The 57,671-nt window shown below is 40.5% G+C and carries 49 protein-coding genes (1 of these 49 running past the window's edge); 35 read left to right on the top strand and 14 right to left on the bottom strand.

The window, feature by feature from the left end; translation table 11 throughout:
* Window positions 1–875, top strand: the 3' portion of a protein-coding gene (locus J1G40_RS05940) for an ROK family protein (RefSeq protein ID WP_265241692.1). 97 nt of this gene lie to the left of the window's left edge; the window shows 875 of its 972 coding nt (coding positions 98–972); its start codon lies off the left edge, out of view; it ends in the stop codon at window positions 873–875.
* On the opposite strand, the gene J1G40_RS05935 is transcribed toward J1G40_RS05940, so the two are convergent.
* Window positions 876–1,328, bottom strand: coding sequence for a hypothetical protein (locus tag J1G40_RS05935; protein WP_265241691.1), 453 nt, complete (start codon window positions 1,326–1,328; stop codon window positions 876–878).
* A gap of 119 nt (window positions 1,329–1,447) precedes the next feature.
* A complete protein-coding gene (gene trxA, locus J1G40_RS05930; protein WP_265241690.1) occupies window positions 1,448–1,747 on the bottom strand; it encodes a thioredoxin in 300 nt (99 codons plus the stop codon).
* A 120-nt stretch (window positions 1,748–1,867) separates the two neighbouring features.
* Between trxA and J1G40_RS05925 the strand changes: the two genes are divergently transcribed.
* From J1G40_RS05925 to J1G40_RS05880, 10 genes are all read left to right on the top strand, one after another.
* Window positions 1,868–2,710: a universal stress protein gene (locus J1G40_RS05925; protein ID WP_265241689.1), complete on the top strand. Its 843-nt coding sequence runs from the start codon at window positions 1,868–1,870 to the stop codon at window positions 2,708–2,710.
* An 8-nt stretch (window positions 2,711–2,718) separates the two neighbouring features.
* On the top strand, window positions 2,719–3,567 hold the full coding sequence (locus J1G40_RS05920; protein ID WP_265241688.1) for a universal stress protein: 849 nt from the start codon (window positions 2,719–2,721) through the stop codon (window positions 3,565–3,567).
* Between the two features lie 64 nt (window positions 3,568–3,631).
* A complete protein-coding gene (locus tag J1G40_RS05915; protein WP_265241687.1) occupies window positions 3,632–4,480 on the top strand; it encodes a universal stress protein in 849 nt (282 codons plus the stop codon).
* A 10-nt stretch (window positions 4,481–4,490) separates the two neighbouring features.
* Complete coding sequence (locus J1G40_RS05910) at window positions 4,491–4,892, top strand: hypothetical protein (protein WP_265241686.1); 402 nt, start codon at window positions 4,491–4,493, stop codon at window positions 4,890–4,892.
* A gap of 41 nt (window positions 4,893–4,933) precedes the next feature.
* A complete protein-coding gene (locus J1G40_RS05905; protein ID WP_265241685.1) occupies window positions 4,934–5,764 on the top strand; it encodes a restriction endonuclease in 831 nt (276 codons plus the stop codon).
* Between the two features lie 139 nt (window positions 5,765–5,903).
* A complete protein-coding gene (locus J1G40_RS05900; protein ID WP_265241684.1) occupies window positions 5,904–6,329 on the top strand; it encodes a hypothetical protein in 426 nt (141 codons plus the stop codon).
* Between the two features lie 103 nt (window positions 6,330–6,432).
* Window positions 6,433–6,873 carry an Hsp20/alpha crystallin family protein gene (locus J1G40_RS05895; RefSeq protein ID WP_265241683.1) on the top strand — a complete coding sequence of 147 codons (441 nt, stop codon included), beginning with the start codon at window positions 6,433–6,435 and terminating at the stop codon, window positions 6,871–6,873.
* A gap of 68 nt (window positions 6,874–6,941) precedes the next feature.
* Complete coding sequence (locus J1G40_RS05890) at window positions 6,942–7,403, top strand: hypothetical protein (protein WP_265241682.1); 462 nt, start codon at window positions 6,942–6,944, stop codon at window positions 7,401–7,403.
* A 9-nt stretch (window positions 7,404–7,412) separates the two neighbouring features.
* The gene (locus J1G40_RS05885; protein WP_265241681.1) at window positions 7,413–8,069 is read left to right on the top strand and encodes a hypothetical protein; all 657 of its coding nucleotides are present in this window, start codon (window positions 7,413–7,415) and stop codon (window positions 8,067–8,069) included.
* A complete protein-coding gene (locus J1G40_RS05880) occupies window positions 8,050–9,057 on the top strand; it encodes a 2-hydroxyacid dehydrogenase (protein ID WP_265241680.1) in 1,008 nt (335 codons plus the stop codon). The genes J1G40_RS05885 and J1G40_RS05880 overlap by 20 nt, the downstream gene beginning before the upstream one ends.
* On the opposite strand, the gene cls is transcribed toward J1G40_RS05880, so the two are convergent.
* From cls to J1G40_RS05855, 5 genes are all read right to left on the bottom strand, one after another.
* Window positions 9,052–10,458: a cardiolipin synthase gene (cls, locus tag J1G40_RS05875; RefSeq protein ID WP_265241679.1), complete on the bottom strand. Its 1,407-nt coding sequence runs from the start codon at window positions 10,456–10,458 to the stop codon at window positions 9,052–9,054. The genes J1G40_RS05880 and cls overlap by 6 nt on opposite strands.
* Before the next feature lie 159 nt (window positions 10,459–10,617).
* Window positions 10,618–11,487: a DMT family transporter gene (locus J1G40_RS05870; protein WP_265241678.1), complete on the bottom strand. Its 870-nt coding sequence runs from the start codon at window positions 11,485–11,487 to the stop codon at window positions 10,618–10,620.
* A gap of 83 nt (window positions 11,488–11,570) precedes the next feature.
* Window positions 11,571–12,872, bottom strand: coding sequence for an alpha/beta hydrolase-fold protein (locus J1G40_RS05865; RefSeq protein ID WP_265241677.1), 1,302 nt, complete (start codon window positions 12,870–12,872; stop codon window positions 11,571–11,573).
* Between the two features lie 73 nt (window positions 12,873–12,945).
* Window positions 12,946–13,506 (bottom strand): YceI family protein, encoded by a 561-nt coding sequence (locus J1G40_RS05860; RefSeq protein ID WP_265241676.1) that lies wholly within the window; start codon window positions 13,504–13,506, stop codon window positions 12,946–12,948.
* Between the two features lie 136 nt (window positions 13,507–13,642).
* Window positions 13,643–16,027, bottom strand: coding sequence for an outer membrane beta-barrel family protein (locus J1G40_RS05855; RefSeq protein ID WP_265241675.1), 2,385 nt, complete (start codon window positions 16,025–16,027; stop codon window positions 13,643–13,645).
* Window positions 16,028–16,365: 338 nt separating this feature from the next.
* On the opposite strand from J1G40_RS05855, the gene J1G40_RS05850 reads away from it, so the two are divergent.
* The 5 genes from J1G40_RS05850 to J1G40_RS05830 all read left to right on the top strand — a co-directional run bounded on the left by J1G40_RS05850 (window position 16,366) and on the right by J1G40_RS05830 (window position 22,968).
* The gene (locus tag J1G40_RS05850; protein WP_265241674.1) at window positions 16,366–19,140 is read left to right on the top strand and encodes a PQQ-dependent sugar dehydrogenase; all 2,775 of its coding nucleotides are present in this window, start codon (window positions 16,366–16,368) and stop codon (window positions 19,138–19,140) included.
* 38 nt (window positions 19,141–19,178) lie between these two features.
* A complete protein-coding gene (locus J1G40_RS05845) occupies window positions 19,179–20,222 on the top strand; it encodes a sugar phosphate isomerase/epimerase family protein (RefSeq protein WP_265241673.1) in 1,044 nt (347 codons plus the stop codon).
* Window positions 20,223–20,340: 118 nt separating this feature from the next.
* The gene (locus J1G40_RS05840) at window positions 20,341–21,369 is read left to right on the top strand and encodes a sensor histidine kinase (protein WP_265241672.1); all 1,029 of its coding nucleotides are present in this window, start codon (window positions 20,341–20,343) and stop codon (window positions 21,367–21,369) included.
* On the top strand, window positions 21,366–22,073 hold the full coding sequence (locus J1G40_RS05835; RefSeq protein WP_265241671.1) for a LytR/AlgR family response regulator transcription factor: 708 nt from the start codon (window positions 21,366–21,368) through the stop codon (window positions 22,071–22,073). Before J1G40_RS05840 ends, J1G40_RS05835 begins: the two co-directional genes overlap by 4 nt.
* Window positions 22,074–22,083: 10 nt before the next feature.
* Window positions 22,084–22,968, top strand: coding sequence for a dienelactone hydrolase family protein (locus J1G40_RS05830; protein ID WP_265241670.1), 885 nt, complete (start codon window positions 22,084–22,086; stop codon window positions 22,966–22,968).
* Between the two features lie 76 nt (window positions 22,969–23,044).
* Here the strand turns inward: J1G40_RS05830 and J1G40_RS05825 are convergent, their stop codons facing one another.
* Window positions 23,045–23,368 carry a hypothetical protein gene (locus tag J1G40_RS05825; protein ID WP_265241669.1) on the bottom strand — a complete coding sequence of 108 codons (324 nt, stop codon included), beginning with the start codon at window positions 23,366–23,368 and terminating at the stop codon, window positions 23,045–23,047.
* A gap of 179 nt (window positions 23,369–23,547) precedes the next feature.
* On the opposite strand from J1G40_RS05825, the gene J1G40_RS05820 reads away from it, so the two are divergent.
* Both J1G40_RS05820 and J1G40_RS05815 read left to right on the top strand, forming a co-directional pair.
* On the top strand, window positions 23,548–25,128 hold the full coding sequence (locus J1G40_RS05820; RefSeq protein WP_265241668.1) for a phytoene desaturase family protein: 1,581 nt from the start codon (window positions 23,548–23,550) through the stop codon (window positions 25,126–25,128).
* Window positions 25,129–25,257: 129 nt separating this feature from the next.
* Entirely contained in the window at window positions 25,258–26,895 is a 1,638-nt protein-coding gene (locus J1G40_RS05815; RefSeq protein ID WP_265241667.1) for a dipeptidyl-peptidase 3 family protein, read from the top strand.
* A 114-nt stretch (window positions 26,896–27,009) separates the two neighbouring features.
* Here the strand turns inward: J1G40_RS05815 and J1G40_RS05810 are convergent, their stop codons facing one another.
* Window positions 27,010–27,915 carry a helix-turn-helix domain-containing protein gene (locus tag J1G40_RS05810; protein WP_265241666.1) on the bottom strand — a complete coding sequence of 302 codons (906 nt, stop codon included), beginning with the start codon at window positions 27,913–27,915 and terminating at the stop codon, window positions 27,010–27,012.
* Between the two features lie 212 nt (window positions 27,916–28,127).
* On the opposite strand from J1G40_RS05810, the gene J1G40_RS05805 reads away from it, so the two are divergent.
* From J1G40_RS05805 to J1G40_RS05740, 14 genes are all read left to right on the top strand, one after another.
* Window positions 28,128–28,580, top strand: coding sequence for a nuclear transport factor 2 family protein (locus J1G40_RS05805; RefSeq protein ID WP_265241665.1), 453 nt, complete (start codon window positions 28,128–28,130; stop codon window positions 28,578–28,580).
* Between the two features lie 242 nt (window positions 28,581–28,822).
* Window positions 28,823–29,284: a (2Fe-2S)-binding protein gene (locus J1G40_RS05800; protein ID WP_265241664.1), complete on the top strand. Its 462-nt coding sequence runs from the start codon at window positions 28,823–28,825 to the stop codon at window positions 29,282–29,284.
* Window positions 29,285–29,304: 20 nt separating this feature from the next.
* Window positions 29,305–31,566 (top strand): xanthine dehydrogenase family protein molybdopterin-binding subunit, encoded by a 2,262-nt coding sequence (locus J1G40_RS05795; RefSeq protein ID WP_265241663.1) that lies wholly within the window; start codon window positions 29,305–29,307, stop codon window positions 31,564–31,566.
* 68 nt (window positions 31,567–31,634) lie between these two features.
* Entirely contained in the window at window positions 31,635–33,893 is a 2,259-nt protein-coding gene (locus J1G40_RS05790; protein WP_265241662.1) for a xanthine dehydrogenase family protein molybdopterin-binding subunit, read from the top strand.
* 405 nt (window positions 33,894–34,298) lie between these two features.
* Window positions 34,299–34,655: a hypothetical protein gene (locus tag J1G40_RS05785; RefSeq protein WP_265241661.1), complete on the top strand. Its 357-nt coding sequence runs from the start codon at window positions 34,299–34,301 to the stop codon at window positions 34,653–34,655.
* A 43-nt stretch (window positions 34,656–34,698) separates the two neighbouring features.
* On the top strand, window positions 34,699–39,660 hold the full coding sequence (locus J1G40_RS05780; RefSeq protein WP_265241660.1) for a 2-oxoacid:acceptor oxidoreductase family protein: 4,962 nt from the start codon (window positions 34,699–34,701) through the stop codon (window positions 39,658–39,660).
* Between the two features lie 15 nt (window positions 39,661–39,675).
* On the top strand, window positions 39,676–41,034 hold the full coding sequence (rsxC, locus tag J1G40_RS05775) for an electron transport complex subunit RsxC (protein WP_265241659.1): 1,359 nt from the start codon (window positions 39,676–39,678) through the stop codon (window positions 41,032–41,034).
* The gene (locus tag J1G40_RS05770; protein WP_265241658.1) at window positions 41,027–42,046 is read left to right on the top strand and encodes an RnfABCDGE type electron transport complex subunit D; all 1,020 of its coding nucleotides are present in this window, start codon (window positions 41,027–41,029) and stop codon (window positions 42,044–42,046) included. Before rsxC ends, J1G40_RS05770 begins: the two co-directional genes overlap by 8 nt.
* On the top strand, window positions 42,043–42,756 hold the full coding sequence (locus J1G40_RS05765; protein ID WP_265241657.1) for an FMN-binding protein: 714 nt from the start codon (window positions 42,043–42,045) through the stop codon (window positions 42,754–42,756). Before J1G40_RS05770 ends, J1G40_RS05765 begins: the two co-directional genes overlap by 4 nt.
* Window positions 42,749–43,381, top strand: coding sequence for an electron transport complex subunit RsxE (rsxE, locus tag J1G40_RS05760; RefSeq protein ID WP_265241656.1), 633 nt, complete (start codon window positions 42,749–42,751; stop codon window positions 43,379–43,381). Before J1G40_RS05765 ends, rsxE begins: the two co-directional genes overlap by 8 nt.
* Window positions 43,378–43,962: an electron transport complex protein RnfA gene (locus J1G40_RS05755; protein WP_265241655.1), complete on the top strand. Its 585-nt coding sequence runs from the start codon at window positions 43,378–43,380 to the stop codon at window positions 43,960–43,962. The genes rsxE and J1G40_RS05755 overlap by 4 nt, the downstream gene beginning before the upstream one ends.
* Window positions 43,963–44,228: 266 nt before the next feature.
* A complete protein-coding gene (locus J1G40_RS05750) occupies window positions 44,229–45,086 on the top strand; it encodes a hypothetical protein (protein ID WP_265241654.1) in 858 nt (285 codons plus the stop codon).
* A 58-nt stretch (window positions 45,087–45,144) separates the two neighbouring features.
* Window positions 45,145–46,011 (top strand): RnfABCDGE type electron transport complex subunit B, encoded by an 867-nt coding sequence (locus J1G40_RS05745; protein ID WP_265241653.1) that lies wholly within the window; start codon window positions 45,145–45,147, stop codon window positions 46,009–46,011.
* Between the two features lie 534 nt (window positions 46,012–46,545).
* A complete protein-coding gene (locus J1G40_RS05740) occupies window positions 46,546–47,958 on the top strand; it encodes a C-type lectin domain-containing protein (RefSeq protein ID WP_265241652.1) in 1,413 nt (470 codons plus the stop codon).
* A 386-nt stretch (window positions 47,959–48,344) separates the two neighbouring features.
* On the opposite strand, the gene J1G40_RS05735 is transcribed toward J1G40_RS05740, so the two are convergent.
* From J1G40_RS05735 to J1G40_RS05715, 5 genes are all read right to left on the bottom strand, one after another.
* Window positions 48,345–49,058 carry a DUF4382 domain-containing protein gene (locus J1G40_RS05735; RefSeq protein ID WP_265241651.1) on the bottom strand — a complete coding sequence of 238 codons (714 nt, stop codon included), beginning with the start codon at window positions 49,056–49,058 and terminating at the stop codon, window positions 48,345–48,347.
* 174 nt (window positions 49,059–49,232) lie between these two features.
* Complete coding sequence (locus J1G40_RS05730; RefSeq protein WP_265241650.1) at window positions 49,233–49,442, bottom strand: DUF2892 domain-containing protein; 210 nt, start codon at window positions 49,440–49,442, stop codon at window positions 49,233–49,235.
* Between the two features lie 167 nt (window positions 49,443–49,609).
* Complete coding sequence (locus tag J1G40_RS05725; RefSeq protein WP_265241649.1) at window positions 49,610–50,227, bottom strand: Crp/Fnr family transcriptional regulator; 618 nt, start codon at window positions 50,225–50,227, stop codon at window positions 49,610–49,612.
* Window positions 50,228–50,379: 152 nt separating this feature from the next.
* Window positions 50,380–51,270 carry a hypothetical protein gene (locus tag J1G40_RS05720; RefSeq protein ID WP_265241648.1) on the bottom strand — a complete coding sequence of 297 codons (891 nt, stop codon included), beginning with the start codon at window positions 51,268–51,270 and terminating at the stop codon, window positions 50,380–50,382.
* A 21-nt stretch (window positions 51,271–51,291) separates the two neighbouring features.
* Window positions 51,292–52,734, bottom strand: coding sequence for a hypothetical protein (locus J1G40_RS05715; RefSeq protein WP_265241647.1), 1,443 nt, complete (start codon window positions 52,732–52,734; stop codon window positions 51,292–51,294).
* Window positions 52,735–52,851: 117 nt separating this feature from the next.
* Between J1G40_RS05715 and J1G40_RS05710 the strand changes: the two genes are divergently transcribed.
* From J1G40_RS05710 to J1G40_RS05700, 3 genes are all read left to right on the top strand, one after another.
* The gene (locus tag J1G40_RS05710) at window positions 52,852–53,376 is read left to right on the top strand and encodes an RNA polymerase sigma factor (protein ID WP_265241646.1); all 525 of its coding nucleotides are present in this window, start codon (window positions 52,852–52,854) and stop codon (window positions 53,374–53,376) included.
* Window positions 53,377–53,423: 47 nt separating this feature from the next.
* On the top strand, window positions 53,424–54,335 hold the full coding sequence (locus J1G40_RS05705; RefSeq protein ID WP_265241645.1) for a FecR family protein: 912 nt from the start codon (window positions 53,424–53,426) through the stop codon (window positions 54,333–54,335).
* 91 nt (window positions 54,336–54,426) lie between these two features.
* Window positions 54,427–56,838, top strand: a complete 2,412-nt coding sequence (locus J1G40_RS05700; protein ID WP_265241644.1) for a TonB-dependent receptor — start codon at window positions 54,427–54,429, stop codon at window positions 56,836–56,838.
* The last annotated feature ends 833 nt before the right edge of the window (window positions 56,839–57,671 follow it).

The following is a 57,671-nucleotide window of genomic DNA, read 5'->3' as shown; positions in this document are numbered from 1 at the left end:
GCAAAGTGTTTAATACCAAAGCAAAAAAACCTTTCTCTCAATTCAAAGAAAAATTAGGTAAGGAAATACAACTTTTGATCTCAACATTGTATTCACCCGAAGATCTAATGGCTATTGGTATTGGTGCTCCCAATGCCGATTATAAAACTGGTGAAATGAAGTATCCTCCCAATTTTAGTTGGGGAACAACGGTCCCTGTCCGGTCTGCCGTAGTATCTGTAATTGATCGTCCTGTTTTTATGACCAACGATGCCAATGCAGCTGCTTTGGGTGAGTTGTATTTTGGTGCTGCAAAAGGATTGGATCACTTTGTTGTACTTACCTTGGGGACAGGACTTGGGAGTGGTATCATAGTAAGTGGGAAATTGCTTTATGGCCATAACGGAATGGCAGGAGAACTGGGTCATGTAAATGTTGTTCCCGGGGGAAGACAATGCAATTGTGGTCTAAAAGGATGTTTGGAAACCTATGCTTCGGTAACAGGAATAAAGCGCACCGTTTTTGATTTGCTAGCCGAAAGTAATGCCGAGTCTGTGTTGAGGAACTACAGCTTTAAAAAATTAACGGGGATAGCCATCTCGGAAGCAGCACATCAAAATGATGTAGTGGCACTGGAGGCCTTTGATAGAACCGCCAGGGTGCTTGGCAATAAAATGGCAGATACCGTTGCGCATCTGGAACCGGAAGCATTTATACTTAGTGGCGGATTGAGCCAGGCTGGTGACATATTCCTGAAACCACTGCAAAAGTATATGGAAGATGCCCTATTTAGTGCGTATAAGGGCAATGTAAAAATAATATTATCTGCATCAGCAAGTCATGAAGCAGTTTTAGGCCCAGCAGCCCTGGCCTGGCAAGGCCTTGAAGGTCCTTGATCAGTTTGGCGACAACAAATGACCAGAAAACATTGAGCTATTCAGGTCCTCACCTTCATTTAAAGGGGGTTCTGCAATACTCAATATTTTGGCTCTTAAGAGCAGATAGTCAGATATAAATTGCTTTATTTTTATACTGAAGTTCAAATGGGCCGCTAACAGGGCCCTTACCATCACCGTAGATTCTTGCTTAGAGGCGTATTCAATTCTGGAAAGATGAACCATAAGTTGTTGCAGTAAGCTGCTATGAATTATTTCCATGTCCTTAAATTGGCCTATACAAACCTGTAAGTGGTTTATTTTTTCAATACGCGTCAGGTTTCGAAAATAGTTGTCTATAACCTGCCTTAAAAAAGTAATGTCACCCTTAAAGAAGGCAATTTCATTGAAGAATTGATCAGTGTCTTCGTAGAGCTGATCTATTAACTCTTCATTAGAATCCAGAAGCTTCATAGCGATGGTTTTATGGTACAAAATTAGGCGGTGAATTTCAGTAGTTAAATGACATTCATCATATGTAAACAACATTTGCGGTTTTGTTCTGCTTTAAATGTATGATGAAAGGAAAATTTTTAGTGGTGAGATTTAATTGCCTTAATGATATCTGGTTTTTGAAGTAAACCAGATTGGCGCCAAAGTTGCTTTCCGTCCTTAAAAAGCATCATAGTAGGCACACCTTTTACCAAATATCGTCTTGCTAGTTTCTCGTTCTTATCAACATCTATTTTAACTATACGGACCTTTTCTCCCATTTCGTCCTTTACCTCTTTAAGGATAGGAGCAAGCATTTTACAGGGAGCACACCAGTCTGCATAAAAATCTACAAGAACAGGAATTTCTGAGTTGATAACTCGCTTAAAGTTGGCTTTCATATCAGACTAAATTATGTCTGCAAATTACGAAACTGTCCTTTTTCCTAAACTGATTAAAGTCATGGTTTTTCTCGGCTTCCGCCCCTAGATTTGAACTATTAATCAATTAGATAAAATATCATGTTACGAATTTTGCTTCCTACAGATTTTTCAGATAATTCACTTAATGCAATAAGGTATGCACTAACGTTGTTCAAAACCTCGGAGTGTACATTTTACCTTTTACATACCTATACCCCTGCCATATACAGGGCAGAATACGTTTTGCATAGTCCGGCGCAATACGGACTGGGAGATATGTACCAATCCGCTTCGGAAACCCAGCTCGAAAATTTCCTGGAAACCATTAAAAAAGAGTTTGATAATCCCAAGCATACATTCAGTACCCATACTGCTTTTAATACCCTGGTAGAAGAAGTAAATGAATTTGTAGATCACCATGGCATAGATATTATTGTAATGGGGACCCAGGGTGCTACGGGAGCCAAAGAGATATTTATCGGCACACATACCGTACATGTCATAAAACGAGCAAAAGTTCCTGTTTTGGCAATACCACCAGAATTTGCCTATGAGCAACCCAAGGAGATACTTTTCCCAACAGATTATGAAGTAGATTATAAAAAAGAGCCGCTCAGAATGCTGCTCCATATTGCTCAGGAACACATGTCTAGCATTGAAGTATTACACGCGTCTTACGGATATGAGCTCTCTGATCCTCAGAAAAAAAATAAGGCCAAATTAGATGGAATATTAAGCCAAACTGCTCACCTTTTCCATGATTGGTCCAATCAGGAGGTAATTGAAGCGATTAATAAATTTCAATTAAAACACAAGTCGCACATGCTGGTCATGATACAGAACAAGCACACCTTTGTGGAACGTCTGTTTATTGAACCTGTCATTAAAAAAATCAGCTTCCATATTACTATACCTTTTATGGTTATTCCACATTTTAAGTAATTCGGCCAATGAATATACTTGTTCTTACAGATTTCTCTAATGATGCCTATAATGCGTTATTTTACGCTACTCAGTTGTACAGGGAAAAGGAATGTAGTTTCCATATCATGCATGTCTATGATCGCCATTCTCATTTAAAGAAGGAGTATGCCGTTTACCAGGGAGATAAAAGTCTCAGGCAGTTTTTATCAGACAGAACAGATGAATGTCTGAAACAGACTATGCACAGAATCATTTCGGATACAGAAAATAATCCCTTACACAAATTCACTACCCTTAAAATTTATGATGCATTTACCAAAGGGGTGAGAACATATTCAAAAAATAATCCGGTAGACCTTTTGGTCATGGGAAATAAGGGCAGAACAGGAGCCAAAGAAATTTTCTTTGGAGGTAATACCATTCAAATAGTTAAAAGCAAGATCTCCTGCCCGATGTTATGTGTACCTAAGGAAATAGATTTCACCCCTATTTCCCATTTGCTTTATATCACAGACTATAAACATACATTGGCCAGTGAAGCGGTATGGCTAATTAAATCTTTGGCAGAATCAAATAAAGCGACTTTACATTTACTTCATGTAGGTGAAGAGGATAAGGAGACAGCGGCACAAAAAGAGAATCGGGCCTCCCTGACCAGTTTTTTTAGTGGCATTAACCTTGAGTTTCATGACATAGCACGTTCAAAATCAAAAGCAAAAACTATCGCCAATTATGTGGAGGCACATCAAATAGATCTTTTGGCAATGTCCTATTACCCGCATTACTTGCTGACAAAACTTTTCCGCGAACCGGTAGTTATGGATTTAAGTATATATCTCGAGAAACCACTCTTAATATTACCGGGTCTGGAATGATAATTATCATTTCACAACGCTTTGTTCTGTGATATTTTTATATACACATCTTTAATGCCCTGATATGGAAAATAGAGTATTACTTCCGACAGATTATTCCAAAGGATCAGTAAATGCAATCAAGTATGCAATAAACCTTTACAAAGATGTTCGGAGCAAATTTTACCTGCTAAATGCTTTTCATGCCTCCGGATATTCTTTAGACAGCCTGATGGTAGCAGAAGCCGGAGAACGCCGTTATGAAGCGGCTAAACTCAAATCCAGGGAAGGGATGGCCAACGTAATGGCAGCTATAGAAGGCCTTCCAAAGAATCCAAAGCATTCTTTCGAAACCATTTGTTCCTTTAATAATCTTTTACTGTCAATTGAAGAGGTACTGAAAGCAAAAGACATTGATATTATTGTAATGGGTACCAAAGGAATAACAGACGATTCTAATTCGGTGTTTGGAACAAATGCAGTTGGTGTGATGGAAAAAATAACCCAATGCCCGGTAATTGCAATTCCTGGTGAAATGAGTTTTAAAACTCCTTCAGAAATTATATTCCCTACAGATTATAAGACAGCATTCAGAAGGAAGGAACTGAACTATATGATAGATATTGCCAAACTCCACGGATCGGCTATTCGTGTATTGCATATAGAAAAGGAATCAAAATTAAATCGGGGACAGCAGAACAATAAGGCGCTATTGGAAGAAATGTTAGAAGGTATCCAATTTAGTTTTCATACCCTTAAGAATGTCAATGTCAGTCATGGAGTTCAGGTTTTTATCGAAAGCAGGGGTAGCGATATGGTGGCATTCCAGAATAGAAAACACAGATTTTTTAATAGTATATTATCTAATCCCCTGGTTAAGGAATTAGGCTACTACAGTAACATACCCATTCTAGTACTAAAAGATCAATCTTAAAATAAAAAAAATGAAAAAAATAGGAATTTGGTTAGACAAGAAAACAGCATACATAGTTACCATAATAGGGGAGGAAGCCACTATGGAAACTTTAGACTCAGAGCTGGAGTTCTTTAATGTAAGAGGAGGATCCAGATCTAAAACCAGATGGGGCCCGCAACAGGTAGTGCAAGACAGCAGGTATCTGGAAAGAGAAAAGCATCAATTGAAGAAATATTTTACGGAGATCGTTGAAAAGATCAGAGATGCCCATGCGGTGGTCATTTTTGGCCCTGGTCAGACAGGACAACAACTGGAAAAGGAAATTGCAGAGCACCATCATGAATTTGCGCCCAGAATTGTCAAAGTGGAGAAGGCCAATAGTATGTCTGATAATCAGATAGTTGCCTGGGTACGTGAATTCTTCAGCTGATAGGGACTATTTAGCTATTGTTTAAAAGTACGGTTACATCTATGACCAAAGAATTTGAAATTATTAAATCTACGGGTATCAGAGCGCCTTTTTCCTTAGAAAAACTACAGGAATCTCTGAGGAGAAGTGGTGCTGATAAGCGCTTAATAGATCATATTGTTAAACAGGTTTCCGATGAATTATACGATGGGATTACCACCAGGGAAATTTACAACAGAGCTTTTGCCTTATTAAAGAAAGATACTTCTGTTTATGCATCTAAGTACAAATTAAAAAAAGCCATCTATGAATTAGGGCCAACGGGCTTCCCTTTCGAAAAATTTATAGCGGCAATTCTGATTTATTCGGGACATAGTGCTTCCACTAATGTTGTGGTAGAGGGCAGCTGTGTGGATCATGAAATAGATGTGATCGCTAACAAAGGTGCACGAAAATTACTCATCGAATGTAAATTTCATAGCGATAAGGGGAAGAAATGTAATGTTAAAGTGCCACTATATATAAACTCGCGCCTTAGGGATATTGCCGGGCACCCGAAACACAAAAATTTTGATATTGGAAATGGGTGGGTGGTAACTAATACAAGATTTACACGGGATGCCATTAAATATGGGAAATGTGCTGGCCTTTACCTCTTAAGCTGGGATTTCCCTGAAAAGCATAGTTTAAGGGAAAGGATAGATCGGTTGGGCCTTTATCCAATCACCGTTTCAACAATTTTAAGCAATCGAGAAAAGCAATTCCTTCTTAGCAGAAATATTGTTTTGTGCCGGCAATTACTCAAAGACTCCTTCTTTCTGGATCATCTGGGGGTGTCTGAAGCAAGGAAAAAAAGGATACTAAAGGAAGTAGAGACCCTTTGTGCAACATAGAAACATTAGTACGCTATACTACCAGCGATGATATATATCATTTTATATGGAATCTGTCGATAGTACCTTTATAAGTGATCCGCCCGCCAGGGCTTACAGACATTGCCGTAACTATTGCTTTAATTCTAAGAGTTGAATCATGAAAAATACAGAGACCCAAAATTTTAAGGCCAAAAAAGTTGAAGAGTTGCATTCTCAGTCCAATCAATGGAAGTCCAATCTTTGTTTTTTGCGGGATGAGCTTACTTTTATAAATCAACTTTTACATTCCTATGTGTTTGAGCCAAATACTCCTAACCTTTTTGAACGGTTGCAAAATTATCAGGATCAACTTAAAAAGGTGAGCACTGAAGAAGTTGGTTTGCAACAACGTATTGAAAAACACGAAACCGACCTGGGAGGGATGCTAGAGACTTCGGACGATATTAACGATAAAGAATATTACAATAAGCACGAGGCACTCAACACACTAGTTACAGATTGTTTACTCAACTTTCGCGACTTAAAATCCGAAATCTTCAACTATGCCGGGGGAATATTAAAGCAAAGGAAACCTGGAACTTAATCTGGTAAGTACAGTAGCAAAACTGATTTATGTCATTGTGAAAGAGCATCTAAGCCCCTAATTTTAATATCGAGAAATAATATGAACTTAAAACATTTTAACTATGTCACTAATTAAATTTAATAGGAATAAATTTCCTTGGAATGAGAATATGGTCGACTTTTTTAATAGGGACGTATTCATCAATGATGATTTTTTTAATCTTGAAAAGTCATTGCCTGCCATGAACGTTAAAGAGCATAAAGATGATTTTGAAATTGAATTATCTGTGCCAGGTTTCGACAAAGATGATTTTGAAATTACTCTGGACAATGACGTTCTTGAGGTATCGGCAAAGAAAAGTAAGGAAGAAGTAAAAGAAGAAGAAGATTTTACGCGAAAAGAATTTAATTACAATTCATTTAAAAGGGCAGTACAAATCCCTGCAACAGTGGATAGTGATAAAAAGGTTAAAGCTACTTATAAGAATGGGATACTTACGTTGAACCTTCTTAAAAAGGAAGAATCCGTGGAAAAACCAAAGCGGCATATTGAGGTTGCATAACTTTGGTAAACGGCAAATGGGACTACCTCATTTGCCGTTTTTTTAAGGTAACATTTAAATTAATTCTGATGGAAAAGTATAAATATATAGAATGGTTCGATGCAGCTGAAATGCACGAACATTCTAAGGATTGGTTCTCAGAGTTGACTTTTATAAAGGACGAGCAACTCTTCCTTAATAACCTAATCCAGTCTTTCGCAGTTAAAGCAATTGATAAGGAGGCCTTTGGCCAGGTAAGAGATTTTAAATTGGCACTTTCAGAAAACAACAGAAGTCTGTTGGCGCTATTTAAAATGGTTCAGAAACATATGAACCAGTTAGAGATCATGATAGACGATGTAGACCAGTTAGAGATGGAGAAAGCCTATAGAATTACTCATAAGGAGCTATTTGCCAAGGTGAACGATTACTTGTTAGAATACAGGACAATAAAGGAGAAAGGATTTGAAAGGCTAAGTGCAATACTCAAAGCAAACAAAAAGTTATCACTTGGTAATCCGGACTATAAGTTAAGAACTACAAAAACATAAACTATCATCATGAGAAAGTTAATCATACTTGCCCTCTTGCTTCTCACTGCTTGTTCAACAACGCAATTGGTCAGCAATTGGAAAAATCCGGATATCGTATTGTTCGACGCCTACAAAGTACTTATTGTAGGGATGACACAAAATGAAGAGGTAAGAACTGATTTTGAAAACAAATTGAAAAGAGAATTCGACAAGCGTGGTATTGAAGCCGTACGCAGTATAGACCTCTTTGATGTAAAGTTTACTTCTGCCGAAAGATCCGAAGAGGAGCTCAGTGAGGTGGAGGATCAATTGTTGGCAAAGGATTTTGACGCCATCCTTTTTACCAAGATTTTAGGATCTGAGAACAAACAAACACTGAAGACTAAATTATCCGAAATAGAAGGGTATTATGATATGTTCAGAGACGACTATCTTCAAAATCAGGGGATTTACAGGGAAGATGAACTCTACGATACTTATACTGTATTTCATGCAGAAACAGCATTGTACTGCATATGTGTGGGCAAAGAACGCCAGATTATTTGGAAAGGCGCTATAGATATAACAGACCCCAGGGATTTTAAGAAATCAACTTCAGACTATGTAAAACTTGTAGTGTTAGCTATGGAAGAACAGGATTTAATTTTTCATAAAACTGTAAAAAATGAAATTACTGGTCTATAGTGCCAAAGATTTTGAGATTCCTTTTCTGAATAAAGCTAATGATAATAAACACAAAATAGACTTCACTCAGGATGCCCTAAATACCGAAACAGCAATGCAAGCTGTAGGGTATAATGCCGTTTCTATTTTTTCTGGTGATGATGCCAACAATATTGTTTTAAAAAAATTATGGGATTTTGGTGTGAGGTATATTGCTGTTCGTGCCACAGGGTTTAATAATATTCATATTAAACCGGCATATCAGTTGGGATTAAAAGTGGCAAATGCTCCTAATTATTCACCACATGCTATTGCAGAACAAGCCGCAACACTACTTTTGGCACTGAACCGTAATTTAATTTTAGCAGACCAGCAGGTACACAATTACAATTTTCTTTTAGATAATCTTATGGCGGTTAATCTCCATGGTAAAACGGTGGGTATTATAGGAACTGGTAATATAGGATCGGTTATGGCCAAGATCATGAATGGGTTTGGTTGTAAGATTCTTGCCAATGATATTGAACCCGATAATGATCTGGTAGAATTTTGCAATTTAACCTACACCAGCCTGGAAAAGGTCTGCAGAAAATCAGATTTTATAAGCCTGCATATTCCATTATCATACCAGAATCATTCGCTAATAAATAAGAAGCGCCTGGGTTGGATGAAAAAAAATGTAATCCTGATCAACACTGCCAGAGGTGCTATTGTAGATCATAAAGCCCTGTTACAGGCCTTAAAAGACAGGACAATTGGTGCCTACGGAGCAGATGTTTATGAAAAGGAAAACGACCTCTTTTTCAGGGATCATTCTGTAGACGGTATTAGTGATGAACAGCTGAAATTGCTTTTATCTTATAAGAATGTTTTGCTTACTCCTCACCAGGCCTTTGTAACAGAGGAAGCTCTGGAAAATATAGCCAGGATTACTATCCAGAATTTAGATGAGTGGGAACTGCATGATTCCTGTAAAAATGAAATTGGCTATAAAACAGTAAGTTTATAAAACAGGGCTAAAAACCTTCCCAAAACCTTCTTTTAATCTCTCGCCCCATGATCTTTGGACATGCGTTTCATAGTCGAGTACTCTGCTAATGCGGCTGTCCTCTAAAAAATCCTTTTTTAATAGTGTAGCAAAATGCTGGTCGTAGATAATTGCATTGACCTCATAATTCTGTTCAAAACTACGATCGTCCAGGTTAGCAGTTCCAATTGTGGCAATGTTATCATCACTAACCAAAATTTTGCTGTGTAAAAAACCGTCTGGAAAGAGATAAATTTTCACCCCTGTTTTCAGGAGCGGTTCAAAATAAGAGCGGACACACCAACTTACGATAGTATTATCTGCATTTTCAGAAACCATAAGTCGTACATCTACGCCGCTGAGTGCTGCAGTTTGTAACGCTTGCATAAGGGCATGGCCCGGAATAATATAAGGATTAGTGATATACAGATAATCTCTGGCCCTGTTGATTATACTAAAATAGACCTGTTCCAGGGCAGGGAAATCATCGTCGGGCCCGCCGGATACAATCTGCGTAATTGTTTCGTCTGCTTCATCAACTAAATTATAAGAAGGAATTAGAGGGGGTAAAGCAATCTGGCTTACCAGATTCCAATCCATCGCAAAGATATAGTTGAGATGGCACGTAGCAGGTCCTTCTAATCTTAGGTGCATATCGTGCCAATTGCCCAATTCCGGATCTCCTTTTAAGTATTTGTCAGATATGTTTATACCTCCTGTAAAAGCAATTTTACCATCGACCACTATAATTTTTCTGTGATTACGATAATTCAGTGAGGAAAGAAACCGTCCAAATTTAAAAGGCAGAAATGGGTATACTTCAACACCCATGGATATTAATTTTTTTATGTATTTCTTGCTGAGCGAAAAACTTCCAATGCCATCATAGATCATTCTTACTTGGACTCCCTGTTTAATTTTCTGCTCAAAAAGAGATAAGAGTCGGTCTGCAAGTTCACCTTCTTCAAATATATAATAGAGGAGGTGTATCTGTTTTTCCGCACTTTCAAGGGCCTCAAATATGGCTTCAAATGTGGATTTACCATCCTTGAGAAGCTGCAGTTTATTACGGCGTGTAGGCAATAGCTTTGAATTTTCATAGACGAGCGTCATCAAATTCCTGAATTGTCCGTTAATGGGGTAGGAAAGATCTGCCGGAGTCAGCGGTGGGACTAAACTTTTTGCGTTTTGTAGTTGAATTACTTTGTTCTTTCTTCTATTTCTACCCAGAATGAGATACAATAAAATACCTCCTACAGGAACCGTAAATATAGCGAGCAGCCAGGCGAGGCTTTTTGATGGCTTTACCCCGTTAATCAGCACACTGATTACAATAGAAACCGCTATAATAAAATATATTAGAAGTAATATGGCTATTAACAAAATACGGGTTTTAAGAAGTATTAAATTACAGTTTTTCTCTGACCCCACGGGGTTGGAAGCCAAGTTAATCCGGACCTTGATGTTTCCCTATGATAAAAATCAGTTTAATTGGAAGCCACCTTATCTGCTGTATTTGTTTGCTCAACCACCATTTATCAATTATTTACTCCTGACAAAAGAGTTGAGTACCAGGGCCACAATTATCAGGAATAACCCCAGATAACTCCAGAATGTATAGATTTCACCAAACCAAAACATACCTACGGTAATCGTAAATACTACTTCTATATATTTTAATGGAGCTACCAGATTGGTTTTTGCTATTTGAAAGGCTTTGGTCATATACAATTGGCCAAAATACCCGAAAAGCCCCAGGCAGCCTAAAAATAACCATTGATACCCTATGGGTTGCTGCCATGTAAAAATAGATATTAGTCCACCTACTACCGTTCCGGCAAACATAAAATAGTTGACAATAACCAAAGGATGGTCTCCATTGCCAATTCTTCTTATAATGACAAAAACCATCCCGCTTAGTATAGACGCTACTAGGACCAGAACAAAGCCTGTCGGATTTACATTTTTGTCGAATCCCCTTAGAATAAGTACTCCTGTAAAGGCTATCATAAAGAGCAGCCATTGAACAGTCCTTAATTTTTCTTTAAGCAGAACGGCTGCAAAGAGCGCAGCAAATATGGGAGCCAGATAGCGCAGCGATACTGCTGTACCAATAGGCAGATAATTTATAGACATAAAGAAAAGGCTCATGGAAGAAAGCCCTAAAAAGGATCTCAATACCAATAATTTGCGGTTATTTCCAAGAATTCGGATTTTATGTGTCAGTATAAAAGAAGTTGCTAATACAAAAGAACCCAGCGACCTGAAAAAAACCAATTGGAAGGTGGGAATATTATCCAGGTATTTGACAAAGGCATTCATCAGTGCAAAAGACAGTGTACTGAGAAGCATAAAAACTACCGCTTTCTTTAAAGCTGATTCAGAAGTTTCCTCAGATGTCCCTACAGTCAATATCGTGGATTATTAAGACGCCTATTTGGCCAATTGGTGTAAAGTTAGTAAAAGCACCAATTTACTCCCAATTCACCGGAATGTCATCTCTTTTGAGCCGCCATCCACTCCATAATACTCACCGGTCGCCCCTGGATTTTAACTGGCTCACCATCAAAATCAAATTCTGCATGGTTGGCATGAGAATATATCCATGACCAATGCCCATTGTAATGATATCCGTCCCCACCGTAAAATCCGCTTATGTCTGTTACATGGTCATAATAAGATAAATGAACATCATTTGCCCCGGCACTAAGAAGCCTTTCATATAATGGCAGTACAGTTTCTTCAGGCACTGTGGTTCTATCATCGGCACTGTGAACAAACCATATCGGGACATCTTTGATTAATTGTATTTGTTGTTCCGAAATGTACTGGGATTGATACGCCAAAGCACTGATATATCCTGCTGCAAAATAATCAGGGTACAAGAGGATAAGTTTAAGGGCCATATAGCCGCCATTTGAACATCCACCTACATAAATTCTGTTGGTGTCAATTCCCGGGTTAGTATCCACGTATTCATCTATCAGGGATTTCAATGCTTCATTATAGATATCATTATTGTTTCCTCTAGTATATGCTCCACTTTCACTTTGCATCCAGAATGTTGGGCTTTGTGGTGCTAAAATATAAGCCCCGTTAAAATACTTTTGGATATTTGCCGAGGCATAGTTGGCGGCAAGGTTTGCAATTAACGGTATGCTAGGATCTGTTCCACCTTCACCACCACCATGCAACCAAATGATCAACGGTGACTTTTCCTTGTTGGTTTCTGGTGTGTAGCTCGCATAAGACAGCGTTAGGTCCTTATTGTATGTAAATCTGCCACTTAAATCAAAAATATCTATACCAGGTTTAATACGTTTTCTTTCCTCATTCCAGCTAGTATTGTTAGCAGTATTGGTAATGGTTAGTTTGTAGTCTATCCATTGATTACTCCCACGATTGTTTGTACGCACATATTTAATTGGGGATCCCAATACTTCATCAGGACCTACATATAAGATAAGGGTTACGTATTTACCTTGGTCCTTCCTAATTCCATTTTCGTCGGAGACATATGCATAAATAACATCTCGTTTACCGGAAGCCTCTTTACTGCTGAATTCAACTCCTGTCATACTTCGGTTTGCGATCACGGAATAATCACCAGCTCTGGCTTCCGTTATCAGTGTGTCTGCATCAAGAACCACCTTGTTCACAGCAGGCCCCCAATCGAACCCTTCAATAATTAGATTATAAGTTAGTGATGTAGTACCTTCCTGCGACTGCATCATGGATGGTGCCAGTATTCCGAATATTAAGATCAGGATACCATAAAAATTATTCCAATTTTTCATACTGTTGTTTAAAAAGTGAGCCATCCATAATAAGGCCATGGTTTAACTGTCATCGCCTGTATGGTAATTTAATTTACTGTTGTGCCATTTCCAGGTGAATTGTCATATCCACTTCATCGCCTAGAGGGAACGGTTTGGACCCAATCCCAAAATCTTTTCGGTTAACTGTTCCTGTAAGTTTTAAACCGGCCTTAAGCTTTTGACTGCGCTGGTCTGTTATAATTCCATTGAGCCTGCCGTTTAGGGTTACTTCCTTGGTAACGCCGTGCATGGTTAAATCACCGGTTAAGTTAAATGTCTTTTCACCTGTTTTTTCATACCCCATGGTTTTAAAAATTATTTCAGGGTGTGTTTCCGCAGCAAAAAAGTCGTCACTTTTTAAATGGTTATCCCTCCTTTCATTATCTGTATCAATGCTCGCCGTTTTAATAGTTACCATAAAGTTAGGCTGACTAAATGCTTCATCGGCAGTAGCGGTAATTTCAAAGTCGCCAAATTGGCCTTCTACTTCTGAGATCATAAGGTGGGTAATGGCAAAGCCCACTTTGGAATGTGCACCATCTGCTTTCCAGGTATCTTGCGCTACAAGCGTAGCACAGGACATAAATAATAAAACAAAAATTGCTTTTTTCATAGTGTGTTAATTTAATTGATATTAATTGTTATATATATTTTGATAACTGTAACTAATGGATGCTTTAGGAACTGTTAAATGACAGGGGTTTATATTTTTGATGAATAAATTATTTCGATTTTTTCAGATTTTAATATCAGAACCTGCGCCTTTGTCCGGAAAATTCCATGGCTTCTCCTTTACCAAAACCATAGCTAAAGCCCAAAGCGGCAAATGTTCCCCTTTGACGGCGGTTATACACATAAAAATCTTGCTGGTTGATCTCACTCTCCCTGACGCGGGAAGCAAATAAATCGCGAACACTTAAACTAAGTACGGCTTTACCTTTCATTATTTTTTTGCGTAGGCCAATATCCAGGAAAAGCTGATCGCTAATCTCGGATTGTACCGTCTGGAATCCTGATCTGTAATTTCCAGTGGTTTCCAAATCTATATCTGCGGGTAGTTTTACCTTAGTCATTAATTTAGAGGACCATTGGTTGCCGCTAAAATCAAAAACCTGGTCGTTAAAGGATCCATCGCGGGTAAACGTACTATAGTTGAAATCACCATTGAAAGTCAGCCAATTAGCAGGGCTGTACTTGGCATTGAATTCTATTCCCGTCGCATTGTTGGTGCCTATATTCTCCGGCCTTACTGTATTTACATTATTCTCAAAAGTGGAAACACGTTCAATAACATCTTCGGTATACCGGTGGTACAAGCCAAAATTTAACGCTGCCTTGCCCAGGATAAAGATGCTGGTGACCTCATAAGAATCTGTGTATTCTGGCAATAGTTCCGGGTTACCCTGCCTAATACTAAAATTGTTCCGGATATTGAAGAACGGATTCAGGTCCCAAAGCCTGGGTCTGTATATTCTTTTGGAGTAGCCCGCTTGCAGAGATACTTTCTCTGTAATCTTATAAGAGGTATGTACACTTGGAAACAGATTGGTATAATTCTGGTTGTTTTCCTGATTGGTATTGGATAGTAACGTACTTAGATCTGTTTGCTCTAGCCTGACCCCCGCCTTAATTCCCCATTTCTTACCCTCATAAGCCGTAGTACTATATAACCCCAGTACTTTCTGGTTAAATTCAAAGATATTTGTAAGTCCGGGATCGTTCACGAAAATACCACCTACCAAATTATTGACTTCATAATCATTACTCACGTCGTTTAAAACATATTGAGCCCCCGATTCTAATGTCCATTTTTTGGAAAATGGTCTGGTATAATCCAGCTTAAAAGTAAATACGGATTCCTTAAAATCGGTCCGTGTTGTCTGAGTAGCGTCATTTTCTTCTCCGCTAATGGTCCTGTCCTCAAATTCGGAGGACTGGTCTTTCCCAAAGAAGTTTCCAAGTGCACTAAAAAGTAATGCGTGATCTTCCCCGTTCTCAAAGTCTTTCTTGTATTGTAGTTCGTATTGAAATTTCGGATTATTGGCCTCGGTAACCTCCGTACGCTCCCATTGAGATGTTGTGTTTCCGTTTTCGTCTATGGCCGCAAAAGTGGTGGTTGATGGCTGATCCTCCAATTCTAGTGCAAAATTCCCGGAAAGCGTGAGGACATCTTTTGGACTGATGTAATAATCTGAACCTAAAACGAAATTATAGAAATTCTCATTTCGGTATTCCGTACCACTACTGAGAATGGTTGTATTATTTACCAGATCAATATTGCGCGATTCAAGATCATTGGGTAGTTCTCTGAATCCACCACCAATCTGGCTAAAAAGATTAAACTTTTCGGTTCTCTTATTAAGGCTTACACCCACACTATGATTATCGGGTGCACCTGTGTTCACCGATATGGAGCCATTGAGGCCTTTCTTTTCTTCTTTTTTAATAATGATGTTGATTATTCCCGAGGTGCCCTCGGCATCGTACTTGGCGGATGGGTTGGTAATCACCTCTACCCGGTCTATCATATCTGCAGTAATGGTGCCCAGAGTGTTGCCCTGTTCACTGGCTATTACAGAGGGCTTGCCATTTATGAGTATCTGTACACCCTGGCTGCCTCTTAAACTAATATCTCCTTCTATATTCACATTAACAGACGGCACATTGTTAAGTACTTCCAAAGCACTTGCCCCGGTACTGCTAAGATCCTTTCCCACATTAAAGACCCGCTTGTCTAATTTAAATTCGGTACGGGAAATTTCACCCTGGACAATCACTTCCTCTAATTGTTGCGTGTCTTCCGAAAGAACTACTATTCCAAGATCTATGGTATTTCCCCTACTCACTGGCTGACCGAAATTCCTTGGTTGAAAGCCAATAAAACTCACTTCGATATAGAAATCTGAAGCATCTGTCTTTAATTCAAAACTACCGTCCTCCAGAGTAGTGGTACCGGAAATTGGTTTTTTGGATGTATTGTCTGCGATAAGTACAGTGGCAAATTCTATGGGCTGTTCTGATCCCTGCTCTATAACCTTACCTTTTATAGTAATGGTTCCTGCCTGGGAATAAATTGCTCCACCATGGGTGAGTAGTCCAACGGTTAGAATTAAATATATAAATACCTGCTTCATGATTTTTTAATTATGATTGACTCTTCAAAATTTCACCTTTCATATTGGTATCACAAATTTTTTCCTGCAAACGACCAAGGTTTTGCCCTGAACAACATCGGGACTATAAATTGACGTTTACCCTTTTAAAATTGTCGATTGCGGGTTTTGAGAATGAACTTGATATTAAAAAAGTATTTTTGGAAGATGCATAAAATACTGCCACGGGGCTATTTTATAAAGACAAAAACCGAAACATAATTAAAATGTATACTTCTATGCTCAACCTTTACCCTAGAGCTATTTTTAAAATAGCTTGTTTTGTTAGCACTTTGTTCTTATTTATTAACTGCAAGAAAATGGATACCGCAGCTTTCCTCGCCCCGGAAGAAAATAGGTTTACAGTGGAGGTAATGACCGCTGCGGGAGATTTGGATGAACCCATGGCCTTTACATTTTTGAATGAACAAGAAATGCTCTTTGTGGAACGGAAAGGGGGGGTAAAATCGTTTAATGTGCTTACAAGGGTGTTAAAAACGGTTGCAAACATTCCGGTGAATATTATGTATACCAATAAGGAAGGCAGATCCAGGAATGCAGAAGAAGGTTTAATGGGAATTGTCGCACATCCCGAATATTTAAAGAATCATTGGGTATTTATGCTATATGCAGATCCGGTTGCTCCTAAGCATGTGCTGGCAAGATGGGAATATAAGGATGGAGAGTTGATTGAAGGTTCCAAAAAGATAGTTTTGGAGTATCCTGTGCAGCGTGAAGAATGCTGTCATACTGGGGGGGGCATGGTTTTCGATAAAGAAGGGAATCTCTTTCTAACTGTGGGGAATAATACTGTGAATCCGCCACAAGGGACTTCCAACCTGGATGAAAGACCAGGCAAAGAATATTCGGATGACCAGCGTACAGCGGGAAATTCCAACGATCTAAGGGGCAAGATTCTACGTATACACCCTGAGGATGACGGTAGTTATACTATTCCAGCGGGGAACCTCTTTCCTGATGGCACCCCAAAAACACGTCCTGAAATTTACACTATGGGACATCGAAATCCCTGGAGAATATCAATAGATAGTCAGACCGGATACATTTATTGGGGAGAAGTGGGTCCTGATGCATCAGAAGATTTAGATCAGGGGCCTATGGGTTTTGATGAATTTAATCAGGCAAAGGCCCCCGGTTTTTTTGGCTGGCCTTACTTTATTGCGGACAATAAACCTTATGCCGATTATGATTATGAAACGGATTCAATTAGTGGCTATTTTGATGTCAATAGTCCCGTAAATACTTCTCCTAACAACACTGGAATTAAGCAATTGCCAATACCGGAGAAAGCCTTTTTATGGTATCCTTATGGATATTCTAAAGAATTTCCATTGCTCGGCAGTGCAGGCAGGAGCGCTACCGGCGGCCCTGTTTTCAGGATGGATGATTTTCCGGAGTCCGACCAGCGATTTCCAGGCTATTTTGAGGGGAAATGGTTGATCACAGAATTTATGCGGGGATGGATAATTTCTGTCACTATAGATGAAAAAGGGGATTATGTCTCCATGGAACCATTTTTACCCAAAGAAAATTTTTCAAGCGCAATTGATATGCAATTTAGTCCGGATGGGGACCTATATGTGCTCGAATATGGTTCGGCCTGGTTCAGAGGCAATGAAAATGCACAGATAAAGCGGATTAGGTATAATGGTGGAAACAGGCCCCCAATAGTTATTGCCAGTAGCGATAAGACAGCCGGTCCTGTTCCACTTGATATACAACTGTCTTCCGAGGGGACTTTAGATTATGATAATGATGAATTGAACTATGAGTGGTCCGTAGTTTCTGAAAATGGATTTTCAAAAACACTGAACGGCCCTAACCCTTCAATTAACTTAACCCAGACAGGAGATTACGTGGTGAAATTAGAAGTAAATGATGACTACGGAAATAAGCGCGAAAAACAATTTAAAATTACCGCGGGTAACGCCCCACCAAAGGTTGATATACAGATCACATCAGGGAACAAGACCTTCTTTTTCCCCGACAATGAAATAAATTATGTTGTAAAAGTCGATGATTTGGAAGACGGTAGTTTGACTACTGGGGAAATTAGACCAGAGGAAATAGCGATTAATTTTGATTATGCCCCTGAGGGTTTTGATCCCATTGAAATAGCTCAGAATCATAGAAGCACGGAGGAATGGGTGAGTTTTAACAGGGGGAAATCTTTAATAGACAATAGCGACTGCCTTTCCTGTCATAGAGTTGATGTTGCGTCTATCGGGCCAAGCTATATTGAAGTGGCTGATAAGTATGATCTGGACATGAAAGCTCAGGATAGTATTGCAAGTCGTATTATCAACGGCAGTGTGGGTGTTTGGGGAGAACATGCCATGAGTGCACATCCCGATATTACCATGGACCAGGCTAAGTTAATCGTTGATTATATCATGAGCTTAAATGATCCTGAGATTGAAGAAAGCCCAATCCCATTAATCGGCAATTATATTACCAGGGTTCCGGAAAAAGAGAATGGTAAAGGAGGATACCTTTTAAGGGTTGCCTATACAGATAAAGGAGCTTCTGGAGTAAAAGCGCTTTCATCTGAAAAAATAGTAGCCTTGCGTAATCCGGTTTTGAATCCGGAAAATTACGATGAGGCAGAAGGAGTTAAGTTGCTGATTACTCCGAGACGTTCATTTAATATTACGGAGGATGGGGGCTGGATTACCTATGAAAATATCGACCTGACAGATATAGGTGAAATAGTAATTGATGCAGAAGCTTCCCCAAGGACAAGCGATTCAGGAGGTGTCATTGAATTGCATCTTGATGCTCCGGATGGCCCGCTGGTAGACACAACCGAAAAAGTAGTGCCGGCCGATATTGATTTTCGTGCTGAGGTTCAAAAGTTAAGGGCCATATGGGAAAAAGGAGGTAGAAAAGGTCCAAGACCAGGTTTCGGAGCGGTACGGGAATTGTTTAAAAAGGATTATATTATAAATGTTTCAGAATTAAATCAGCCAGGTAATCTTTATTTTGTGTTCAGGAACCCGGAAGCCAGGACAGGCCAGATGCTAATGAGGGTAAATTCGATTAACTTTAAAGAAGATAAAGAATCACTTAATTAATATCCTCCATCCATTTGGCATAAATAATCGTTTAAATTATGAAAACAAATAAACATACATCACGTCGAAAGTTTATTGGCAACAGTGCCCTATTCAGCGCAGGATTGTTATTGCCAGGGAATAGTTTAATAGGGGCTCCGGCTATAATTAGAAATTTAAGAAAGCCAGATTCAAGGATTAATGGGGTACAGCTGGGGGTGATTACATACTCTTATAGAAGTATGCCAGATCAAAGTGCCGAGGCTACCTTAAAGTATATTCTGGATAGCGGTATAAATGCCATAGAACTAATGGGAGGCCCAGCGGAGAGTTTTGCAGGGATGCCCCAAAGTGGTATAGACCGGCGGGCATTTTACGGACTTATGAGAAAACAGAGAAATGGGGAACTTTCTGAGGATGAATTAAAAGAGTTCACCGAACTACAAGCCCAAAGAAAGGCATATAATGCAGAAGTGGCCAAATGGCGCCTTAAGGCCCCATTTGAAAAATTTGAAAAATTTAGAAAAATGTACAATGATGCCGGGGTTAGTATATATGCTTTTAAACCTAGTGCCTTTGGTAAAAATAATACGGATGCGGAAATAGATTATGGTTTTAAGGCGGCAAAGTTACTAGGCGCCAGCCATGTAACCCTTGAACATCCAAGTGACGACGCCCACACCCTTAAATTGGGTAAAATGGCTGAGAAACATCAAATTGGGGTTGCTTATCATGGTCATGAACAACAAACACCAACATTTTGGGATACTGCCTTGCAACAATCCCCAATGAACATGCTAAATGCTGATATGGGGCACTACACGGCGGCAGGGAACGACTTGCCCCTTGAACTCTTGAAAAAACATTCTAAGCGCATTGCTAGCATTCACATTAAAGATCGTCAGACTCCCGCCAATGGTAAGGAGAATTTAATTTGGGGTAAAGGGGATACCCCCATTGCCGCTATTCTTAACTTGATGAGTAAGAATAAATATGCTTTTCCTGCTACCATAGAACTGGAATACAAAATTCCGGAAGGATCAGACGCCATTAAAGAAGTTTCCCGATGTCTGGAATATTGTAAAGCAAAATTAAACAGTTGATTAACGCCATTGCGATAAGGCAGGCGCATCATGCTAATTTTCTGGTGTTTACCCTGCCAAATCTGTCGATTACAGCTTTTTGAGATTACCGCAATCCCTAAAAGTGTAAATTTGGAATATGGATCAAAGTTTTACCTTTTCTGGTAGTAAAACCAAGGAGATTGTCTTCCAGGTTCTCTTGCACATTGTCCTGTTTCTCTTCTTTTCCTTCGATAGGAACGAACCTCAGATACAGCAATATAAAATTGTAGCGTTTATCAATTACGCCATCGGGGCATTTATTATAAATTACATATTATTACCCACTTTTTTTTATAAGAAAGAGTATTTGCGTTTCTTTTTGTCAGTAGCAGTAATTGTCACAATTATAATTGTGGTTGAGGAGTTTGTACTGGAACGTATTTATTATCCCGATTCCAGGGGTAAATATTTCCCCGGTGTAATTTATAGTCTGCTCGATGTCATGCCAGTCATAATGATTCTGGCTGGTTTTAAGTTTGCCTGGGATGCCTCTACCAAGCAGCGCGAAGTAGAAGAACTACGCTCTTATGCTCAGCAAAGCGAGTTGCAATTTCTTAAATCACAAATTAACCCACACTTTTTATTTAACAACCTCAATAATCTGTATTCCTATGCTCTAGCGCAATCACCTAAGACTCCTTCTATTATTCTTGAACTGTCCTCCCTGTTGCGCTATATGTTGTACGATTGCAAAGAAGATTTTGTGGCATTAGCAAAGGAAATTGAACACCTTAAGAATTTTGCCAAACTCAGTGAACTGCAAATAGAAGAAAGAGGCAAGGTAAACTTCCGGGCGCAAGGCATTAATTTAGATTATAGCATTGCTCCTTTAATTCTGACGGTTTTCATAGAAAATGCCTTCAAGCATAGCACCGCGAGCCAATCGAGTGATATAATTATCGATATTGACATTAATGTCAGTGATGACGGACTATTGGAATTTGAATGTAAAAATTCTTTCCTGTCTTTAGGCAATACGGAGAGCCTGGACAAAGGCATAGGGCTTCAGAACGTTAGAAAACGTTTGCAGATACTGTATCCAAATGCACATGAACTGCTTATTAACGAAGGGGAAGGACTTTATACCGTTGTATTGAGAATGCAATTAAAAAAGAAACAGGAATGATTCGCTGTATCATCATAGAGGACCAACCTCCCGCTCAAAGGGTACTTAAAAAGTATATTGAGGATATGGGGAATATGGAGTTAAACGGTACATTTGCCGATGCTCTTGAGGCTATGAATTACCTTAAAAAAAATAATATAGACCTGATTTTTCTGGATATACACCTTCCAAAAATTTCAGGGATAGATTTCTTAAAAACACTTACGCCCAAGCCCCATGTAATTCTTACTACAGCATTTTCCGATTATGCCCTGGAAAGTTATGAGTATAATGTAATCGACTATCTTTTAAAACCTTTTTCTTTTGAACGATTTGTGCAGGCGGTTTCCAGGATACCAGACAAAGGGTCTAATTTTGTTGGTACTCCCGGAAAGGTCGAAAATTCATCTGATCCGGAAATATTCTTTATTAAATCAGGGTACGAACACATTAAAATCAATATTAACGATATCCGGTTTATACAGTCGAACTCGGACTATACCGAATTGTTCCTCACAGACAGCAAGCACCTTTCACAGGAGCCGCTTCGTTTTTGGGTGGAATATCTGAACCCCAAAAAGTTCGTTAGAATTCATAAATCGTATATAATTAATACAGAGAAAATAGTCAAGATAGTTGGCAATCAGGTGTATCTGGCCAACAAATTTACCCTGCCAATAGGCAGGGCGTTTAAGGAGGATTTTATGAATAATGTAATAAAATAAATCTACTGTCATGAAGAAAATAACCAAAGAAGATATTAAACAAGAGGTATTTGACCTCTATGACGATTATGCTCACGACAGGGTAAGCAGGAGGTTGTTTCTGGATAAATTGTCTGCCTATGCCGTAGGCGGGCTTACGGTTCCATCTCTATTGAGTTTTATATCACCGGATTATGTTAAGAAAATTCAGATCAGCCAGGATGATGAGCGGTTAAAATCTGACTATATCCAATACCATTCACCCAAAGGTGGTGGTTCTATTAAAGGCTTGCTTTCAAAACCAGCTGATGCCAGTGGAAAACGGCCCGGTATTGTTGTTGTTCATGAGAACAGGGGATTAAATCCTCATATAGAAGATGTTGGAAGACGAGCGGCGCTTGCCGGTTTTATTTCTCTTGCCCCCGATGCGCTGACACCCTTAGGCGGCTATCCGGGCAATGATGATGAAGGGAGAGAACTACAGCGTAAACGAGACCGGAACGAGATGCTCGAAGACTTTATCGCTGCATTTGAATATTTGCGAGATCATCCGGACTGTAACGGAAATGTAGGGGTAGTTGGGTTTTGTTTCGGAGGATGGATCTCGAATATGATGGCGGTAAAAGTTCCCGATCTTGGGGCGGCAGTGCCTTTCTATGGCGGACAACCTAAAGAAGATATTGAAAAGATAAAGGCCCCTTTACTTTTACATTTTGGCAGCCTGGATAAGAGGGTTAATGCCGGTTGGCCTGCCTATGAAGCAGCATTAAAGGAGCATGGTAAGGAGTATACAGCTTATATGTATGAAGATGCAAATCATGGGTTTCACAACGATACAACACCTAGGTACGATAGGGAAGATGCAGAACTCGCATGGAAAAGAACAATAGAATTCTTTAAAGATAAACTGCGGTAGGAAGTAAGGCCTATTAGGAATGCGGCGGACAACTTGGATTTTGGAATTAGATGAATCAACAGGATATCTCTATGGGTTATCTCCCATTCCTTTCCAATGATTCTATCATAGCAACAAGTACCGCAGTGCTCTGTATTAATTCTTTTCGCAGTTCAACAGCATCTCGGCAGGAAGCGGCTTCTGAGATTTCTTCCACAAGGATATTCATAAAAGTCAATGTCCCTTCTTTTACGCCCCTGTCAACCAAGGTCCTGGCATAATCTTCCTCAGGCAGGGCATGCCAGGAACATTGAGCACTCGCCGATTTTAGATCAGGATTTAAAATAGGATGATTTTGCTGGCCCCACTTTTGGTCTTGTTTATTTCTTTCCGTTCTAATTTCTTCAAATATTTTTTCCATTTTTTTTCAAACAATTAAATGAACACTTAACTTGGTCAAAATGTGGTTGCAAAAAGAGTGTACCATCAGATAAACTCATTTTTTGTTCCTGTCAACTCCTAAATAGGGGTACCAAAAATAGTTTCAGTGGCGTTTCTGGCTATAAATTTTAATCCTCTTTCGTTAACAATGATAAGCAAATGATCCAATCTTACAAGAAAAAGCCGCAATTACAGGAAACTTATGACACCATTATCATAGGGTCGGGAATGGGCGGACTGGCAACTGCTGCCATACTTTCAAAACAAGGCCAGAAAGTACTGGTCCTTGAAAGGCATTATACAGCCGGCGGTTTTACCCATATTTTTAAAAGAAAAGGCTACGAATGGGATGTGGGCATCCATTATATTGGCGAGATGCAGCGAGAAAATAGCCTGCTCAGAAAACTTTTTGAATATGTGACGGATGGTGAATTGAAATGGGCAGATATGGGCGAGGTATATGATCGTATAATCATTGGCGAAAAGCAGTATGATTTTGTAAAAGGGGTCAAAAATTTCAAGAAACAGTTAATTTCCTACTTCCCTCAGGAGGAAGAGACCATTGAAGCATATGTTAACCTGGTGTTTAAGACGGTCAGATCTAGCAAGAATTTCTACATGAGTAAGGCCTTGCCTCCCTTTTTGAATGCCTTGTTCGGAAGGTTTATGAAAAAGGGTTTTTACCAATACTCCGATAAAACTACATATGAAGTACTTCGCTCATTAACAGATAACGAAGCTTTAATAAAAGTGCTCACAGGGCAGTATGGGGATTATGGATTACCTCCAAAACAGAGCAGTTTTTATATGCATGCCTCTTTGGTAAGGCATTATTTTGATGGGGGCAGTTTTCCCATTGGCGGTTCTTCCCAGATAGTTAAAACAATTGATAAGGTTATTGAAGCCTCCGGAGGAACTATATTGATTAGTGCAGAAGTAGATGAGGTATATATAGAAAAAAATACCGCTAAAGGTGTCCGTATGAAAGACGGCAGCATATTCAGATCGGACAAAGTAGTTAGCAATGCCGGCATTATAACTACCTACAACAAATTATTACCTCCTGAAATTGTTAATAAACACGGATTGGCGGCCCATTTGCAAAAAGTAAGACCTTCGGCCGCCCATTTGAGCTTATATATTGGACTGGAAGGAACACCCCAGGAGCTGCAGTTACCCAAAACCAATTATTGGGTGTATCCGGAAAAGGGAGATCACGATAGTTGTGTACAAAACTATTTGGACGATTTGAGCCAGCCTTTTCCGTTGGTGTACCTGTCTTTTCCTTCCGCCAAAGATCCGGATTGGTCTAATCGTTATCCCGGTAAGAGCACCATAGATATAATTACTATCATTCCTTATGAAGTTTTTGAGAAGTGGTCAGATACCTCCTGGAAGAAGCGAGGAGAAGAATATGATACCATAAAAGAGGAATTAGCACAGCGACTGCTAAAGGTACTATACAAACAACAACCTCAGTTGAACGGGAAAGTTACATATTATGAACTTTCCACTCCTATTACCACCCAACACTTCGTCAACTACGAAAAAGGTGAAATTTATGGCCTGGATCATACCCCTTCCAGATTTAGACAGTCTTTCTTAAAGCCCCGAACAAAAATCAAAAACTTTTATCTCACCGGGCAGGATGTTGCGACCGCCGGGGTAGGAGGTGCTTTGTTTTCCGGGGTACTGACTTCTATGGCTATGACCGGTAAAAATGTATTAAAGAAGTTATAGCCATCAAGTTATTAAGTCTGATAATGATTAGGAATTCCATTTAAATATATCAGACTGTATTTATCTGTTAGCTACCTAAAAGAATCTTTTTAAATTTGGGAAACCAAACCCAGCAATTAAATATATATCATGAAAAAAGTATTGTGTGTAGTTTTTATTGGCCTGTTAGCCTGCCAATGTGGTACTCCCGAAAAGAAAGAGGAAATGATAGCAGAGGAGTCCCCAATGAAGGAAATGGTAGCCATCTATAAAGATGTAAAACTAACGGCAGACCTTGCATCGCTCAGTGATAAAGAAAAGCAGATGATTCCCTTGATGATAGAGGCCTCTGATATTATGGACGAACTTTTCTGGTATGAGGCCTATGGCAAAAAAGACTCCCTGATAGCTGCTGTTTCGGACCCCTATGCAAAAGTATTTGTACAAATAAATTATGGCCCATGGGATAGGTTGTCAGATAATGAACCTTTCATTGAAGGGGTAGGCACTAAACCTGAAGGGGCCAATTTTTACCCTGTTGATATGACCAAGGAGGAATTTGAGGCTGCTGATTTAGAAGGAAAGGCCAGCCTTTACACTTTTATCAGAAGAGATGAAGCAGGGAATCTAAAAGTTGTGCCCTACAAGGAGATGTTTGCGGAGCAAGTACAGAAAGCAGCAGACCTTATAAAGCAATGCGCGACACTTGCCGAAGACGAAGGACTTAAAAATTACCTGACGCTCCGGGCAGAAGCGCTTTTGACAGATGATTACCAACCAAGCGATATGGCCTGGATGGATATGAAGACCAATGGGTTAGATTTTGTTGTTGGCCCCATTGAGAATTACGAAGACAAGCTCTATAACTACAAAGCGGCTCACGAGGCATACGTACTTGTTAAAGATAAAAGCTGGAGCGAACGTTTGGCGAAATACGCCCAGTTTCTTCCTGAATTACAGAAAGGCATTCCTGTACCTGCGGAATACAAGGCAGAAACTCCGGGAACGGATGCCGATTTAAACGCTTATGATGTGGTTTATTATGCTGGAGATTGTAATTCCGGATCCAAAACTATTGCCATTAATTTGCCCAATGATGAGCAGGTGCAACTCGCCAAGGGCTCCAGACGGCTGCAACTAAAAAATGCTATGCAGGCGAAGTTTGATCATATCCTGCTTCCTATATCGGAGGAATTGATCCATCCGGAACAACGACAACATATCACTTTTGATGCTTTTTTTGGGAATACCATGTTTCATGAGGTAGCGCATGGATTAGGAATAAAGAATACCCTCAATGGAAATGGGACGGTGCGTAATGCATTAAAAGAACATTCATCAGCACTGGAGGAAGGAAAAGCAGATGTGCTTGGGCTCTATATGATCACCCAACTTCATGAAAAAGGGGAAATAGAAGGAGATTTAAAGGATTACTACGTCACCTTTATGGCAAGTATTTTTCGTTCAGTGCGCTTTGGAGCGGCAAGTTCTCATGGAAAGGCCAATATGATCCGCTTCAATTTCTTTAAAGAACATGGGGCATTTGCCAAAGATGAAGCCACAGCAACTTACAAGGTGGATTTTGAAAAAATGAGGGAAGCGATGAATGCTTTGTCCGAAAAGATCCTGGTACTCCAGGGTAATGGAGATTATGACGGGGTGGCACAATTGGTTGAAGACAAGGGCAAAATCAGCGATGTCCTCCAGGCAGAACTCGATAGATTAGCTCAGAAAAACATACCAGTAGATATTGTATTTGAACAAGGGGTAGAAGTGCTGGGGCTTTAGCTGATTGGCAAAATTTTAAGGAAGACCGCTATTTTTGGCCTTAATAACGGCCAGGTAAAGTCGTTTAGGCCATGCGGTAATATCCGAACCAGGGAGAATCATTTGTAAAAAATGTTAATTCAATTGTCTGAAGTCGCTCGGCGATCGGCCTACTCTTTTTTTAAACAATCTGGTAAAATGCTGGGGATATTTAAACCCCAGTTCAAAGGCAATCTCACTAACCGATTTATCGGGATCAAAGATTTTTTGCTTGGCTATTTCAATAATCTTATCCTGAATATGTTCATTGGCACTTTTTCCGGTTTCCTTTTTGACCAGATCACCGAAATAGTTGGAAGATAGGTTTTGTTCCCCTGCAAAATAACTTACCGAGGGCGTTCCCAACTCCCTAGATTTTCCTGATTGGATATATGAATTTAAAGAAATTTCAAACCGTTGGATAATGCCAAGATTTTCCTTTTCCCTGGTAATGAACTGCCGATCGTAGAACCGCATACAGTATTTCAAAAATAGTTCGATATTGGAAACAACGAGTTCTTTACTGTGCTTGTCTATTCCTTGAGACAGTTCTGATCGTATCTTAGCAAATAGGTCCAACACCAATTGTCGTTCTTTTTTTGAGACATGAAGTGCTTCATGAAATTGATAAGAAAAAAAAGTGTAGTCGGTCATTGTCTTTGCCAGGTGGGTACCCCAAAGCAAATCAGGGTGAAACAAAAGGGCATGACCAGATGGTTTAAAATTAGCATCGATATGCCCGACATGCACTACCTGCCCCGGCGCCAAAAATACCATGGTCCCATCTTGGTAATCATAGTTCTGACGGCCATATCTTAAAATACAGCCCTCCCCTTGTTTCAGGAAAATACCGTAAAAATGATAGCGGACGGCATCGGCATATTCCCGCCCGTCCATGGTGCCTTCCGAAAGGTCATGAACGCTGACCAGGGGGTGCAATGTCGACAGATTGAATACAGAGCAATAGTCATCCACCTTTACCAAATCTTTCGTTGAAACCATACGCTTCTTTCTTTTTCCGAATTTAGTTAAAGTTTTGTGAATAAGACCAATAGCACATCAAAATAGGTAAAAGTGGTAGGTAAATCCGTAAATGGGGTAAATAATCTGTCTTAAATAATTCGTAGCTTTGAAAAGCTTGTTTATGACGAGTAAAAAAGTATAGATCATACCTATGCTAAATTCATTCAGTACGAACTTTTAAACACTTAAAAATGAATAATCTGGTATTCGGAATCTTTCTAACTCTAGTTAGCGCTGCATCTTTCGCGCAAAGTACAAACATCGAAGAGGAGATCAAGGAACTCTCCAAAGCAAAGTGGCAATGGATGGCAGACAAAAATGTGGATAAACTGGCAGCCCTCTTCCATGACAAATCAAAATTTGTCCATATGAGTGGTTCCTGGAAAAAGGACAGGGAGTTAGAAATCATTGAAACGGGCAGCATTTGGTACAAAAATGCCGAGGTTCATGATGTTGCAGTAGAGACATTTGGCGATGATACCGCCGTACTCTGGAACCGCATTACGCTTACTGCCCACGTAAGAGGAAATGACGTTGAAAATGAGTTTACCGTAACCGAATTCTATAAGAAAGAAGAAGGGAATTGGAAATTACTAGACCTTACCTTTAGCAGTGTACGAGACACCCATAAAATTGAGCATTAATAAGTTGTACCCTTTTTTGCTGAGCGAGGTTATATAAAACAGGATAAAGATTGGAATCATGCCAATTTAACCTTCAGTAAATTACTTAGCCGCGAACGGTAAAATCGTGGTTGATGGAACTGGAATTATTGAAATTCTAATAATAATTAGGCAAGGATTTAACGCAATTTAATCCATGTTCTACACATTTTATATGGCTATTAATCAATAAATTTCATAATTTAAAACAAACAATTTCAGTCATGGCAACATTTAACTTAAAAATCAACGGAGAGCAGCAAATGGTAGACGTTGACCCCAGCACACCTATGCTTTGGGTCCTGCGCGATCATTTAAAATTAGTAGGAACCAAGTACGGGTGCGGTATTGCCCAATGCGGGTCCTGTACCATACATTTAGGTGGAGTTGCAGTTAGGGCCTGTATGCTAACTGTATCTTCTGTTGGAAACCAGGAAATAAGAACAATTGAGGGCCTCTCAGAAAATGGGGATCACCCTGTACAAAAGGCCTGGTTAGAAATTGATGTGCCGCAATGCGGCTATTGCCAGGCAGGGCAAATCATGTCCGCAGCCGCCTTGTTGGAAAACAATCCTAATCCGTCAGATAATGAGATTGAAATGGCAATGAATGGTAATATTTGCAGATGTGGTACTTATACGCGCATCAAGAAAGCTATAAAGACTGCTGCTGGCAGCGCATCGTAATTCATCCTAAAAATTAAAATATGACTCGTTTAAAAACACATATCGGAAGACGCGCTTTTATAAAAAATACAAGTCTTGCAGGCGGAGGTTTGGTACTTGGTTTTAGCATTTTTAATTCCTGTAAACAAGGAGATTTAGAAAAGTTGGCCGTCAGGGAAATGCCTAAAGAATGGTTCGAAATTAACACCTATTTGAAGATTGGGGATAATGGAGTTATAACTATATATACTCCTAATCCTGAATTTGGACAAAATATAAGAACCTCAATGCCCATGCTGATTGCCGAGGAATTGGATGTGGATTGGAAAGATGTAATCGTTGAACAGGCTCCTTACCACCCGGAAAAGTATGGCTTTCAATTTACCGGCGGTAGCCAGGGGATTAGAAGAAGATGGGAACCTCTTCGTATGGCGGGGGCATCGGCAAGACAGATGTTAAGGCAGGCAGCGGCCCAATCCTGGCAAGTACCCATAGCCGAAATTACCTCAATAGCAGGTATGTTGAAACATGAAGCAAGTGGTCAATCGGCCGGCTATGGAGAAATGGCCCTGGTGGCTTCAACACTACCCGTACCCGAAGAAGTGAAGTTGAAAGAAGTCAAAGATTTTAAGATTATTGGCCAGTCCCGTAAAAATGTAGATGCAAAGAGTATCGTAACTGGAAAACCCATGTTCGGGTCAGATTATCAGAAAGAAGGGATGCTTATTGCAATGATTGAGCATCCTCCTGCTTTCGGAATGACCCTTGATTCAGTGGATGGTAGTGCTGCCAAAGCCATGCCAGGTATTTTGGATGTGGTCACGATAAAAAGCTTTAAGGATGGATTCGAAAAAGGAGGGTTTGATACCAATGCCTTTCCGGAATTGGTGGCGATAGTCGGTAACTCTACCTGGGAGGTGATGCAGGCAAAAAAACAGTTAAGCGTAAAGTGGAAGCCCATAAAATCCTATTCCGAATCAATTAATGGTTTTAGGGGCAAGGAAACTAAAAATATTCCTGCCGGCTTCGAATCAACAGAAAAGCATAAAGCCAAAATGGAAGAATTGGCAGGTAAACCCGGAAAAATTGTACGTAAAGATGGCAAGCCCGAGGCGGCTTTTAAAAATGCCGCGACCATCCTGGAAAGAAGCTATTCTGCACCTTACCTTGCTCATAACTCTATGGAGCCATTAAACGCTTTTGCCCACGTTATTGGGGATAAAGTGAAAATTGCCGCACCCATACAGATACCTTCATTGATTGTTCCCACGCTTGCCAGTAGTCTGGGAATTCCGGCAGAAAATATTGAAATGGAATTGCCACGTATGGGAGGTGGATTTGGCCGTAAGGCCTATGGCCACTATGTGGTGGAAGCAGCCTTGATTTCCCAGAAAGTAAATGCACCCGTAAAGTTGGTTTATAGCCGGGAAGACGATATGACCAATGGAATTTATCGGCCTACCTATCATGCTACATACCGTGCCGCTTTGGATGAGAATAACAATTTGATGGCATTGCATGTAAAGGCTGGAGGTATTCCTGAAAGCCCTTTGTTCGCCAATCGTTTTCCAGCAGGAGCCCTGGATAATTATATGGCAGAGCAGTGGTCTATTGATAGCAATATTACCATAGGGGCATTCCGTGCCCCACGTTCTAATTTTATGGCAGGAGCGGAGCAAGCTTTCCTGGACGAATTGGCAGAAACTATGGGTAAAGACCCAATAGAATTCAGACTAGACCTGCTTAAAAGGGCCAAGGAAGATCCTGTAGGTGAGCAAAACGATTATGATGCTGAACGATATGCCGGAGTGTTAGAATTGCTTCGGGAAAAAGCGGCTTGGGGACAGGAAGATAGAAATATCCATAGGGGAGTATCTGCTTATTTCTGCCATAATTCCTACGCTGCTCATGTATTGGATCTGACCATTGAGAATGGAAAGCCCGTGGTGCAAAATGTATGTTGTGCCATTGATTGTGGTATTGTTGTAAATCCGGACGCAGCCAAAAATATGGCAGAAGGAGCCATAACGGATGGTATTGGTAATGCCTTTTTTGGGGAACTGACTTTTAAGGAGGGGGTGCCCCAGAAGAACAATTTTGACCAATATCAAATGATTCGTATGATGGATGCTCCAAAGGAGATAGATGTTCATTTTGTACAAAACGAAATCGCGCCGACCGGAATGGGAGAACCTCCATTTCCACCGATTTTTGGGGCCTTGGCCAATGCACTCTATCAGGCAACGGGAAGAAGGCACTACCAGCAACCTTTTGTCTCAGACCGGCCTCCGCTGGTCGGATAAATTATGTGTCAACTTGTTTTAGGAGTTGTATAAATGAAGCCATAGCAAGAAATGCAATACAGTAACCCATGAATACGATCAGTACAAAAATCGGAAGACGCTCTTTTATAAAAAACACCAGCCTGGCAGGTGGAGGACTAATTTTGGGCTTTAGCTGGTTAAATTCCTGTAAACCTAAGGAAGCTCAAAATATGGCGGTCAGGGAAATGCCCAGTGAATGGTTTGAGATGAACGGGTACTTAAAAATTGGAGAAAACAATCTGGTGACCATAATGTCTCCCAATCCGGAAGGTGGGCAAAACGTTAAAACCTCCATGCCCATGATTGTTGCTGAAGAATTGGATGTGGACTGGGGCAATGTCATTGTTGAACAAGCCCCGTTAAATACCGAATTATACAGTCGTCAGTTTATTGGGGGTAGCCAGGCGATTAGACGTGGATGGAACGGACTTCGGATGGCGGGGGCTGCCGCACGTCAAATGCTTATGGAGGCCGCAGCTCAAAGCTGGGAAGTCCCGTTGGCCGAAATTACCACTGCCGCCGGTATGTTATATCACAAAGAGGGCAAAAGATCTGCCTCGTATGGAGAAATGGCCGCCACGGCTGCAGAAAACGAGGTGCCTGAAGACATTGCCCTTAAAAGCCTTGATGAATTTAAGATTATAGGTACCTCAAGAAAAAATGTGGATGGCCGTAGCATTGTTACGGGCAAACCCATGTTCGGTGTTGACACTTATACCAAAGGAATGCTCACTGCTATGATTGTACATCCCCCTGCTTTTGGCATGCAATTAAAGTCTTTTGATGGTGAAGCTATTAAATCGATGCAGGGAATAAAGGATGTTTTTGCGGTTAAAGTATTGGATGATGATTTTACAAGACAGCATTTTGACACTTGTACTTTTTTGGAAGTGGTTGCAATTGTGGGCAGTTCCACCTGGGAAGTAATGCAGGCGCAAAAAGCGATTTCTGTACAATGGGAACCTTTTGAAACATATGGGGAAGAGCGGCAACCCTATAGGGGCCCACAACAAAGCCTGACCATTCCTGCCGGCTTGGAAAATACCGAAACTCACAGGCAAATGATGTCACGGATGGGATCCAAACAATCAACTGTAGTTCGCAGGGATGGTAATCCTGAAGGCGCTTTTAAATCGGCGTCAAAAGTTATAAAGCGGACATATACGGCTCCCTTCCTTGCGCATAATTGTATGGAACCCATGAATTTCTTTGCCGATGTAAGAGATAATAAAGCCGAACTTTCCGGGCCGCTACAGAAAGCGGAACTTACAGAACACACCTTATCTGCCCGCCTGGGCATCCCCCTAGAAAACATAGACATTAATTTAACTCGACTGGGAGGAGGCTACGGCCGCCGGTCGTATGCGCACTGGGCGGTTGAAGCCGCTCTCATTTCTCAAAAAATGCAGGCTCCTGTGAAACTGGTCTATTCCCGCGAGGACGATATGACCGGGGGAATCTATCGGCCGATGTACCAGGTTACCTACAAAGCGGCACTGGATAAGAATAATAAACTGACAGCTATTCACATAAATGCCGGGGGCATTCCAGAAAGCCCTTTGTATGCCAATAGGTTCCCTGCGGGTGCGGTAGAGAATTACCTGGCGGAAAGCTGGACCATCAATACCAATATAACTATAGGGTCTTTTAGGGCACCACGTTCTAATTTTATGGCAAGCGCAGAACAGTCCTTTCTGGATGAGGTTGCAGAGGCTGTTAACAAGGATCCTATCGAATTCCGATTGGAACTGTTAGACCAGGCTAAAAATAACCCAGTTGGCGAACGCAACGATTATGATGCTGAACGATATGCCGGGGTGTTAAAACTAGTAAAGGAAAAATCTAATTGGAACAATAATGAATCTTCCCTTAATCAGGGGGTATCCGCTTATTTTTGTCACAATTCCTATGCTGCCCAGGTTGTGGACATGCGGTGGGAAAAAAACCAGCCCATAATAGATAAGGTTACATGTGCTATTGATTGTGGAATTGTGGTCAACCCTGATGCAGCTGCAAACCTATGTGAAGGTGGAATTGTAGACGGTATTGGCAATGCCTTGTTTGGGGAACTGACCTTTAAAGATGGTGTTCCCGAAAAATCTAATTTTGATAAATACCGCATGATTAGAATGAGTGAGGCACCAAAAGAAATCGATGTCCATTTTGTTAAAAACGACTCTGACCCTACCGGATTGGGCGAACCTACCTTTCCACCAGTATTTGCTGCTCTGGCTAACGCAATTTACAAAGCAACGGGTAAACGTTATAGTCATCAACCCTTCCTGGATAACCCGTTGAATACTTAATAAGATTTCTTTATTTATTGCCGAGTCTGTATGATGGGATTTAAAGCATCCTGTCCAACCCTCATGTTAAATAAAAAAGTGATTTGTGCAAGCAAATCACTTTTCTGCTTGGCTGGTATGGCGGATCTAACGACAGGATAAAGATGCGTCGTAAATCTATTCAGATTATTGAGTACTTCTTAACCGAAATCTAAACTACATTCAAAATAGCGCTTTCAGAACAATAACTCATAGGTGTTATGCAGGATTAAACCAGAGATGACATAAAAATAAAAATGGTCGGATATTTCAATTTGCGCTATACATGATAAAAATCATAGAATCCACTTATGACTTTTGATACTTTTAAAAAGTATTCCTTAAAGAAATTCTTCGGTTACCGATAGTAAATTAAAAACATATAGTATGGACGCAAATAAAATCAAATCAAATTTTGAGCAAGCAGATCAACACATTAAAGCAGCAAAAAGCGAATTGAATCGACCCGCTGAGGATGTCGTGCCTTTTATGGTATGTCGAAGTGCCCGCTATGCCATATCCAATTATTTACAGGGGTTTTTATTGAAAAACGAAATTGAATTTGATGAAGAGGCTTCCGTGGAGACTTTACGGGAAAAGTGCCTTGCTATAGATGATAAGTTCAAAACCTTTGATTTGAGTGCTATAACATTCGCTAGAGATGATGAGTATAGCGCAGAATTTGATGAGATGGAAAATAGTATTGATTTAGCCGAACAAGCAAAACAGTTGGTTGGTGCATAAGACTATGGTAATTAAAAACAAATCTATCAAATAGAGGATCATCATGAGCAAATCAATATTAGGAAAAATAGGCCTCCCCAAAAATGTAACAGAGTATAAAGACAGGAAATCAACCAAATACAAATACCCAGGTAAGCCAGTAGCCATGGATGGAAATTCGGCGGCAATCATGTGTGAACGTGAATCTACCGATGCCGCCGGGGCATATCCCATCACACCATCGACGCAAATGGGGGAGTTTTGGGCCGATGCGGCGGCCAAGGGACATCTGAATATTTCTGACAGACCATTAATATTCGTTGAACCCGAAGGCGAACATGCAGCAGCTGCGGTTACTGCGGGTTTGTCGATGACCGGTTTGCGCGCCTCGAACTTTTCATCGGGCCAGGGCATTGCATATATGCACGAATCACTCTATGCGGCAGTAGGAAAGCGCCTGACCTATGTTTTGAATATCGGCTCACGTGCGATGACCAAATCCACCTTAAACGTACATGCAGGTCACGATGATTACCATGCCGTTGATGATACTGGTTTTTTCCAAATGTTTGCAAAAAATGCACAGCATGTTGCCGATCTCAATATTATCGCACATCGCATTGCGGAATTAGCACTTACCCCTGGTATTATTGCCCAGGACGGTTTTTTGACCACCCATTTGATAGAATCTTTTCTTTTACCAGAACGTGAATTGATCAAAGAATATCTTGGGCGACCTGATGATATGATTAAAACCCCAACACCTGCACAAAGTATTATTTATGGAGAAACACGTCGTCGTATTCCGGAACTGTGGGATGTAGACAACCCGGTGATGGCTGGTATTGTACAAAATCAGGATTCTTATATGCAGAGCGTTGCGGCGCAACGGCCATTTTTCTTTGATCATATTCAGGAATTGACAGATCAGGCGTTTGAAGAATACCATCGATTCACGGGCAGGCGCTATCAACGTGTGATGACCTATAGGGCAGACGATGCCGATTACCTTATTTTAGGTCAGGGAAGTTTGGTACCCAGCGCAGAAGTCGTTGTGGATTACCTAAGAGAAACCCGCGGGATAAAAGTCGGGGTGGTCGACCTTGTTATGTTCCGACCTTTCCCCGCTGATATGCTTGGTGAAATATTGAAAGGAAAAAAAGCCGTTACCATATTAGAACGACTGGATCAACCATTGGCTGTCGATTCGCCAATCACTCGCGAAGTCCGATCTGTTTTAAACAAGTGTGTCGAAAACGGCATGAATAAAAAACAGCATCCGTATCCTGAATTGATTTCTTATTCCATATCTGATATGCCCGCAGTTTACTCTGGTTCCTTCGGTATGGGAAGCCGGGACTTACAGCCGGAAGGAATCATTGGAGCCATAGAAAATATGATGCCCGACGGAAAACATAAAAAAAAGTTTTACCTCTCTATAGATTTTATTCGAGAAATTCCACACTCGCCAAAACAGAAAGCCTACCAGGAAACCATTGTAGAATCCTATCCGCATGTCAAGGAGTTGGCCGTTCGAGGTTCAGAAAACCCGAATCTTATGCCAAAGGATGCTATAACCGTCCGTTTCCACTCTGTAGGTGGTTGGGGGGCCATCACCACTGGTAAGAACATGGCGATGACCTTGTATGAGTTGCTGGGCTATAACATCAAGGCGAATCCTAAATATGGTTCGGAGAAAAAAGGACAACCGACCACGTACTATCTTGCGGCTTCTCCTGAACCTATTCGAATAAATTGCGAGTATTTTTTTGTGGATGTTGTTTTATCTCCTGACCCTAATGTATTTAAGCATACCAACGCCCTGGCGGGACTAAAAAAAGGAGGTAGTTTCATCATTCAAAGTGATAAAAAAACACCAGATGAGGTTTGGTCCGATATTCCTAAGCACTATCAAAAGGTAATCATCGATAAGGATATCCATGTGTTTTATATGGATGGATTCAAAATTGCACGCGAAGAAGCCACCGATCCCGAACTGCAGTTGCGCATGCAGGGAATTGCCTTCCAAGGTGCATTTTTCGCAGCTTCTCCATTAATGGAAAAATCTGGGTTATCAGAAGAAAAATTGTTGAAGGCCATCGAAGACCAATTGCACCAAAAATTTGGGTCTAAAGGGCAACGCGTTGTTGATGATAATTTGAGGGTGGTAAAACGGGGCTTTGATGAAGTGCATGAAATTACGAATAAAGTATTGGGTGCCGGCCACGAGGCCAAGAGAAATGGCCAGGCCAATCTGCCCATTCCAAGGATGCTAAAAGAAATCCCGCAAAGTGAATCACAGTTAAGTGACATTCATCGCTTTTGGGAACAAACAGGCAATTTCTATTTGCGCGGCATGGGAAATGATAACCTTACCGACCCATTTATCGGCCTGAGCGTAATGCCCGCGGTTTCATCAGTGTTCCGCGATATGACGGGTATACGCTTTGAACACCCAGAATGGATTCCAAACAACTGTACGGCTTGTGGCGACTGTTATACGGTATGTCCGGATACGGCTATACCCGGACTTGTAAGTGAGGTATCTGATGTCTTTGATACCATTGTGAAACGGGTGAAGAAGCATCACGGCAAACTAGAGCACTTGCCCAAAGCTGTGCGTAAAATGGAAGGCCATGTCAGAAAACTGTTCTCCACTTCAAAAAATGGGGCAACTGTCAATGATTTCATTCACCATGCCATCGATATGACAATTGATGATTCTAATGACGGTACGGAACTGAAAAGGGAATTTGATTGGTTTAAGGAAGAATTGGGCGAATTTAACTTTGCATTGACCAGACCGTATTTTGATTTACATGAGAAAAAAGAAGAAAACAGTGGCGGTTTATTCAGCATTACCATTAATCCCAATACATGTAAGGGGTGTATGGAATGTGTGGCGGTCTGTAATGATGAGGCTCTGATCAAGATACCGCAAACAGAAGGTTCGATTGTAAAACTTAATAAAGAATGGGATTTGTGGATGGACTTACCAAATACACCACAAAAATTCAATCGTATCGATGACCTGGAAGAGAAAATCGGGCCGCTGGAAACTATTCTATTAAATAAAGATGCTTACCTGAATTTCGCCAGTGGTGATGGGGCTTGTTTGGGTTGTTCCGAAAAATCAGTGGTTCATTTGTTCATAGCTACGGTTGAGTCACTTATGCAGCCACGTATTGAAAAACACATGGCACGTCTTGAGGAGCTGGCCGATAAACTAGAAAAACATATCCAGGGGAAGTTGATGAATCGTGTAGATTTGACCGATTCAGATACCATGTCGAGAATTGTTGCTGAAATGCAAAATTCAGATTTAACCATGGCCGAAATTACCAGAAGGTTGGAATCTGTTCAGGGCGGTGAACCGATTGACCAGGAGTGGCTGCGTAATGTAACACAACTACTGGCCCAATTGAAGAAACTGAAATGGAAATATGCCAATGGTACCACTGGCAAGGGTCGCTCCAATATGGGCATGCTTAACTCTACCGGATGTACTTCTGTATGGGGGAGCACTTGGCCGTTCAATCCGTATCCATTCCCATGGGCTAACCACTTATTCCAAGATTCACCATCTATGGCAATGGGCATTTTTGAAGGACATATGGCTAAGATGGCCGAAGGCTTTAAAGCCATTCGTAAGGCAGAATTAGAGCTCGATGGAAAATATGATGCAACTGAACATGACGACTTTTTCACCTACTTCACCTGGCAGCAGTTTAGCGATGAAGAATGGTTGCTTTGCCCACCGGTGGTGACACTTGGGGGTGATGGTGCGATGTATGATATTGGCTTCCAAAACCTCTCAAGGATGATGGCTTCTGGAAAACCAATTAAAGTGATTGTCGTAGATACGCAGGTATATTCCAATACAGGAGGCCAGGCTTGTACTTCCGGATTTATTGGTCAGATTTCAGATATGGCGCAATATGGTAAAGTATGGAAGGGAAAGAGTGAACCTAGAAAAGAGATCGGTCTCATTGCCATGGCACACAGAAACTCCTACGTAATGCAAGCAACACTGGCCAATACAAGCCAAATGATAGAAGGTTTTATCGATGGTTTGATGACCAGACGACCAGCCCTTTTTAATCTCTATACTACTTGCCAACCCGAACATGGGGTGGCAGACGATCTGGGTGCACATCAAGCTAAGCTTGCTGTAGAATCAAGGGCATATCCGATATTTAAATACAATCCGGATAATGGAATAAAAGTGCAGGAGGCCTTTGATTTGTCTGGCAATCCGGCCATGGATCAGATATGGCCTGCATACGATCTGAAATATCTGGAATATGGTCAGGAACGTACGATGAAATTACCGATGACTTTTGCCGACTTTGCATTGACGGAAGCTCGATTCAGAAAACACTTTAGAAAAGTTCCTCGTAGCGCCTGGAATGAGAATATGATGCTTTTGGCAGACTTTTTAGAACTGGATGAAAGTGATCGTGAAGGTAAATTCCCTTATATCTGGGCGGTGGATAGAAGTCAAAAACTCAATCGAGTTTTGGTAGCGAAACCAATTGTAGAATCCTGTGAAGAACGAAGGGACTTCTGGTTGATGTTGCGCGACCTTGCTGGAGTAGAAATAGATAACCCACAGGAAGAAAACCTGGAGGAAAAAATAAGGAGCGAGGTAGTAGGAAATATTGCACAAGGCCTTATGAAACTTGCCGGTGGCACTGGAGATAGCATTGTACAAATGGCCATGGGCCAAGCCGAATCAGCCGACCTGATGGTCGAAGAAATGTCATCAAATGGAGACTATTTGGCACCTTGGTTGGAAACGGATGAATGCACCTCATGTGACGAGTGTATAAAACTCAACCCTAATATTTTTGCTTACAACGAAGATAACAAGGCATACATCAAAAACCCGAAGGCCGGACCCTATGAAGACCTGGTTAAAGCGGCAGAAAAATGTACGGCCGGAGTGATTCATCCCGGATTACCAACTGAGCGATCTGCAAAGGACATTGAGAAATGGATAAGCCGAGGCGAAAAGTATAATTAATATACACAAGGCATAATGGGATTTTTCAATTTTCATAAGAATACCTTTAAAAATGGTATTCACCCACCAGAGAGCAAGGACGAAACCAATGATCTTCCCATTAGGCAATTTCCCTTTGCTCCGGTCATTATTTTGCCTATGGCCCAACACATTGGAGCACCATCACAAATTGTTGTTCGCGAAGGGCAGGAGGTACATCGAGGGGAACTATTGGCCAAAGCTGGCGGCTATGTATCGGTTCCTATGCACGCTCCGGTTTCCGGTATTATTCGAAAAATCGCCAATGTTCCGACCATTTCCGGAAAAATGTCTCCTGGTATTTTTATTGAAACCTTTCCCTTTTCCACTCAAGAAGTGCTCGAAGGAAATCCAATTGACCCCGATACGGCCACGGCTGAAGAAATTCTCCAGGGAATTCAAGATGCAGGAATTGTAGGCCTTGGCGGGGCCGCTTTTCCAACCCATGTGAAGTTGAAAGTGCCGGAAGGGAAAAAGTGTGAGACCTTGATTATCAATGGCATTGAATGTGAACCCTATCTGACAACAGACCATCGCGTGATGTTGGAGCAGGAAAGTGACATTTTTACCGGAATCAAGTATTTATTGAAAGCTACGGGTGCCAAAAATGCTATCATTGGTATTGAAGCCAATAAACAAGATGCCGCAGATCATTTAGCAAAGCATATTCCAAAAGAATTACCTGTTACCATAAAAGTACTTCCTGTCAAATATCCACAGGGGGCAGAGAAAATGTTGATCACTTCCATCCTCCGGAAGGAAGTTCCTTCGAAAGGGTTTCCTATAGAAGTGGGTGTGGTGGTAGTGAATGTTGCTACCGCTGCCGAGATTGGGCGATTATTGCCCCATGGTCGTGGTATCCAGGAGCGGGTGATCACCATTACGGGCCCAGGAGTCAAAAAGAAAGGAAATTATCTCATTCCTGTAGGTACGCCATTGCGTTTTGTTCTTGACCAAGTGGGTGTTGACGAAGAAATAAGTGAAGTATATATGGGCGGACCAATGATGGGTGTAGCAGTTTCAAATCTTGATATATCCATTGTAAAGGGAACTTCGGGCATTTTGGTGTTTACAGGGAAAGATGTAGATCGGTCATCCAAAATTTATCCCTGTATTAAATGTGGAGCCTGTGTAGATGCTTGTCCTATTTTATTAAATCCATCAAAACTGGGTATCCTGGCAAAATTTGAAGCTTACGATCAAATGGTTTCGGATTATAATTTGATGGACTGTTTTGAATGTGGATCATGTACCTATGTATGCCCATCACATATCCCGTTGGTACAGTATTTCCGATTGTCAAAACGAATTGTTCGAAAGCGGGAAGCCGTAAAAAAAGAGGAAGTCAATGCTTAAAAAGACATTAGATATTAGCTCATCGCCCCACATTAACAAAGGGCGAAGTACCGATGATATTATGAAAAATGTCGTTTGTGCACTTATGCCCGTGGTATTTTTCTCTTTCTATTCATTTGGGTTGAATGCCTTATTGGTCATTCTTACCGCTACGCTTGCCTGTGTATTGACCGAGCATTTTTTGTGTAGGCTTTCTAAAAAAGAAACTACGGTTAATGATTATTCGGCCGTAATTACCGGCTTGTTATTGGGGCTTACCTTACCTCCTAGTTTTCCATTGTGGATGGCTTTTGTTGGTGGGGTTATTGGTATTGCCCTTGGCAAATATATCTTTGGCGGACTGGGATACAATGTATTTAATCCGGCACTGGTGGCCCGGGCTGTTTTGCAGGCTGCCTTTCCAGTGGCAATAACTACTTGGCATCCCGCTTTACTGCCTGATCGATTTTCTACTATTTCTGGGTCGGTCTTTACCTGGCCGTTTATGCAGCCACAATTTGACGCTATTGCAGGGGCAACTCCGCTTTCGGCTTTTAAATTTGACGGAATTACCACACCAACAATGGAGTTGGCTTTTGGCCAAATCAGTGGTTCAACCGGAGAAACTTGTGCTGTCATCATTGCGTTGGGCGGTCTTTATTTAATTGCCCGAAATATGATGAGTTGGAGAATTCCAATGGCGGTAGTATTAAGTGCTTTTGTGCTAAGCGGAGCTCTTTATTTATTCAATAGAGAACTGTATCCTTCTCCTTTCTTTATGGTGTTTTCCGGGGGGCTGATGCTGGGTGCCGTATTTATGGCTACGGATATGGTATCCTCTCCGATTACGCCGATCGGTTTGTGGATTTACGGAGGCATTATTGGCATTCTAACGATAGTAATCCGCATTTGGAGCGGTCTTCCAGAAGGCGTTATGTATTCCATTTTATTGGCGAACGCTATTTCTCCCCACATTGATACGGTGGTCAAAAATCGGGTATATGGAACAAACAGAAAAATGAAAGCTGCATGAGCGAAGCTGCGAATATAGAAATACAAAAACCTTCGAATAGCATGAAGATGCTAAGGGTTATGGTGGGTATTGGAATAATAAGTGCCTTACTTATTGTGTCTGCTTACGAGTTGACTTTGCCACGTGTACAGCAATTAAGGGCTGAGGCCCTGGAGAAGGCAATTTTTAAAGTCCTTCCGGGGACGGTTCGCACCCAAACTTTAGGTATAAATGCCGATGGGGACTTGGTGGAAATAGCTGATGGTGATACACCTGAATTTACATGTTATGCAGGATATGATAAAAACGAGAAACTTGTGGGGTATGCAGTTGACGCCGCTGGTCAAGGTTATGCGGACATTATCAGAATACTATATGGTTACGACCCTGAAGAGCAAATTTTGATCGGATTTCAAGTTTTGGAAAGCAAAGAGACCCCGGGACTCGGAGATAAAATAGAAAAGGAGCAGGGATTTCTTGACAATTTTAAAGCATTGGATGTAAGCCTTGCCAATGATGGACAGCTCAGGAACAAGGTCATTACCGTGAAAGAAGGTAAGAAACAAAACTCGTGGGAAATTGATGGCATTAGCGGTGCAACCATTTCTTCTAGAGCCATAGGGAAAATTGTTGGTGAAAGTACATTGAAAGTGGTTCCCATTCTATATCACAATTACATTAAGGTGGATGATACCCAGTCCGATAAAAAACAAATAGAAAGCAATGAGTAACGATAATTCCTCATCAAGAGAGAAGGTTGCCACTACCGATGAATTTATCAAAGGTCTATGGCGTGATAATCCGGTATTTGTGCAAGTATTGGGTATGTGTCCGGTATTGGCAGTATCAAATACGGCAGAAAATGCGCTTGCTATGGGTTTGGCAACAGCTTTCGTCTTATTGATGTCGAATATCTTAGTATCCTTACTGCGAAATTTTATTCCAAGGCAGGTGCGTATTGCCTCGTATATTCTCATCATCGCAACTTTTGTTACCGTTACCGATTATGCCATCCAGGCCATAAGTGTCGAGTTATATAAAAGCTTGGGTGCCTTTATCTCGCTTATTGTGGTAAACTGTTTGATTTTGAGCCGTGCAGAAGCATTTGCATCGAAAAATACGGTGTGGAAATCCATTCTTGATGCACTGGGTATGGGTATAGGATTTACATTCGCACTTTTTTGCCTGGGGGCCGTCAGGGAAATACTTGGCAATGGTTCTATTTTCGAATGGAGCATTTTTCCCGAGGGATTTCAAAATTGGATTGTAATGATATTACCAGCCGGCGGTTTTTTTACACTCGCAGCCTGGTTGCTTATAATTAATGTGATACAGACAAGAAAAGTAACATCATGAATACAGAGTCTCTAGGAACAATTTTTCTCAATGCCGCCTTGGTCAATAACTTTGTTTTGGCCTACTTTTTAGGTATTTGTCCTTTTTTAGGTGTATCCGGAAAAGTGGAAACCGCCTCAAAAATGGGAGCTGCCGTTATGTTCGTGATGTTGATCAGTTCGATGTGCGCTTATGGTATTCATGCATTTTTGGTGGCCATAAATGCCCCCTATCTGCAATTGATCAGTTACATTGTTGTGATTGCTTCAACGGTGCAATTGGTTGAAATGTTTATCAAAAAAATGAGTCCGACATTATTTCGGTCTTTGGGTATCTTTCTGCCCCTGATTACAACAAACTGTGCCGTACTTGCTGTGGCATTGTTTCAGACAAATAAAGGATATGGGTTTTTAGAGAGTGTGGTCTATGCCTTGGGAGCCGGTGTTGGCTTTACATTGGCCCTGTTATTAATTGCCGGTCTGAGGGAACAGTTGAATTTTGCCGAAGTACCTGGTATTTCCAAGGGAACGGCGTTGACATTATTTATCGCTGGTATTTTGTCGCTTTGTTTTATGGGCTTTGCAGGCCTTGGTGCTCAATAAAGAAAAAAATTATGTTTCAATCACTCATCATCGGAATTGGCCTTACCCTAGCTTTAGTAGTGGTATGGACACTTGTACAGGTATCTTGGAAAAATGTATTTCGAGAAGAATACTTAGACGAAGACGTATTGGCAGGTCGAAGAAGCTGCTCAAATTGTGGTTGTACCGGTATTTGTGAAAGAAAGGGAAAAGAGTGAAACAAAATAAGAAGATTCTAGCGAAGTGGAAAAAGTTAAAATGAGTTCAATAAGAAATAAATAATAGATATGGCACATTTATCAGATTTTGATATAGAAAAACAGTACAAGGCAGTCGTTAAAAATACATCACGACTTACACCACCGGACACCGAAGAAGTACGTGAGATCGTACTTGAAGTAAAAGATCCGGAATTTGAATGCGAAGTGGACCAAAGCTTCGGGGTATTGACTAGCGCCACAGGCGATTTTGGAAACACCCTGCACCATAGGCTCTATAGTGTGGCTGATTTGCCAAAACGTGTCAAAGGAAACCCACAGCTTACCATGTTGGTAAAACGCTGCTCTTACGTTGACGATTTCAGTGGAGAAGAGTATCCAGGTGTTGCTTCAAATTATTTATGCGATCGAAAAAAAGGCGATGAAATCACGGTTACCGGTCCATTTAAATTACCTTTTAACGTTCCGGAGGACAAGACCGCTAATTTAATTCTTATTGGTATGGGTACCGGTATTGCACCTTTCCGGGCATTTATCAAGCATATTTACAAAAATGTTAAAGATTGGGAGGGGAAAATTCGGTTGTTTTATGGTGCGCGCAGTGGCTTGGAATTGTTGTATTTAAATGACAAAGATGGAGATCTTACTAACTATTATGACGAAGCAACCTTTGAGGCTTTTCATGCGCTGAGCCAGAGACCACATTGGGCAGATCCCATTGAACTGGAAAAGGCACTTGAAGGGCAAACGTCTGAGCTGATCGAGTTGCTTTCTATGTCTAATACCTATATCTATGTTGCTGGCTATGAAACCATTCACAAAATGCTCAATAAGGCATTTACCAATATTTTAGGTTCAGAAGAAAAATGGCGACTTCGCAAAGCCGAATTAGTCGCTGGCAGAAAATGGGCTGAAATTATTTATTAACCCGTATTGAGAAATAAAAAAGTAGAGACTCATGCTATCAAATAAATTCCCGAAATAATTGTCTATCCTCGTTGCCATAGCAGCACTCGGAGGTTTAACCTTGCTTCTTGCGGCAATTCTTATTATTGCCTACAAGAAACTCTATGTATATGAGGATCCGCGAATTGACATGGTGGAAGACATGTTGCCCCATGCCAATTGTGGTGCTTGTGGGTATCCGGGTTGCCGACCCTTTGCAGAGGCTCTGGTTCTTCAAAAAACCTTACCCGGTAAGTGCACGGTCAGTACCGATGAAGGCAGGCAATCGATAGCTGAATTTCTGGGTGTTGACCTGGGAGTTGAAGAAAAGCAAGTTGCTCGTCTTGCTTGTGCCGGCGGCACAAACGTAGCGATCAATCGTGCACAGTATGTTGGCGTTCAAAGTTGCCAGGCAGCCACGCTGATATCGGGTGGGGGCAAAGGCTGCTTTTGGGGATGCCTTGGCCATGGGGATTGCGAGCTTGTATGCGATTTTGATGCAATAACAATGAACGAACATGGTTTACCCGTTGTAGATACAGAGAAATGCACGGCCTGCGGTGATTGTGTGGAAGTCTGCCCTAAGGATTTATTTTCCATAGAACCAATAAGCCACCGCCTGTGGGTAGCTTGTAAGAACCTGGAACATGGCGATGCCATTCTTGAAGATTGCCAGGTGGCTTGCACCGCCTGCGGTAAATGCGCCATGGATGCCCCTGGAGAATTAATAGCTATGGAAAACAATTTGCCCCTAATCAATTATGCCGAAAATCATAACACACAAGTGCCCATTAAACGATGCCCCACCGGGGCTATTGTTTGGTTGGATGATGACGGAGTGGCCATTAGGGGGAAAGAAAGCAAGAAAATCATTCGCAAGGGGAATCGCTCTATGGGGAATTCATAGTGCTTACGTTGCACTTTAACTAGTTCCTTTGTATCCAAAGTGCAAAAGTCCGTATATGTCGGCCGGTGGAGTTGGTAAGTTAAAATAAACTCTCACTTCCAGTAAATTCTATAATTGTTTTCGAAAGTCGATTACAGGCGAAAGTCAAACGCTAATGATTTACCAATGCAGTGAAAAATTCCGATATAGGATAGATAACTTTTGTTTTGATATTAAAGCTAATTATATTTTCCGCTGAAAACCTGCCCGCATGCAGTTATGTAGCCACAGCCTTCCGGACATGTTGTTTTAAAAGCACTTTTTTTATGTACTATCGACAAAGCACCGCTCCGGCTTTGCCGGAAATTGTTCGTTTGGGGTTTTTCTGAGATAAAAACGTTTAAATAATGTAAGAAATTACAGCTACTTCATAACACGTTTTATACATTTTATACTGTATTTATCCTTGTTTACAACAAAATTTAAGCCGATAGTTTAATATGAAGTATTTTTAAAGTTGTGCCCTTGTATCATCCAAGATTGGCCAATGTCCCAATGAGAACACTACAAACCATTTCTATTGTTGTTTCTTTTTTCTTTTTCTGCCATCTCAGCGGACAAGAGACTATTGCGGATAATTTTCAGACCGTAAGTTATTCAAATAACGATGGTAGCCTAAATTTCTTAACTAACTGGGCTGAATCTGGCTCGGGCGAGACTACAGATCCAAGTGCGGGTAGAATTCGTGTAAATTCGAATGAATTGCGATTCAGAAATATGGATAGTGCAACTATTACCAGGACGCTAGACCTTTCTACTGTTGTTACGGCAACACTGACTTTGGATTACAATAGGACCAGTGGTAACGAGTCTATCGCAGTGCAGTTGTTTGATGGTACCAGTTATTCTACAATAGCGACCTTGAGCGGGACAGGATCATTGAGTTACGATTTAAATGCCAACCAGATTTCTGCTAATTCAGGAATTCGTTTTATATCTGCCAGCGGGGGATGGGGAAACTCTGAAACCGTTTTTATTGATGATGTGCTTTTTACGATAGCGTACCCTGATGAACCGCCATTGGTTGTAGGTTCAGGAGATCAGGTATACTGTCCTGGATCATCTGTTCCGGTAGCTCAAAGTATTACCATAACAGATCCTGATGATACATCAACAACAGCAGTTTATATACAAATTTCGGCGGGATATGTTAATGGGGAAGACCTATTGACATTGACAGGGAGTCATCCGAATATTACGTCTACCTGGGATGCTGTTCAAGGAGAACTTACATTACAGGGCCCTGCAACCTATGCCGAATTTGAACTTGCGGTGCTAGCAACTGAATACTCATCGAGCGCGGCAGCTCCTACAGGAACCCGACAATTTTCGATTACGGTAGGCGAAGCTAATTTTTTACCATCAACCGGACATTATTACGAATTTGTGTCAGATCCCGGTATAAGCTGGACGGATGCCCAGATAGCAGCAGACAATCGAACCTATTTTGGTTTACAAGGATATTTGGTTACGCTAACCTCACAAGAAGAGGCCGATTTCTCGGGGTCTCAAGCCCAGGGAGTGGGTTGGATCGGTGCAAATGATGTTGCAGTCGAAGGAGAGTGGAGATGGGTTACCGGTCCGGAGGCGGGAACCCAGTTTTGGAATGGCGGTATCGGCGGCACGGAATTGACTTTTGCATTTTGGAATACAGGAGAACCCAATAACTGTTGTGGGGGAGAGGACTATGCTCATATAACTGATAATTCTGTTGGAATTATTGGATCCTGGAACGATTTACCTAATGGGGGAGGTGGTGGTGCTTATGCTTCACAAGGTTATGTTGTAGAATACGGTGGTACAACGGGAGATCCAACTTTGAATATTACCGCTACAACTACCATTTCAATTAGCGGCTGCAGAATGATCACCAATAGGAGAATTACCTATAGGGTGCATCCGAATTGAGTTAGTATTTACTTTTGATTTCGGCCTCGCTGATTTGTTCTCAATTTACTTACCATAAATTATTTTGAACGTTTACGATATCCTAAACGAGGATTTGTAGCATCCTAATGAACCCTCCTGTTTTGTCTCAATTAGGCACAAATGATGCTGTATTTATCTAATAAAATTTGGAAATTAAACCTTCTTAATCAAATCACATGAAATTTTGATATCTAAACTTATGTGGTTTTTTGAATTTGGGCTTTATGGAAAAAGTTTTGCAGTTATTTTCCGTTGCTTTCAATCGTGTACAAAAGAAGGAAACTGTAATAACTTTAGAATTTTTAATTAAAAAAACATCCCCAAATATTTGAGGATGTTTACGTTTTTATATCGATCAAGAGCCTTTACTTATTTATCAAATCGGCAGTTTCCTTGATATTGTCCTTCAAATCTTTTGCAATTTCCTGGTTGCCATCTTCGTCATTAGGGAATATTTCTATAATCCCATTTACGTTACCATCGGCCGCTTGTGACAGGTCAATTTCTTTTAGAGAACCTAGAAATTGTGACATGTCAAATTCAACGGTAAAGTTGACCACACCTCCTGAAACTTCTACACCTGTGCTTCTGCCAACATCTAGATTTTCACTGGTATCATGCCAGAATACAAATGGTTGGTCGTCAATGGTACCCTCAATATAAATTGATCTGTCAAACAATTTATCAGTAGCGGGCAAATCCTCATCTTTATGGAATTTGAAACGTAACTCCTTGTAGATGCCGTCAGGAACGATGACATCACCAATGGTTTGGGTCAAAGCATCACTATTATCCAAAAGGTCAATTTGGTAAGGCCCCCTAAACTGGATCTCATCAGTATCTAAATTACTGTTGGGATCGTCATCGTTTTTAAATACGACATCTCGAATCGAAATTCGAAAATCTGTAAAGACCACATTTTCATTGTTCTTTCCCGTAAATGAGGCTGTTTTTGCGTTTGTTCCTGCAATATTGGTGGCTCCAACGGTTAGGCGTATTCTACTGGCGTCTCCATCATCATTGGAACAGCCGACCATGAATAGCGATAAGATCATAACAAATAAAAAAGTATGTTTCATAACTATAAGATTTGGTTACTAAATAATATTTAAACGTTTTTTTTATTGGATTTCGTTTATAAAACAATTGAAATCTAAAAATTCCTGAAAAAATCTATTTTATTCGACAAGGAGCATGAAAGAAAAAAGGGAGCGATTTGCCGCTCCCTTAGCATCCAATTAAGAAGTTAATGGTTAATTCTGCTTTACAGCGCATGTACTTATGCCAAAAGGGGCATAAAGAGGACAAAAACTAACAAAGCTGGTTAGTATAAATATTCCGGCCAATACAAGTAGTACTATCCCCAAAGTACCACTGATGGTCCCAGTGTAATAAAGTATCCCAATAATTGCTGCGATTACAAATCGGATAATTCGGTCAGCTGATCCCATATTTTTTTTCATCGTACTAAGTTTTAGTTGAACAATAATTAAATAATCAAAACAATTCCATTTATTGAAGCGCTACAGATAAGGCAAACGAAAAGCGGTATGTTCTTTTCTTTGCAATAACTTGTAATCTTTAGATCAAAAATAAATCAGCAAATTGGATTATGCAGTGACTAAAGTCACTACTTGCAAACCTGAATTTTATTGCCCAGTTGTTTCACCAGGCCTGCACCTTCTAATTTTTTAAGTGCCCGACTTATCACTTCACGGACCGTACCGAGTTCGTCGGCAATTTGCTGATGTGACATTCGGAGGGGATTTTCTCTTTTTAAGGAAGCCTTTTCCTTGAGATGTTGATATAAGCGTTCATCAATTTTATCGAAAAGGATGTGTTGAATGGTATCTAAAAGCTCAGCGTATCGGCCCTTATACTGTTCGAAGAAAAAGCTGTTGATATCCGGATTGGCAATGGTCAGCCCATATAGTTCGCCAACTGGAAGAAGCAGCACTTCGGTATCTTCCTCGGTAACCGCATAAACCTGACTTGGCTCGTTATTTATGCCGGCTGAGAAAGACATGATACAACTTTGGTCTGGCTGAATATAATAGAGCAAAAGTTCCCGGTCCTCGTATCGCGTATATACCTTTATCAGCCCTTTCCTGACTAGTGGAATTACCTTTACAAACTGACCTTCACGCAGAATTTCGGTGCCTTGGGGAAGCTCTTTCAAGGTGCCAACCTTAGCAATTTTTTTAAACAGGGGGTGGTATGTAGATGAATATTTATCAGCTTTATTCATTGCAACGTTCTAAGTACTTACTTTTCAGTGTAGATAAATATAAATAAAACTGCCCTAAGTAAATCTCAGGGCAGTTCATCAGACCTTTCTTTTTCATAGCCGGGGCCATTGATCCAGAAAGGTTCTGGGGGCTATATATAGAGGGGGCTTCCTTACTTTTCAAAAGTCAATAAATCCGTACCGCCGTTTCCGCCGCTTTCATGTATCAGTTCAATTTTATTGGGAGAATAAGAAATAATATTCCAATCTTCTGTAAGTTCACTAAAATCTTCAGGTGAGGCAAAGAATATATTGAAATCGATTTCTCCGGTAGAGTGGCCCTCTTCAAAATTACCCAGGGTACATCCATTTCTAAATCGCAAACGATCTTCATTGTTAATTCTCAAATCGACATTGGACTCTCCGTTATACAGTTCAATTTCATGCAACGTCCATGTATCTTCTAATTCCGGTAAGTCGGGTATAATGATTACTACCTGAATACCATTACCCAAACCCGAAGCTTCCCAGGTTCCCGAGAAATTATCGGTGGCAGTGGTGACATTAACGGTGCCATCTGCAGTAAAGTTGAAGGCGTAACCCGTAAAATTATTTTCTAAATCATTGTCGTTTCGCTCCAATTTATCTACAAACCAATTCTCACAGGCCGTTAGCACCTCGGTAAGTTGTTCTGGCGTACAGCTGTTACAATCGTCAACACTATCATCATTACTGGGACTATCATCATCCGAATTTTCATTGGAGTCATCATCAATAGTTACAGACCAAGTACCTGTTACGGTCATGTTACCATTATCCGCTACCAAACTTCCGTCCTGGTTAAAATTGAAACCATAACCTTCAAAATCTGCGGTCTCGTTTTTACCCGAATCCACAAAATTTGTAATGATCCAAGGGCCAATCACAGCCGTATTTGTGATTTCCTCGACATCGGCCTGTAATTGCACTAAATTGGGTATTTCATCACTCTCACTATCTGTGGTACAGGCTGTTACCAATAGTATCAGTGAAGCAAACGTTAGTTTAAAAATGTTCTTTTTCATAGTAATAAATATTTATTTGGGTTATTGTTTCGTAAAAATTAAGTCATCGGTACTTCCATCACCACCACTGACATCGCGAAGTTCTACTTGGGTATCGGAGACTGAAATGACATCCCAATCATCATTGAATTCGTCCAGCGGAATAACGGCGCCAAAGTCTAAAAACAGGCTGTCGTCACCATTTTGTACAGACCAGGTACCATTGGTTGTACTTCCATTATCAGCAATTACTGATCCATCTGTAGCAAAATTGAAAGTGAAGCCGTTGTAATTGTTGGTTTCATCAACACCATCATCGAGATAGTTTGAGACGGCCCAAAGTCCATTTAACAAAATAGTACTAAGGTCTGAACCTCCGTTGCCATCGCCTCCATTGTTTCCATCGCCAGTATCCGAACAATTGCTCCTGAACCTCAATCGATCATCGCCTATCCTCAGGTCTACGTCACTTTCACTACCACCCTGCTTAATTTCATGTAAGTTCCAATTGGCATTAAAATTGTTCAAATTGGGAATATTGATCACCACGGCGATATTGTTACCAGCACCATTGGTCTCCCAGGTACCTGAAAATGATTCGGAATTTGAATCGGCTGTCAAAGTACCATCACTGGCAAAATTGAAACGGTATGCTGTATATAGATCTTCTAAATCTTGGTCGTTACGCTCCAATTTATCCACACGCCAATCTGTACAGCCCACCAGAACCTCTGAAAGTTGATCTGTGGTACAACCGTCACAATCATCATCATTGAAATCGTAATCATCATCTTCATCACAGTCATCTCTGGCATTGTCAAGAACATCCTCGAGTTCATCAAGATTTGAAGCCAGAATTTCGGTTCCGTCAGATAAGATTACAGTGATGGGAAAGTTTACATTTACAATATCATCCTCATCTAATTCTTCAATAAACTCGTAAAGCTCCTGGTCATTAGATAAGGTAATGGTATCAATTACTTCATTATTTGAGTTAAATACCGAAGCTGTTATGGGATACTTAATATCCGCACACTCTATATCATCATCAAATTCATTTTCTCCGACGCAGTCATCAGTTACGTCATCTAGCGCGTCCAAATTATTGATGACCAATTGAGTAAAGTCAGGCAGCACAACGGTGATAGGGAAAATGATATCAAGTACGTCTTCGTCATCGTCGAATTCATCAAAAATGTCCTCAATGGTTTCAAGATCTTCAGGACTGTCTATTATGATTTCAACTCCACCCACTTGCACAGTCACCGGCAGTTCAATTGTAATGCAATTGGCATTGTCAATGATATTATCATTTGAACCATCTTTTGTTGCTGTATGCTGTAAAAGTATCGCAACATTAGAGTTAGCCTCAAGGCTTTCTTCCTGTGGACCCTCAATGAAAACTGATTCTTCCTCTCGACAAGAAACAAACGTCAGGGTTATGAAGAAGATAAACAAGCCAAATTGTTTTAAGGTTCTTTTCATAGCATAACTATTTTATGATTTCTACGTTCAGTAATAGAACAATCTAATCTTAAAAATTCCTGAAAGAAATAGAAGAATTTAAATTTTATACTTTTAATGCATAACCAACAAAGCAGTTTGAAAAAGGATTTACACAAGAATATATGCCAGGATTCCATATTTAAAGGTCTTTATGAAAGATTGGCGAATGACCTCCATGATTTCCTTTATTATAAGTATGGCGGAAAACTTTCTCCAAGTGATAAAGTACAAGAGGCATTTATTAAACTGTGGGAGAATTGCAAAAATATTACGCCAGGGAAAGCAAAGTCGTATTTGTATACCGTTGCTAATAACTTGATGCTTAACGAGGTAAAACATCAAAAAGTGGTGTTAAAATATCAACATGAAAACCCTAAAACACCGACCAGTGAATCTCCTGAGTTTCTTTTGGAAAAACAAGAATATTTTAAAAAATACCAGGAAGTACTCGCATCCTTGACCGAAGAACAGAGAATTGCCTTTTTACTTAACAAAGCCGAAGGGAAAAGGCACGAAGAAATAGCACAAATATTGGGAGTCACCCGAAAGGTTGTGGAATACAGGATTTATTCGGCTTTTAAGGTGTTGAAAGCCGAATTGGAAGGATTTAACATAAAATAATCAGGAAAAAAGGCATTCAGGTTGTTGTATATTAAATGGAGATGCGTATGAACAAGGATTACTTGATACAAAAATGGCTTACTGAGGAACTCACTCCAGAGGAGCAAAAGGCATTTGAAGCCCTGGAGGATGTTTCATTCTTAAAGGGCATTGCAGATGATGCCAAAAATTTCCGTGCATCACAATTCTCCAAGGCCAAAACATATAGCGACTTTAAGAAAGTTCTTGATATCCAAAAGGCCCCAGTTAGAAAATTATATTGGGTAAGGCCACTTATGCGAATTGCAAGTATTTTTATAGTGGGGTTCGCTATGTATTATTTCTTTTTTTATGAGAACCTTACCCATGTTGAGACCCAATTTGGTGAAAAGGTAACGATCAACCTGCCGGATGAGTCTTCTGTTTCGGTAAATGCGCTATCTGAAATTGCCTACAATGAGAAGAATTGGAACAAAGAGAGGAAAATCAAATTGGAAGGGGAGGCTTTTTTTGATGTCGCCAAGGGAAAACAATTTGTGGTTAGTACACCACAGGGAGAGGTTACAGTATTGGGTACGGAGTTCAATGTAAAGCAGAGGGAGAATTTTTTCGAAGTAAAATGTTTTGAAGGTACAGTAAGGGTCACTTTAGAAGAATATGAATCTGTACTCAATCAGGGCGATAATGTACGATGGTACAACGGGGTTGTTGAACAAAGTAAAAACACCTATTCTGTACCCCAATGGACCAAAAATATCAGTGATTTCCAAAGAGTGGCCATATCTCAGGTATTTTCAGAATTGGAAAGACAGTATGGGGTGACTGTCACTTTGGAGCATATAGATGAAAAACGCCTATTTACTGGCGGTTTTGTACATGACAACTTGGATAACGCCCTGAAATCGATAACAGTCCCTTTAGATTTGGACTATGTTATTTTGCAAACCGATAAAGTCAGGGTCAAGCCACGTGAGAAATAAGCTATCTTGTTTTTTTTATCTCTTAGCGATACTGAACTGTATGCCGTCTACAGCCCAGGAGACAAATGAAAATAAACCGTTGACAGAGATTTTGAACCAACTTCAAGACCGATTTGAGGTAAGGTTCAATTATGCATCAAATTTGATTGAGGACATCGCGGTCAAAACTCCCGACGATGCTGTCAGTTTGCAGGGTATAATCGACTCTCTGAAGGAAAGCACTGGACTTAATTTTATCTTTCTCTCTGATGGTGTTATTACCATTAAGGCTAAATCAACAGTGCTTTGCGGCTATATTAGGGATAAGGATACCAATGAACCACTGTCTTATACTACAATTCAGTACAATGGCAAAGGTACCATCACTAATGAAGAAGGATTTTTTGAATTATCAATAGATGATGCTTCCCATATAGTACTTATCAGGCACATTGGACATAGGACAATACGCAGTGAAGCACGGCTTTTCAATACTGCCAATTGTGGGGTCATCCATATGATATTTGAACAGCAAAAACTACCAGAAATAATACTGTCACATTATTTAATTCGGGGTATGCATAAATTGGATAACGGTGCCTTTCAATTGGATTTTGACCAATTTTCCATATTACCCGGACTGGTCGAAGAGGACGTATTGCAGTCTGTTCAGGCATTGCCAGGGATAACCAGTATTGATGAAACGGTTTCGAACATCAATATTAGAGGAGGAAGCAACGACCAAAACCTGATTCTTTGGGATAATATCAAAATGTACCAATCTGGTCATTTCTTCGGATTGATTTCTATGTACAATCCGCAAATAACACAAAAAGTGGCCTTACAGAAAAATGGCACATCTGCAGCATTCACGGATGGGGTTTCAGGAACTATTGCCATGAGCACCGACAAAAACATCAACCCAGGTTTCCAGGGCAGTCTTGGTGTCAATCTTATCGATGCGAATGGCTTCATAGATGCACCTATAGGAGAAAATGCATCGGTTCAGGTAGGGGCAAGAAAGGCCATCAGTGATTTTTTTGAGACGCCTACCTATTCAGAATACTTTGACCGAATTGCGCAAGACACCGAGATTGAATCCAATGATGCTTTGGTCACTAACTCCGATATCGAATTTGATTTTTATGATGTTTCACTTCGGTTTTTGTACAGGCCTGGCGATAAGGATTTTTTAAGATTGAATTTTATACATACCGCCGACGAAGTAGTTTTCAACGAAAGTGCTTTTATCGCAAATGATGAAGAGGTACGTGCAAGTAGTCTAGATCAGACTAGTATTGCCGGGGGCATCTATTACAAACGAAAATGGAACGACAGTTTTGAGACGGAAATAGATGTTTATGAAACTGACTATAAGTTAAGGGCTATAAATGCCAACGTTTTGGAGGATCAACGATTTTTACAGGAGAATATCGTTTCTGAAACAGCTGCCCGTTTTGTAGCCCATAATGAATTATATGAGAATTTTGTTTTGCGAAATGGCTATCACTTTGTGGAAACCAAGATCACCAATCTCGATGATGTTGACGACCCTATTTTTAGACGCTTGGAGGGCGAAGTACTCAGAACGCATGGAATTTTCTCGGAGGTTGATTGGTCAACTTCAGATGGAAATACATCTTTAAACGGAGGTGTACGCTTTAACTACTTGGGAAAGTTCAGGAGGCAGCTTTGGGAGCCTCGATTGAGCTTTAACCAACGCTTTTTAGGCAACTTTAATTTGGAGGTGCTAGGGGAGTTCAAGCATCAAAATACCTCGCAGATTGTGAATTTTCAAAATGATTTTCTCGGCATTGAAAAGAGGCGTTGGCAGCTTTCCGACGATATGGATATCCCTGTTATTCAAAGTAAACAGGGCTCTATGGGCATTAGTTTTCAAAAATCTAGTTGGCTGATCAATGCCGTAGGTTTTTTCAAAGAAGTAGAAGGTATTACCACACAAAGCCAGGGTTTTTTAGACAGCTTTGAGTTTGCCAGGACTTCGGGAAAATATGATGCTTTTGGCCTTGATTTTCTCTTACGAAAACAACTGCTAAAATGGAACCTGTGGTTGAGTTATGGATATTTAAATGGCACCTACAATTTTGAGGAACTGTCCGAAACTGAGTTTCGAAGCAATTTTGACATTTCCCATTCTTTATCCTCAGGCATTACTTTCTCCACTTCAAAGGTAAACCTTGCGGTCGGCGCCAATTGGAGAACGGGAAAGCCATTTACCCCAACTGCTATAGGCAATGACATTGTGGACGGTGATATCAATTATGATGAGGCCAATTCGGACGAACTGGAAGATTATTTGCGTTTGGATTTCTCAGTCATCTACACAACCAATATCGGAAAAAAGACCACCCTGAGGACCGGAATATCCATTTGGAATCTGCTCAATCGCGAAAATCCAATAAATACTTTTTTCAGGGTAAACCCACAAAACGAAGCGCAGCAAATTTTGCAGGAATCTTTGGGGATTACTCCAAATGCAAGTTTAAAGTTGATTTTCAACTGAATTTGAGGGTAGATTCGCATAGTCTTTACTATGCAATTCAGTGTCTTTGGCAAATGATTTATGTCAGGATTTATAGCATCCTAATGAACCCTCCTGGTAAATGAAAAGTAAGGGCTGGTGCCTTCACTCTTTTTTATTCATGGCGCTACAGAGCAATAGCGCAGGATTTACAGAATCCTAATTACATTTTCCGCTGGAAATAGAAAGCCTGAATGGCTGCGCCTTCTACATTTTACTAATGACGCCATACGGCAACTTAAAAAGGGATTTGGAGAATCCTAATGAACCCTCACTGCAAATAGAAAAGTGCTACGCCCAAGGGCGTAGCTTCTTTTTTATTCCCTTTATCTCAATCAAACTTCGTTTGTTTCGATTCCGGAAATAAAAAAGTGATTTGCTTTCACAAATCACTTTTCTGCTTGGTCGGGATGACAGTCCTAAAGCAGAAACCATATCACTTTGACTTTCAATATTTTACCTTACTAATTTAAAATTATACACCTAATTGCAATTTTTAAGCCAAATCAACTCAAATCTTGTCTTTAAATATGAATGAAATTAATAAATAATTCCAATAATAAAAATTAATCAGTGTTTCATCATTCTTGATTTTGTAATAACTCATACTTAATGCTAAAAGGCAATAACAATTGAATCTCAAGAAATAGCCATCTCAATTGTAAATCTTGACAGGTGTCATTTTAAAGTAATTTAAGAGAGTCTAGGGTTTCCTCTATCTGTATGTCGTCAAATAAATCTGAACTTTTTGGGTTAAAATTTAAGAGAGTGCTTTCACGAAGTTAAATGATTTTCCCTGGACTGTTTTTTTCTAG

The organism is Muriicola sp. Z0-33 (assembly GCF_026126425.1).
Classification (GTDB): Bacteria; Bacteroidota; Bacteroidia; order Flavobacteriales; family Flavobacteriaceae; genus JAFMPW01.
This window is presented reverse-complemented; position numbering and strand designations above follow the sequence as displayed.

What these genes read in the sequence shown, in the direction of transcription:
- J1G40_RS05855 (WP_265241675.1), bottom strand. Translation starts at nt 16,027, where the DNA reads ATGAAGCAGGTATTTATATATTTAATTCTAACCGTTGGACTACTCACC.
- J1G40_RS05750 (WP_265241654.1), top strand. Translation starts at nt 44,229, where the DNA reads ATGGCACATTTATCAGATTTTGATATAGAAAAACAGTACAAGGCAGTC.
- J1G40_RS05880 (WP_265241680.1), top strand. Translation starts at nt 8,050, where the DNA reads ATGAAATTACTGGTCTATAGTGCCAAAGATTTTGAGATTCCTTTTCTG.
- J1G40_RS05800 (WP_265241664.1), top strand. Translation starts at nt 28,823, where the DNA reads ATGGCAACATTTAACTTAAAAATCAACGGAGAGCAGCAAATGGTAGAC.
- rsxE (WP_265241656.1), top strand. Translation starts at nt 42,749, where the DNA reads ATGAGTAACGATAATTCCTCATCAAGAGAGAAGGTTGCCACTACCGAT.
- J1G40_RS05780 (WP_265241660.1), top strand. Translation starts at nt 34,699, where the DNA reads ATGAGCAAATCAATATTAGGAAAAATAGGCCTCCCCAAAAATGTAACA.
- J1G40_RS05755 (WP_265241655.1), top strand. Translation starts at nt 43,378, where the DNA reads ATGAATACAGAGTCTCTAGGAACAATTTTTCTCAATGCCGCCTTGGTC.
- J1G40_RS05895 (WP_265241683.1), top strand. Translation starts at nt 6,433, where the DNA reads ATGTCACTAATTAAATTTAATAGGAATAAATTTCCTTGGAATGAGAAT.
- J1G40_RS05920 (WP_265241688.1), top strand. Translation starts at nt 2,719, where the DNA reads ATGAATATACTTGTTCTTACAGATTTCTCTAATGATGCCTATAATGCG.
- J1G40_RS05790 (WP_265241662.1), top strand. Translation starts at nt 31,635, where the DNA reads ATGAATACGATCAGTACAAAAATCGGAAGACGCTCTTTTATAAAAAAC.
- J1G40_RS05705 (WP_265241645.1), top strand. Translation starts at nt 53,424, where the DNA reads ATGAACAAGGATTACTTGATACAAAAATGGCTTACTGAGGAACTCACT.
- J1G40_RS05805 (WP_265241665.1), top strand. Translation starts at nt 28,128, where the DNA reads ATGAATAATCTGGTATTCGGAATCTTTCTAACTCTAGTTAGCGCTGCA.
- J1G40_RS05725 (WP_265241649.1), bottom strand. Translation starts at nt 50,227, where the DNA reads ATGAATAAAGCTGATAAATATTCATCTACATACCACCCCCTGTTTAAA.
- J1G40_RS05720 (WP_265241648.1), bottom strand. Translation starts at nt 51,270, where the DNA reads ATGAAAAAGAACATTTTTAAACTAACGTTTGCTTCACTGATACTATTG.
- J1G40_RS05730 (WP_265241650.1), bottom strand. Translation starts at nt 49,442, where the DNA reads ATGAAAAAAAATATGGGATCAGCTGACCGAATTATCCGATTTGTAATC.
- trxA (WP_265241690.1), bottom strand. Translation starts at nt 1,747, where the DNA reads ATGAAAGCCAACTTTAAGCGAGTTATCAACTCAGAAATTCCTGTTCTT.
- J1G40_RS05835 (WP_265241671.1), top strand. Translation starts at nt 21,366, where the DNA reads ATGATTCGCTGTATCATCATAGAGGACCAACCTCCCGCTCAAAGGGTA.
- J1G40_RS05735 (WP_265241651.1), bottom strand. Translation starts at nt 49,058, where the DNA reads ATGAAACATACTTTTTTATTTGTTATGATCTTATCGCTATTCATGGTC.
- J1G40_RS05795 (WP_265241663.1), top strand. Translation starts at nt 29,305, where the DNA reads ATGACTCGTTTAAAAACACATATCGGAAGACGCGCTTTTATAAAAAAT.
- J1G40_RS05845 (WP_265241673.1), top strand. Translation starts at nt 19,179, where the DNA reads ATGAAAACAAATAAACATACATCACGTCGAAAGTTTATTGGCAACAGT.
- J1G40_RS05860 (WP_265241676.1), bottom strand. Translation starts at nt 13,506, where the DNA reads ATGAAAAAAGCAATTTTTGTTTTATTATTTATGTCCTGTGCTACGCTT.
- J1G40_RS05885 (WP_265241681.1), top strand. Translation starts at nt 7,413, where the DNA reads ATGAGAAAGTTAATCATACTTGCCCTCTTGCTTCTCACTGCTTGTTCA.
- J1G40_RS05905 (WP_265241685.1), top strand. Translation starts at nt 4,934, where the DNA reads ATGACCAAAGAATTTGAAATTATTAAATCTACGGGTATCAGAGCGCCT.
- J1G40_RS05915 (WP_265241687.1), top strand. Translation starts at nt 3,632, where the DNA reads ATGGAAAATAGAGTATTACTTCCGACAGATTATTCCAAAGGATCAGTA.
- J1G40_RS05925 (WP_265241689.1), top strand. Translation starts at nt 1,868, where the DNA reads ATGTTACGAATTTTGCTTCCTACAGATTTTTCAGATAATTCACTTAAT.
- J1G40_RS05850 (WP_265241674.1), top strand. Translation starts at nt 16,366, where the DNA reads ATGGATACCGCAGCTTTCCTCGCCCCGGAAGAAAATAGGTTTACAGTG.
- J1G40_RS05900 (WP_265241684.1), top strand. Translation starts at nt 5,904, where the DNA reads ATGAAAAATACAGAGACCCAAAATTTTAAGGCCAAAAAAGTTGAAGAG.
- J1G40_RS05770 (WP_265241658.1), top strand. Translation starts at nt 41,027, where the DNA reads ATGCTTAAAAAGACATTAGATATTAGCTCATCGCCCCACATTAACAAA.
- J1G40_RS05740 (WP_265241652.1), top strand. Translation starts at nt 46,546, where the DNA reads ATGAGAACACTACAAACCATTTCTATTGTTGTTTCTTTTTTCTTTTTC.
- J1G40_RS05815 (WP_265241667.1), top strand. Translation starts at nt 25,258, where the DNA reads ATGAAAAAAGTATTGTGTGTAGTTTTTATTGGCCTGTTAGCCTGCCAA.
- J1G40_RS05840 (WP_265241672.1), top strand. Translation starts at nt 20,341, where the DNA reads ATGGATCAAAGTTTTACCTTTTCTGGTAGTAAAACCAAGGAGATTGTC.
- J1G40_RS05830 (WP_265241670.1), top strand. Translation starts at nt 22,084, where the DNA reads ATGAAGAAAATAACCAAAGAAGATATTAAACAAGAGGTATTTGACCTC.
- J1G40_RS05715 (WP_265241647.1), bottom strand. Translation starts at nt 52,734, where the DNA reads ATGAAAAGAACCTTAAAACAATTTGGCTTGTTTATCTTCTTCATAACC.
- J1G40_RS05825 (WP_265241669.1), bottom strand. Translation starts at nt 23,368, where the DNA reads ATGGAAAAAATATTTGAAGAAATTAGAACGGAAAGAAATAAACAAGAC.
- J1G40_RS05935 (WP_265241691.1), bottom strand. Translation starts at nt 1,328, where the DNA reads ATGAAGCTTCTGGATTCTAATGAAGAGTTAATAGATCAGCTCTACGAA.
- J1G40_RS05765 (WP_265241657.1), top strand. Translation starts at nt 42,043, where the DNA reads ATGAGCGAAGCTGCGAATATAGAAATACAAAAACCTTCGAATAGCATG.
- J1G40_RS05820 (WP_265241668.1), top strand. Translation starts at nt 23,548, where the DNA reads ATGATCCAATCTTACAAGAAAAAGCCGCAATTACAGGAAACTTATGAC.
- J1G40_RS05865 (WP_265241677.1), bottom strand. Translation starts at nt 12,872, where the DNA reads ATGAAAAATTGGAATAATTTTTATGGTATCCTGATCTTAATATTCGGA.
- J1G40_RS05785 (WP_265241661.1), top strand. Translation starts at nt 34,299, where the DNA reads ATGGACGCAAATAAAATCAAATCAAATTTTGAGCAAGCAGATCAACAC.
- J1G40_RS05890 (WP_265241682.1), top strand. Translation starts at nt 6,942, where the DNA reads ATGGAAAAGTATAAATATATAGAATGGTTCGATGCAGCTGAAATGCAC.
- rsxC (WP_265241659.1), top strand. Translation starts at nt 39,676, where the DNA reads ATGGGATTTTTCAATTTTCATAAGAATACCTTTAAAAATGGTATTCAC.
- J1G40_RS05810 (WP_265241666.1), bottom strand. Translation starts at nt 27,915, where the DNA reads ATGGTTTCAACGAAAGATTTGGTAAAGGTGGATGACTATTGCTCTGTA.
- J1G40_RS05910 (WP_265241686.1), top strand. Translation starts at nt 4,491, where the DNA reads ATGAAAAAAATAGGAATTTGGTTAGACAAGAAAACAGCATACATAGTT.